This window comes from Dehalobacter sp. (assembly GCA_023667845.1).
Taxonomy (GTDB): Bacteria; Bacillota; Desulfitobacteriia; order Desulfitobacteriales; family Syntrophobotulaceae; genus Dehalobacter.
In genome coordinates this window covers 115,344-171,326 of record JAMPIU010000050.1, presented here as the reverse complement: position 1 = coordinate 171,326, position 55,983 = coordinate 115,344, and the positions used below count along the sequence as shown (strand labels likewise).

Here is a 55,983-nt window from a genome sequence, read left to right as displayed (position 1 = left end):
GCGGCGGGAAAGGGCCTTAATGCCCTTGGGAGAATGCCCATTACGTATGCGATCAATATTCCGTAATTGGTAACCGATGTGCTACGTTCCCGCGCTTTTTGCACGCGGTACTGCATTTCCCTGCGGTTCAACATACAGCCGCCGCAGTGGATGATCACGGCATATCCGGAGATATCCTTTGGAAAACAGGCGCCGCTTGCCCATTCAAATTCAATTCCCCCGCCCGCGATCTGGCGTATCCAGCGCGGGATTTTTACTTTACCGATGTCGTCCGACTGACGGTGATGGGTACAACCCTCGACAATGAGAACCTTGTCCCCAGGGGCCAGCTTTTCAATGCGCCTGACACCCCGCACCATTTCCGCGAGGTCCGCCTTTTGCCGTGCGAACAGAATTGAAAACGATGTCACGGGAATCCCGGGAGGGGTGTCCGCGGACACTTTAAGAAAGGCCTGTGAATCCGTAATCACGATGGCGGGGGGCGTCTTTAAACGTTCGAGCGTCAGCTTGAGCTCGTGCTCTTTTGTTACGATCACCATCGCATCGCTTTCGATGATATCGCGGATCGTCTGCTGCTGAGGAAGTATCAGCCTACCTTTGGGAGCCGACTTGTCGATGGGTGTCACTAGTACGGCAATGTCGCCCGCGTGGATCAAATCACTGACCAACGCCGGTTCCGCATCCTCAAGTCCAGAATTTGCAACGATTTGCTTTTTTATTTCATCAATTCCAAATCCGTTTATTGTGCTTGCGCATATCAGCGGGATCCCGGCAAGCTCTTTCAGCTTCTCAAGCTCGCCTGCGTCCAGCACTCCTTTGTCGCATTTATTCAGTACGCAAACGGACGGAACCTTCCTTCGCTTGAGTTGTTCAATGAATTCCGCCTCAAACTCCGAGATGCCTAACTGCACATCAACGGCAACAATTGCGAGGTTGCATTTCCGCAAAACTTCATAGGTTTTCTCAACACGTAGCGCTCCAAGTCCGTCCACGTCATCGAGTCCTGCGGTATCAATCAATACGACCGGCCCGATCGGCAAAAGCTCCATAGCCTTATAAACGGGATCCGTCGTCGTCCCCGGCACATCGGAAGTAATCGCAATGTCCTGCCCGGTGATAGCGTTGATAAGAGAGGATTTCCCGGCATTCCTCTTTCCGAAAAGCCCTATAGCAAACCGGCTTGCCATAGGTGTTGCGTTCATATTTTCCATTGCCCTTTCTCCTTTTCCATTGCGGCTCCGGGTGACGTAAGCCGTTCTGGTTTTAAAATTTCATTCAGCATCTGTTTGTCCATCAGGTGTTGTTCCAGCACGATTTCCCCTACCGATTTGCCTGTTTTTCGACACAGGGCAGCAACTTCGGACGCTTTGTCATACCCGATGTATCCGCTCAAAGCCGTTACCAGGGTAAAGCTATCGTTCAGTTTTTGCAGGCAGCTTTCCCTGTTAGCCTGAATTCCTCTGATGCAACGGCCGATGAAGAGGGGAAGAACAGACCCAAGCAGATCAAGCATGTCAAATAGGTTTTTTGCAATCAGGGGCAAAAAGGCGTTCAATTCAAGCTGCCCCGCCTGTGCCGCCAGAGTTACCGCCATATCGTCCGCCATGATTTGAAAAGCTACCTGATTTACGGCTTCACACATCACGGGATTGACTTTACCCGGCATGATCGAGGAGCCGGCCTGTATGGCGGGTAAAACAATTTCGCCGATTCCCGCGCACGGACCCGAGGACAAAAGCCGTAAGTCATTCGCAATTTTTGTAAGGCTGACCGCCGCCGCTTTCAAAAGGCCGGAAACCTCGACAAATACGTCACAGTTTTGCGTAGGGTCCATCATGTATTCAGCCCGTGCCAAGCCAATTCCCGTGAGCTCCCGCAGACGTTCGATCATTGCGAAAATGTAAGCTTTGGGGGCGTTTATTCCGGTTCCCACGGCAGTTCCTCCGATATTGACCTGCCGGAGCCGTTCCTCCGCCTTATAAAGCCGCCAGCGATCGCGTGAAACGGCCTGTGCCCACGCTCCGAATTCCTGACCGAGCGTGACGGGAACTGCATCCTGAAGCTGCGTTCGGCCTACCTTTAAGATATCGGAGAATTCCTCTTCCTTATCCTGAAGCGTGGTTTGCAGCGCGGCAAACTGCTCCGTAACAGGCATAAGCAGGCGAATAGCAGCGATGCGCACTGCGGTTGGAAACACGTCGTTTGTCGATTGATGAAAGTTTACATGATCCAGTGGATGAACAAGGGTATAGTCGCCCTTGCGTCCACCAAGCAGTTCGATGGCACGGTTCGCGATCACTTCGTTTGCATTCATATTTGCGGAGGTGCCCGCTCCGCCCTGCATGCAGTCAACAACAAAATGATCCATCAGTGCACCCGAAAGGATTTCGTCACATGCCGCTATGATCGCGCCCGCAATATTTCCGTCCAAAGCGCCGATGTCGCGGTTTGTAATTGCCGCGGCCTTTTTGACGCATACCAGTGCGTCAACCAGCGCGGCGTGAATCGGCACGCCCGTAATTTTGAAGTTCTGCATCGCGCGCGCCGTGTGAATTCCATAATACGCGCCGTCACTGATTTGCATCTCACCCAGCATGTCTTGTTCTATCCGCATGATGAATCCTTTCCTAAAAAGTCTATATAGTCCCCGCGTGAAAAATCAGGTATATAACCGACCGACGTAATACGCCGTGCAAGACAGGAAAGGCATTCGTCCGCCTCTTCGTCGGTACAGATTTTATTATCATATAAAGCATAATCCCTGCGGTACTTAACCGGGGAAAGATTGGGCATGACGACATTGGCACCGGCCTTTAGTCCTTTTTCACGCCCCAGGGGGTCGATGGTGCCGAGCGCTGTAGTAGCAGGCAGAAGGGTTTTCGGCAGCATGATCCGGATAAGGGACAGCAGGGCCAATGTCCGACTGGAGGACGGCGTGCAATAACCCCGGAACCTTGTATCCTTTTGCGGAATAAACGGACCGATGCCGATCATTTGGGGTTTCAGTTCTCTCAGAAACAGAAAATCCTCCGCCAGTGTATCGAAGGTCTGGAAAGGAGAATCCACCATAAAGCCGGCTCCGACCTGATAGCCGATTTCCTTTAGATGATATAGGCACTGTTTGCGATTTTTTAAGCTGAGTTCCGACGGATGTAGTTTGCCGTAATGGGCCTCATCGGCCGTTTCGTGACGCAGAAGGTACCGGTCAGCCCCGGCATCGAATAGGTATTTATAGGAAGCGAAACTTCGCTCTCCCATTGAAAGGGTCACCGCACAATCCGGAAAAAACTCCTTGATCCCTGATATGGTGTGACACAGCCGCGCGTCTGTAAAATACTTATCTTCGCCGCTTTGCAGCACAAAGGTGCGAAAACCCAGATCATAGCCCGTCCGGCAGCAATCAAGAATTTCCTCCGGCGTCAAACGGTACCTTTTGGCACTTCGGTTGCTTCTGCAAAGTCCGCAGTAGAAACAATCGTTCCTGCAAAAGCTGGAAAACTCAATCAGCCCCCTAAAGTAAACCTTTTTGCCATAATATTTTTCCCGCAGCTCATTTGCATAAGAGGACATCACCGACCATTCTTCTGCCGTTGCTTCCTCAAAAAAATACCGGATAATATCGGAAAGTTCCTTTTTTACTGCTGAATTCATCCATTTTGAGAACCCTTCCGGGTCTTTTAGACTTAAATCCATAGACTTCTCCTACAGGCGTAAATCACGTTCGCCTTTTTCCAGCCGCTTTAAATTCTCAAGTATCGTGTCGTAGGCTGGATCACCTTTAAACCGCTCGACATGCTGTTTGAGAACTTTTTCGCCTTTGGCCCTTGTTTCATCCGACGCATAGTCGAGCAGGTATTCCTTCAGCGTGAAAATGGCGTTCGGTATGCAGTAGTTATGTACGAACCTGGATTTTGCGACCTTCATAAAATGTTCTCCCGTACGGCCTGCACGGTAGCATGCCGTGCAAAAAGAGGGGATAAACTGCATATCGCATATTTCGCCGATAACATCATCCAGTGCACGCGAATCGCCGATGGAGAACTGCTCTTTGTCGGGAAGCTGGTTTGCATCCTTGGACTGTGCATAAGCGCCGACGCCAATGCGCGTTCCAGCATCGATCTGTGAAACCCCAAACGAGATTACCTCCCTGCGCACTTTTTCCGGTTCACGTGCAGTACAAATCATGCCAGTATATGGGACGGACAGGCGCAAGACGGCAACAAGTTTTTTGAAGTCGCTGTCGCTGACCGCATACTCAGGGTGATCGGAAAACGGCGTACCGGTTGCCGAAGTAATTCTGGGGAATGAGATTGTGTGCGGTCCCACACCGTTGAAAGTTTCCTCCAGATGAATGGTATGGTATAAAAGGGCCATGACCTCAAAACGCCAGTCGTACAGGCCAAACAAAACGCCGAGTCCAATATCGTCGATGCCGGCCTTCTGTGCCCTGTCCATACAGTAAAGTCTCCAGCGGTAATGCCCCTTGATGGTCCCAGCCGGATGTATTTTATGATAAGTTTCATGGTGGTAGGTTTCCTGAAAGACCTGGAACGTGCCGATACCGACTTCCTGAAGTTTTTTCAGCTCTTCGACGGTGAGCGGCGCGCAGTTAATGTTTGCGCGGCGGATTTCACCGTGCTGTGTTTTTACGCTGTAGACTTTTTTGATCGTATCGCACATGAAATCCACTTCGGTTGCGGGAGATTCGCCATAAACGAGTACAGTACGTTTCTGGCCTTCTTCTATCATGATCCGCACTTCCTGCTCGATTTCATCCATACTGAGCGTTTTGCGGTGCATCGCCGTGTTGCTTGAGCGGAAACCGCAGTATTTGCAGTTGTTCGCGCATTCATCGCTGATATAAAGCGGCGCGAAAAACACGATACGGTCTCCGTAAACCTCTTCTTTCAGCTGATGGGCCAGTTCATACATCTCCTGTATCGTATCCTCATCCTTGTTTTGGATAAGAATCGCTGTTTCCTCCGGCTCGAGCCGTACACACTGCTCCGCTTTTTTTAGCACGCGACGCATGTCTTCTCTAGACGGGTTGTGCCATTTGTTCAGCTGTTCCCATATCTTGTCGTCGTTAATAAAATCATGGTCAAGCTTGTCGTACTCCTCGAATTCCTTTTGATATTTATCAAGAAAATTCATATTTTGCGTCCCTTCAAATTACTTATTGCTTTTTGTAATCATGGATTTAACGGACGCGCCGGAGACTCTGCCCAGTTTGCCGGTCAGCGCGCTGATTTCATCATTACTGCCGTCGACAATCAGCGAGATAACTGATACGCCCCGTTCTCCGTAGGGAATTCCCATCCGTCCGACGACCAGTCCGGCATATTCATGCAGAATCGCATTGATATGCTCCACACAAGAGAGATCTTCAACCACAATGCCGATAATACCAATTCTTTTGTTCATAGGTTTGGCCTCCTTTAAAAATCAAAAACTCCCTTTCCGCAAGCCACGGAAAGGGAGCAAAACGGCAAAAAAAGAAAACACACATGCCGGATGAGCGCCTTTCCACTCGGATATACCTTGCGGTCGGGTAAAAAACGAGCCTTGTATCTCCAGACAAACGAGTTGTGAGCAGATACATTGCAATTTAATTAAACTAAAATCTATCATGTATTCTTTATGTTGTCAAGACAGTTCTAGGTATGGTTCTATGCATTATCATGGATTATCATGCATTATTCCATCTTTTTTGCATTGGCTATAGCAAACCAAAATGTCACCATTGATATTATGCCTATCCAGATGAAGGATTAGCACTTTCACAGGAAACTCTGTCTATAAATATATTAGTAAAGGGCTGCAAAATGATAATCAGAAAAAATGGATTTACAAAAGACGATCTATGTCTTATGTTGAGCGAAACTACTACAAAAATTGTACAGAATATTGAAGATCGATGCGGGAAACTAAAGTCCTTCGATCTGAACTTCAATTTTGAGAAGTCACAATACCGGCTCACTGATCGGGACATAGGAGCATTCCGAAGCAGGAGCCAAAAGGATGACATTTAAAATAAATTCAAATATTAAAAAAGCAACCAGATGCGTTCCACTTGTTGCTTATTTTAGCAATTAGTAAATAGGGGCTGCTCAAAACTATCAAAACCTGCATGAACCTTGGTAATCAATGGTATTTTGCGCTAAAATAGTACATGCATAAGCTTTTATTAAAAAATCTTGCGTTTTGGTGCATGTTTTCATGCACAAGTAAAAAAGGTTAACTTCAAAGGTCGATTTGTAAAACTGAGTAAAAAACTATTAATAAATTGTAAATTCTCCTGGCACACAATACGCATACAAACACAAAAATAACCTCCAAGGAAAAACCCTAGAGGTCTTAATACTTGTGGAGCCGATGGTCGGAATCGAACCGACGACCTGCTCATTACGAGTGCTTTGTCGGGTATCCCTATTTGTTTTATCTAATATTAAAACATTGATGAATAGCGGGTTCTATGCTTTTAATAATATGTTACATACCTCATCATACCGCATTTTTTCGACCGGGTTGCAGAAGTGGTTGCAGAAGTCATCAATAATATAAAGGATGCTCATTCCAGGGCATCCTTTGAAACTTAACAAGCCTCTTTAATTTTTGATAATTCATGTACGGAATCTTCCATTATATTCAGAGCATCTTCAATCCCATCCTGCTCTTCTAGAAGTTTTTTTAGATCAGTAACCCCTTCCATCCGTCTCAGTCTTTCTCTCATCAAAATTATACAATTATCTAACCGATGATATGCGTTATTCACGTTATCTATAATCCTTACTGCATTCATTATGTCCTCCATCAATTTTCTTGACTTAAATTAAGTAATTCGCTTAAAGCCACCCCCAAAACTACTGCAATTCTTGATAAAGACGCTACCCCTGGAATAACCCTACTCGTTTCTATCTGCTTAAGATATTGCCTACTTATTTCTGCTTTATCAGCTAAATACGACCTTGTCAAATCTAAAGACTCTCTTTGCAGCCGGATCCGTTCCCCCAACGACATCAATAATACTCCAATGGTCTTAAAAAAGTAATTAATTCTTGTCGAACGTTCTTTTCTTCAAGCGTAATATTTTTCGACAAAATAATGTTCCATGCATAAGTCATATCATGTATACTAATTAACAGACACAATACTTGACTGGACGTGATCCTTTGGAAACAAGGAATCGCTTGCTGCAAATCAGGTTAGACATCTCTGCAAAGGAAGGAATTAAACTCACCCAGGAAGATATGGGAAAGATAATCAAGGTTAACAAAAAAATCTTAAGCAGGTATGAGAACCAGGAAGGTCAACCTTCTTTAGGCCGGGCCATAGATATTGCAGCAAGACTCACAAAGTACGTGAAGAAAAAATACATAGTAGAAGACATCTTCTACAACGTTTAAAAAAAGCAAACTCCATGAAGGAGTTTTTTTAATTGGTTATTCCACACATTAGTAGAATTATGTCACTATTTAGTAGATTTTGTAAATGACAAATTAATGTAAAAAAGCCTAGACTAAGATCCAGGCTTTAAAAATATATGAATATGCGATTAAAGTCTTAATAAACTTTTACAGCTAAAAAACGCCTAAATAAGCCAAAAATAACGCCTTCACATTTGCTCTGTAAGGCGTTAAAAAGTTGTCCGAGGTATATATGTACCCCCTGAAATACAGAAAAAGCACCGAATTTTTTACTCTTCGGTGCTTTTCGCTATGCGCTCCTGTATTGCTGAATTGATGAAAGCATTTACGCTTTCTCCGGCCTGATCGGCTGCGGACTTAATCTTTTCTTTATCGCCTTTCGGGACCGTTATTCCTATCCGGTCGTATGCTTTTTCGTTATACTTACGGTTCGCCCTGGTTCTTGCTGTCGGCGGCATCTTCATCACCTCAGCAATAGAGTACCATAACGTTATAAATAATACAATAACATTAGTACAATTTTTATTGACAATGTAATAACGCTATGGTATATTTTATATGTACTAACAATAGTACATATAAAAGGAGGAAACAAAAAATGAGCCAGCTTTATAAATACCATGGGACCGTTTCCAGCATCGAATTCAAAGACAATGGATACAAAGCAAGTGCGGACATCATACTCGGCGACATCAGCGATTGGGATAAAGCTCCGACCAGAATTCAGGCTTTCGGTGGCCTGGCAAAATACATCAGCGAAATTGGAGGAACCGACGCCGAGGAGCGATATATAAAGTCAGACTGGTTTTACGACAGAAATCTCTACTTGCACCGCATCGAAATCCCCACCAGTGATGGATGCATTGCGAAGGTTATCACGCAGGCTGACTTTCTCTCCGACGAGCTGGCGGTTTTTGGGCCGCAGGATTATATCGAGACGGACTCTCCGGAGCCGATGGATAGCGAGCAACTCGCCGCCTGGGGCAAGTACCGATACAATCACTAAAACGATAACGCCGAAAGCCGGGCGGCTAAGCCCGGCTTCTAAAGAAAGGATGGTATGTAAAATGTCAGTTGTAATAACCGAACCCGAAATAAACAGTTACTTTTTGTGCAGCAAGAGCGCATTACCCGAGCTACTTAAACAGGCCGAGCACGAAAAGGCAAATATACTATCTGATCTGAAAGCATACGTTAAAGGTAATATTGATATTGTCATTAGGCAAGAATTTTATCCAATGGGTTATGCTGTAGCTGGTGATCTACTTGTTAATGGTGAAGTTGCTCGGTCTTATGATTGCATCGACCTGTTGTTTCTGGACTTAAACAATTTGATGTTCTCGATATTGCTCAAACAATAAACCCGCCTGACGATGGCCTGCTGGGTACAGGCCGAAACCGATGATCCGGATCCGCTCCATGAGCTCCGGGGAGGTCGCGGGAACCCGCCACGAGCTGGCCGTGCATGGCTGGCCTTTATATAAATTTGATCTTTGATTATTTGATATAAACAAAAGAAGAGTCTTTGCAGACCCTTCCCAAGACTTTAAACGTTTCACTCTTCAATTATATCTCCGTTCATTGGCAGGAGGTTTAAGGGCAAGGCTTGTCCACCTTGCGGAATCTGAATAAGCTGTTGTACTTGTTGTTGCTGTACCATTGCTATCCCTAAATGATTTTCAACGATTTTTATTGCTGGAGAACTCGCAAATGTGTGGATATATGCATGGTGTATTGTCAATACGATATCCTGAAAGTTATTATCGTTTTCGAGCTTGCTTACTTTCAATCCGAGACGTTCACACTCTTCATAAGGAATATGTCTCGCATGGGACTTTGTTTGTTGATGATTCGTCAAAGAACTAACGATAATTGAAGCTTTTTCTTCAGCCTCTGGGTCTCCTATAAACATGCCTGTTTGAAGCCAACTTTTTACTAAATCGGTTGACCATTCGATGGCTTTTTCACAATCGCCAATAAAAGTGGGATGGTACTTACTTACTATAACCTGCCACATAGGAATTTTCTTAGTATCCTCTGAAGTTTCTTTTAATGCTCTTTCGAATTCCTCTATTACACCATATGTAGAAATTCCATTAAACTGAGGATCTATAGGCCCCAAACTTGATTGTTTCCCAAGAATTATTTCTTTACACGAACATGCAATCATTGTTCCCGCTGACATTGCCAATTGAGGGATTATTGCCCTTATGTCGTTGCCAAAGAATTTACGTAAATAGTCAACAATAGATTCAGTTGCAGCAATATCTCCACCTGGAGTATGCAAAATAAGGTCCAGACCTTTACTTTTATCCAATTTATGAATTACTGCCATTAGGCCATTTTTATCTTCATCATTTATGGCCGTGTTTTTAATTCCTGGTTTTTGTAGCCATCCAGAATAATAAGCAATTACATTTCTCCCTGTAAGGGAATATAATTGCTCTAAATATTTTCTACGAATAAAATCTAAGGCATCAACCCTTTTACACTCTTGAAGTTCGTTCAATACCTCATTCCAACTTGGCATTTAATCCCCCTAATTCATTTCTTTATTTTTTATATTGCAAATTATTGTAGGTAGAACTAGTCGAGTACGAAACATTAACATCTCTTAATATTGAGCATTTCTCAAAGTTTTGAGAAAACTCCTCTGCATTAGTATAATCAGGGATTTGATTCATAGGAATACCAAATCTCTCATATGCTTTATTTATCTGGTCCTGACGATTCATGATATCCCTCCTTTATTTTTAGTATATGTTGTGATGTCCATATAGTTTCATTTTTATTCCATATTTAGTTTTGATATTGCATTAAATCTTCGACAAAATATGGGGATTCCCTTTCGAACATAGATTCTTTTTTAATATTATATACTTATTTATCGTAAACCACACGGAAGAACTTCGGCAAATAATAAAAAAAGCACCGAAGGATCTTACTCCCTCGGTGCCTCTCATTATGCTGCCGGCTCTGATCCGACCGACTCTGTATTTGATGTCACTGTTATGCCGGCGGCTGCCAGTGCTTGTATAATAATGTCCATATCTACCGTTTGAGTTGTCGCTTCTTCTACCGTCAGTTCGTCAGTCGCCGTTGGCGTCACTGCCGTCCCGATCGTAGCTTTCTTCTTGCCGATCTGGCCCTCGATGGTGTCGTTGATAAACTCAAGCATTTCTGCTGTGACGGTTACTCCCTCAATCCCAAGGGCATTTTTAACTGAGTTTACGGCCTTGGTGAAACGCTCATCCACCGGCAGCTGACCAGAATTATAAAGTTGGTCGCTGGCATTTACGGCAAGTTCCGCGGTCTCGATGATCTTGCTTGTAATGCTGGTGATGGAAGTTGGTAGGAATGCTTTACTGATGTTGTTGACCTTTTCGGCGTCATCCAGGAGATCCTGCGCTCCATCGATAACGTCGCCGACGTCAATCTTCCCTCCGCTTGCTGCCTTTTTGGCGTAAATGATAACGATTAGCAAGGCGATGATGACCCCCACTACCGCTCCGACTCCGAGACTGAAATAATCTAAGTTTGTAAACATACTTTTTTCCTCCTGTTTTTTATATCATTTGAAAAACTAATCAGCTATTTCTGGTAGCTCAACCGTCTGCCCAGCAAGCGAATGAGTGCAGTCGTTTAGAAATTGAATTTTGCCATCGGTCACAAAGCTATGACAGATAAAAGGTACTGGCTCTATGTGATCGCCTCTCATGATCATCTCTGCTTCATCGTCAGTTATTCGCTTAGTGCCTCGAACTAAAATTGACGGTGTAAATGTTGGTTTTTCAGGGTTATCATTGTAACCCCACCCATGAGGGCTGTGAACCTTTGGAGCATGATGCTCGTTGCAACCAGGACACATAAACCAAGCCAAATCATATTCTTGGTCTCCATCTTTGCACCGTCTTAATCTTACTTTCATGGGTTTCCTCCTTAGGCGACTTTGATGGCTTTTTTGCAGTAATCCCGCAAGACAACCAGGCCGGTATCAAACCGATCGGCGCCGACAATATTTACCGTATTGTCAAACGGTTTTGCGCTGCTGCCGATAATATAGGCGGTGCCTGTGACCTTGATTGTGCTGGCTTTGCTCAAAAGTACAATCTCCGTCCCCAACCAATCAGCCAGGTATGCTGCTGCTCTTTCGTCGGCTCCTGCGTTGCAAAGGACAACGTCCGTATATGTTTTGCCGGTCGTTGTCGTTGCAGTTGGTAAGCTAACCACATTCCCGCGCTCGTTTTTGATCCCCAGGAACGTGGCCGGACTGACGTGGATCTGGTTATTCCACGGTGCTTTCCGAACCTCAAAGTGCAGATGGATGCCGGTCGAATTTCCGCTGGTGCCCATGACTCCAAGTTGCTGCCCTGCCTTGACTTTGGTTCCCTGGCTTACCAAAACTTTAGAATGATGGCCATAAATAAGGTCGTATTTTCCGTCGGTTGTCCGCAGGATGACGAAGTTGCCCCACCCGGCTTTATCATAGCTGGATGCGATGATGGTCCCGGCTACTGCAGCGTAAGTCGGGACGTACGTTCCGTCCGTACCGATAATGTCCATTCCTCGGTGGTCGCCGTTCGGGTTCACGGTGGTTTTTTTGTAATCTCCCTTGGTTTTCGGATCCAGGTACGCGTTAGTTATCTTTGCATTCCTTACAGGCATGCTCATGATCTCTCAACTCCTTTCCTGCCCGATATGTTCATCAATTCTTTTGTGGGCCTGTTTGGCTGATTCTTCAACCCTCGTCAGTCGTTCTGCATGAACATTAAGGGTCTTATTTGTCTCTCGCTGCTCCAGGAGAACATCATCTATCCGGCGGCGGATATATTCAGTGTCGGCTTTTAATAGCCCCTCTTTGATTCCTTCCTTCTGCCCTTCTTCTTGACACTCTTTTTTTTCTTCTTTTTGGTCCTTTTTTGCTATTCGGCAAAATCCGGTGACCCCTAAAATACCGCCGCTAATTGTCCCCGCAATTCCTATCAACGCAGCTGCTGCAGCTAAGGTTGTGTTTTCCACAAATCCGCCTCCTCCGTGCATAAAAAATAACGCCATCGGCTGGCGTTGGACTTTTACAAAATGTGAGTTATTCTTCCCGATACTGCCAATCACTTGGCAGCTCATTATAAAATTGAGCCTTGTCTTCGAGGTAGATTTCTAACCATGCCCTGTCCGACTCGCTGAAATTATGTGCTACTGCGCATCTTCCGTCTGTTGATTGATTGTATTGGATAGCATTATTGGAACTGTCAGGGTCATACCATGTCCAAACTCCACCTTCTGGGGTAACTGCCACTTCCTGCAGATAAGTGTCGGCGTCAGTTTTACTTGGAAACACTATTACCGTTGGCATTTCTGACCCCCCTCGCCCCGATGATTCGTTCGTCTCTTAATTTGTCTCTATCTTCTTTTTTACTTGGCCTTTTCCAGAGTGCCTTGCGTTCTGATTTAATCTGCTCAGGAGTCTTGTCTGTTTTGTCCACATCTTTAAGCAACTTGGACACCCCTTTCAGCCATTTGCTTTTTGAGATAGCGGTAATTCTGTAAAATCTCTGCTTTGGATAAGGCTCTGTTGTAGATAAGAACACCGTACATAGTACCATTCATATAGGTTGTTCCTATGCTATATCTTCCAATCTCTAAAACCGCACCTGCATCTCCCATGTCGGCAACAGAACTAACCGATTCTGAGGTAGTAGCAAAATTATTATAAATTTGCTGTGCTTTTCCTCCGGGTTTCCAAAGACCAGTTGATACATGTGTCCCAGATTTTCCTGTATTAGTGGTCATAGTATTAGCATCGTATAGAGCAGGGTCTTCTTGTACTTGAAATGATTTAAAGCCCAAAGCCCATTCCCTTTTATTAGCCCCTCCGTTGTACTGACCGACTAAAACTCCACTAGACGTATCTACACCCCTATAAGCAACAGCCATAACTGTTAATCCGTTTGTATTGCTTGCGAGTAAACTAGTGACATAACAGTTAATATAATCATCAGTACTCATTACAAGGCCTTGACCATTCCAATACCCATCGTTTGTGTCAGAAGCAGTCGTACTCCCAAGAATCCCATTGTATTTTGGTAATTGCATAACCCTTGTGCCGTCAAACCAAATTGGGAACAGCATGTCGCACTGTGCCGCTGTAGCAGGTTCATTTCCTGCACCAAATAAAGCGGTCATATCTACACAGAAAAACTCAGTTACTTCGGCTTGTTTACCATTAGCTGTGGCTGTATCAGCATATCCATGCGTAAAAATAGCCTTAAATGTTCCTGTAGCATCTGCCGGAGGAGTATCCAAAGCGGAAAGTGTGTATAAATTATTTTCAATAGAACTAGTAACGCTAGTTACAGTCTTATTTGTTCCATTTATACTACCATCATAATCAATTCTAATAGTTGGCCCAACGGCATTTTTAACTTTTACTTTTAGTCTTGTGTAGTATTTATGTGTCACATCTAAGACCCCAGCATTGGTTCGCACTAAAGAAACACTGCTGGCGACACCGTTTCCAGTAACCGTACACACTCCATCAGTAACGGCTGCCGTTGCATTTGTAGCAGTCCACCCAGTTAAACCATTTGCAAAATTACCATTTGTAATTAAATTTGCTACAGAATAACTATCCAATTTTCTGTTCCACAAAGTCTGGTTTATCATGGTTTTTTCATAGGAAGTAGCAACTGGGCCGAGTTCTACTTGAGGGAAGGCAACATAAACAGAACCAGTCGTTGAACCGTCTGCTAACCATTTTGATACATAGATTTCTGGCTGCAATACTGTGTTGCCAGAAGTATTATTTACAATTGGTATTTGTACTCTATACCACCCATTTCCAACTGGTGTCATCTTAGCCACAGTTCCTGAGATGGTATTAGTCGCCCATGTTATGGCCGGGTTTACAGATACGCTTGTACCTCCGGTATATTTAACCGAAACACCTGTTTGTTCCGCAGTTCCTTGTTTAACATAAACAGAAAAAACTCTGGCTAATCCATCGTTTGGCACAGTTATCAATTGGGTAACTTCTAAACTTGCTGTGGTGCTTTGGTCGTCTAACAACCAAGCATTTTTTCCGCCAAAAGGGTCGTCATACCCATTGATAAAAGATAATCCTGTTGATTTTGACCACACAGAATTTGTGAAATCCTCACTATACTTCAGCAGGTTCTTCTGTCTGAAGTCGTAATTCATCACCAAGCCATTCTGCACCAATGTGCTTTTAGGGGCGAACAGAGGTAGTTTCAAAATAACCCCTCCTTATACCGGTTTTGTCCAGAGTGTAATCGTCCTTGCGGCAGTTTGGTTGACTGTAGTACCGCTGATGCCCGAACGGACTTTGACATAACGCCAGGCTAGAAGGGATAGAGGGTCTACAGTAATACGCCTACTCGCTGCAGCCTCAGACAGTGTGTACTCTGAACCACCGAAAAACATCGGTCCAAAATTTATTCCATCGTTTGATACGTCAAAGGTTATTGACGCTGCATCCCAGCCGGCAGGCATTGAGATACCAACCAGGGTTCTACTCCCTAAGTCAACAGCTGCTGATAAGGCTGTGTTTATGGCGATTGTAGCCACTACTGAGTTTGCAGAGCTCCCATTTTGTGAAGCGACTACCCTTAACTGTCCATCTAATAACTGAAGCGATCCTACCTGTTCATTTCCACCTTCGTCTAATACCGCTGCCCCCAGAAGGTCAACAATCAAACCGTACAGTTGATCCTTACCTATCGGCATACCCTTTTTAGTATGGAAAAAATCTTCTCTTGTCTTAACCATTGCCAATCCTCCTTAAAATAAAAATACGCCCCTTGGCGTTTGATCTCATAAATATTTTTTACCAGTAGACCTCTAATTCATAGGTTGCTGTCATACCGTTGGCTTCTGTCTTTGTGACTGGTTCTGGTAGGATATAGGTCGATATAGCGGCATTGTGTAAGGGAGTTGGACTTACTATGTTTAAAAACATTTTTTCTGTGTTAAGAATATCCAACGCTGTAGAATAATAGCTAGATGTAATGCCTACAGTAAAAGCTATAATAGTATCGTTAGCTAGGTTAAATACAAAACTTTTGCAAGCAGAGCCGCTGTATTGATTACCAAATAATACATAACTAGTCCCTGGAATAGGACAACTATTATATATCGCACCATTATTCTGAGCATAATTACTTTCTGTATAAGATGCATTGTTATAGGCTGAGGTGTTAATCATTACCACAGCTATATTATTGACAAAATCAGCTTTGTATAGGTTAGATCCATCAGGAGTGTAATATAAATAATTTCCGTAAACATATGAAGAATAACCGCTAGTGTTAGATATCAAGATTGTTGGAGAGTAGGTATTCTCAAGGGTGCTGAATGTCATATCGCTAAATACATACATCCGCCTGTTTGCAGGAGTTGCGCTGTATATATAGATATATCCCTTACCGGTGTTAGGAGCGTATGCAACTGATTTATAATTATTTTGTATAGTACCTACTATAGCGGATACATCAATAGTTGTAGTTGTGTTAAAAAATGGATCATATTTTGAAATGATTCCAGATCCAGAACAACTATAGTTATATCTACCGTCGCTAGTGTAGTATCCATGGGTATAATCGCCCAATGTCTTGAACCTTTTATTCGGACTTGATTGGTAACTTGTTAAGTATTGAGTAGTCAAACCAACATTTCTCATCGTCCCACTGTTACCTTGGGCCGTAGTGAAATCATATTGAAATTTCCATCTGGTTTTAGTCATAGATTGTTCAGCCAATATCTGATTAGCTGCATTGTAAGCGCCTCTGAACGTCCCTAGAGTTCCCAGAGACGGTCTGCCGTAAGCAATAGTTTGCCCCCTTAAATATGGAAAAGCTAAAGTAGGTGCAGTAGCATCATCATTCATGCACATGAGAGTATTAGAAACTCTTTCCTGCCATGTACTCCCATAGGATGAGAACAAACTTTCTGGGAACACCATATTTTTGCCTTCTACCCTTTTCTTTGTTTTCCCACTTATAGGATCTGTTAAGTCAATCCTAACAAAGCCTTCAGCATGAATTGGGTTTCTTTTTCCTAATTCCATGCGTATTTTTTCCTTAATCATTACAGTACCTCCTCAAGTTAGAATTACAGTGACTGATACTTCGCTAACAATTAAATCTCCTATATAATCCTCGAAGCTTTCGCTGTCGTAAGCCGAACTTCCAGTAATAGCCGAAAACATAGTAATTTCAGAAAAAGTATCAACCAGGTCTCCAAGATAATCAACAGCGTCTAAGAAATCCGTTGTGTCATACAAGTACTTAGTGCGGATGTTTTGTGTAATACCAGTCACTTCAAATTTCACAGAAAAGGGCTTAACGTTGTTACCATCACTGCTATAAGTGAGCAAAGATTGTATCTCATTAGTAACAGTTACTCCAAAATAGGCTTGTGATATATCCCCGTATAATTTAAAAACTCCAGCAGAAACACGCTCTATTTCGGTGATGGTTATATCAGAAACACTCGAAACAGTACAACTTTCTTTAAACATACCGGTTGAAAAATCATTTACCGATTGATGGAAATCAATAAAGAAGTAGGAATAAACACCTGCGGTATTCCATACCCTCGGAGAATAAGCATCTCCGCTGCTGATATGTCCTCTGGTTGCTAAACCACACAGGAATCCGTTTTGGAAATCAATATCGCTCATCACAGCTCACCCGCATTCCAGGTTATTGGTATTACATTTGTTGAATACACGTCATCAAGTTGGGTTATTCTTCCGCTCCCATCCTTAGTCCAGGTATACGCAACAACGTCAGAGCCGTAAGTTGCTCTGAAACCGTTTGAATAAAAATCAAGGTCTGTCAACAGAGAAAACATATGCCTACTTCCTACGTGAATGCCATCCGGTTGAATGCTTATTCTATTCTCTGCAGCCACAGATGTCATGTAAAATTCAAACAAGTCTGTAGATATTAGCAAATAGTTTTCTAAATCCCACTTCCAGCGTATGGCTGTTCCTTGCCCCTCCATATTAGCCGCTGTGGCATCAATTGCTGGGCCTGTCGGATCATCATCAAATAGAAGTATATATGGGTTTTGTCCCAGAGAAGTAATCATATTGATCAATAGTTTCCCGTCAGCGGATAAGAGCGTATCCCCATTTGTATTTTTTAATCCTGCTGCTGTTAAAAAACCGACTATCTGCAGATCCCCAGATTCATCGAAATAAAATATTGGCGACCCGTTCTTCGTAAACTGTAGCAGATCGCTGTTTAGAATAGCCTCAGTAATACCATTTGATTTCGTAACCTTAATCCCATTGGCCCGGCCGATCGTCACGCCATAATATGGAGTATCTGCTTTAACGGCTTTCTGGATCTGTTGCGTCAATGTGCCGGTAAAATTAAATTCACTCTTCTGAGCAGACACCGATGGAGCTGTTGACTTATACTTCAGCCCGCCCTTAAACGTCGCTTTATTTGTGAGTAAAACGGATGAAATCACAGAAGAATCCCGCAATGTGATCTCAACTGCATCACCCACTTCTAAAAATACAAATCCTTTCCAATCCATTTGAATAGGTGTATAGCTGAAGCCTGTTAGTGCTGCCAATACGCTATCCAACATGGCCTGAGTCATAAACGGATTATAAAATTCAAGAGTATGATCATCATCGCCGGTACCGGATTCCAGAGTTTCACCGTCAGTATTATATATCAGCAGGATCCTTGTATAAGTTTTCACCGGGTTTGTCTGAAGACAGTCAAAATAATGAGAAGTGCCCAGCGCAGTTTTTGTGGCACCGGGCAGAAATGATACAAAAGCCAGCTTTTCATTCTTGGTCATTTTTATACTGCATCCATGAGCCGAAGCAATATAACTAAACATATCCCTCATAGAGATATCTTCATCTTTGTAAGAGATCATATATGCGGGATTGATTGCCACACTGGCATCAACCGTGAAACCAAGTTGCGTAACCATTTCATTAAAAACGTTCTGCATGGCTTCCGGATATGTGAGGGATGAGACGTAGGGCTGCTGGGTAGTGATCAATTTGTCATAGCAGACGAACGTCCAGACCCCATTTTTGTAGTCCCGATTATCAATGTAGTATGACCCTAACTCTACCCACTCTGTCCAACCGTTTGCTCCATTCAGTCGTACTGAAGGCGTAATTTTTGCATTTGTGAATATGGTATCAGTTGTCTTGACGGAAAGAGTCAGTTTTGATGGTATTACCGTCCCGATCGTAAATTCATCGGAAGCAATTAGGCTGTCTTCGGGAGTGAATTCAATCACTTTAGTATTATCATAAGTGACTGCTCCGATGACAACCTTTACTTCCATTTCCCTATTGGGCTGAGCAACATAAGTTTTGAATAATTCTGATACATCGTACAATTCTCAGCCCTCCTTTATTTTTCAGTAAGCGTTACTTTGAGACCGGACCAATAAAGGACACCATTTTTCTCAACCGCAACCGGAGATGGCCGGTTGCCTACATAAAAAGTTTTGGTCTCATAGGCCCCAGTCATTGGATCTGGATAATAGAAATCAAAAAATACATCGCTCATCGCAGTGAGAAGCGCAGATATTTGCGTCCATGTGATCGCGCTCCAAGACATCTCAATTTGCCGCTTTACTGTTATTCGGTCTCTGGAAAGTGTTCCGTCAGCCGTCCTATTGGTTGAATCGTCGTCGTCTAAGTCCATGGGAGTTACCTGAAATTCTTTTGGATATGCAGCGATTTCGGCGCCGTTAATTTTAAGTAGCATGGTATCCCTCCTAGACTTGCAGTAGTGTTATGCCGGCTTGACGCTGGACGTTATTTATAGATTTAATCGCCACTCGACCGAATTCAGTTTCGCCAATTTTTAAGACGATTTCTGAAGGACCAGAATAGTTATTCTGATTGGTTTTATTAATGGCCTGGATAAGCATATCTTGGAGCTTCGATAAAGGAGAAATTACCTCCGGATCGTGAGCGGCGTTGACGTTATCGCCAACCATCGCAAACGTTGGCCCGTATGCAAGGGCACCCTGGGCAAGAGGTGTTATGGTTGGAATTTTTGGGATCGTAAAGCCTGCTTTGCTAGCTAATTCACGAACACCTTCAACTATGGCCATATTATTAATCTTCGTAATAAGGTAATTGACCTTTGTAATTGCCCAATTGATTGCATTTTTTACTGTTAGCTTAATCCCCTCAAAGGCTGTTGCAATTACGTTTTTTGCTGAAGTAAAGGCTGTCACAACAGTATTTTTTATGCCGTTAAATATGGCAGATGCTTTCGTACTTAGCCAGTTCCAAGTGTTTGACGTAGAGTTTTTGACATCAGTCCATAAAGCACCCCATGTGACTTTTATCGCATTTGCAATCTCTTTTATGATTCTTTGCATAAACGCAGCGACTACCTTCATGACGCCATAAATGATATCCCAAGACCCTTTAAAGATGTCTTTGACACCATCCCAAAGCATCGACCAGTCACCGCTAATAATCCCACCGAACACTTTGATGACTCCTTGTATAATCGTCAAAGCTCCCCTTATCGCATCCTTTATGAATTCAAACGCTGTAACAACCACAAATTTAATAGTGGCCCAAATAGGGATGAACATTTCTTTTAAAAAACTAATAATCGGTTTAAGCGCCGGCTGAATGTTGCCCCAAAACTGCTGAAAATAACCACCAATTTCTACAAGGTATGCTTTAACTGGAGCCAGGTCCGTTCTTACTTTATTGGCAAAATCGAGTATCCCTTGAGGAATACCGTTCTCTGTTGCTCCCTCATCGCTTTGAGACGATTCCGTTGTTGTGCTCGATGAAGATCCAACATCGGATCCTCCTGTAGTCTTCTTCTGCAGGATGTTTAACTCGTCAAACGCTGCAAGCCCTTTTTTCGCTGCTGTCCCTGCTGACTTGGTCGATTGAGCAAGGCTTGTTTCTGCCTTCGAAGCTTTAGCTGCTGATTTTGCATTCTGTGCTTGAGCCGAATCAGATCCAAACAGCGCCTGCATAAACTGAGCAATATTTGAAGTAACAGCGGCGATATTCTTCGCAAGAGATTGGAGAAGGGGAATAATTGTCATGGCTATAGGCATAAATGCCTGTCCCAGGTTGACCTTGATATCTTTTAAAGTTTTACTCAGAGCTGAAAGCTGGCCATTGTAAGTCGCAGCATATCTGGCAGCATCACCAATTTGAAATTTAGTCTCTTCCATGATCCCGGCGACTTCTGCTTGAATTTTCTCTTGTTGCGTGAGATCGTTAGTAGATTTGCCGATACTTTGGGCGTATTCTTCCCACATTTTTGCCACATTTTTGGTCACGCCCGCATTGTCCACAAGAATGGAGTTTTCATTTTTCAAGCCTTCAGTAGCCGATTTGACTGCTTCACCAAGAGTGTAAGAGGATTGTCGACCAAACGAGGCAGCATCCTTCAAACGCCCAAGGACTTCCTGAATCTGATCGTCTGTATAACCGCGGGCCGCAAGGTTCTTATAGGCTGTAACAGCGTCAGTAAGAGGAACAAGTCCATCTTCAATATAACTTTGAATGAATTTTGTCGCCCCGCTGACGCTTCGCCCTTGCCCCTCCAGGATACTTTGCAATCCCAGTAAAGACGTTTGGAGTTCTCCGGCTGTATCAAGCCATCCTTTAATCATGTTGAAAGTTGCCCTAAATGCCTTAACAATAAGAGCCAGTGCAGCTATAACCGCGGTAACAGTAGCCCCCGTTTTTATCGATTTAAAGGCAGCATTTATTCCGCTTGTGGCAGATTTTGCTTCTTTATCTACACTGTTTAGTTGCTTTTTTAAGCTTGCAATTTCTTTCCTAAGATTACTGGTCTCCCCAGTAATAAGAACTTTCAATTCTTCAAGTGTCATGTTTCCTCTCACCACGCTTTCTTCTTTCGGCTGCGTAAGTTTCTATTCTGGCTTTCATGACCTGCCAGTTTTGCTGTTTTGGTTTTACTTCTTCTTCGGAAAAAATACCCGGAAATGCTTCAAATAGATTCGGCGCCTGCTGTTTACTACCGAAACGGATTCCAACTAGCGCGGCAATAAGATCAGCTTGACGATAGGCAACCAAAGCCTGAGTTTTTATATCATTCAGGTTCTGATTTTGTCGGCCCCTAATTGCTGCAGAAATTTCTTCATACGTCATATTCCAATAAAAAACTGTATCCACACCGCACTCACATGCGATCGGATACAGTTCATTGAACAATTCTGTAAGGCTGTTTACTCTGTGGCATCCTCCATATTTTTCTTCTTCCCCCTTTTCGGAGGCTCCTTGAAAAAACCGGACACCCTGAATACCTCAATCATTTCTGAAAGTAGATCAGTAAATGTTCCACCGTTCTCCACATACTCGTCATAGATATCGTTGACATCTTCGATAGAAATCCCATGTTGGAATCGTTGCAGTGAAGCATGCAATATAAGCAACAGCGTTTCAGTTCGGGGCAAGCCTTCACCGTCCAGATTTAACAAGACATTCAAAGGGTTGTCTTTAAGTTTCTTCTCAAGATTAACGATTTCAGCAGCGCCCAACCGAAGTCTATATTCTTCGCGCCCAGCCTTAAACTCTTTAAATTTCATATATTTGCCTCCTATTTCTAATATAAGACATAAGAAAAAGCACCCTGTAAAGAGTGCTAAATTGCTTTCGTGTTTGTGAATTATTTTTGTCACTAGTTATTAGATGGAATAACTTTAGCGACACTGATCAATGTTTTCGAATGACAGATAGGGCATTGTTTTTTCTTCAATAGATAATAAATAAAATAGACGACTCCCCCTACCCCAGCGCCAAGAATAAACCAAACTAAAAACCAAACAACACTGAACCTTCTAGAAGGTACAACTTGACGTTGGCAAAGAGTACAATATTTCACAGACATCAATATTTCCTCCTCCGAAATGGTAATACATTATCATATTACCATTTCGAGGAAGAAATTGCATTAGTTTTTAACTTATACTGGGTTTGTTACGGTGATTTCGCTCTGAAGACTGAAGCTGGAAGTAAACGTTAGAGCGGCATTAACCGCAGCAGAATCCATCTTGACGTTCACATAAGCATCAAATTGATGCCCCGTTCCATCTGGATATTCAACTTTGTAAGTAGCCAGAGTATTATTGGTCTCAAGTCCTTTAAGGATCCGGTAGTTGCTCGTCGCTCCGGAATTGTCATAAAGAAACTTGAAACCCAGGTCTCCTAGATCCTTTACTCCTGGGATGGATTTTTTTACCCCGTCTTTCAGGGTTGTCACATCAACTTTTTCAGGATCTCCACCGAGATCAGGAACTTCCATGAGCAGATCTATCTCTGTAAATTCTGACGCCGGGGCGACTTTATAGCTGAGAGACGTGTCTTTTGTAAGTAATCCGGACATTTATATTCACTCCTTCTTATTGGTATACAATTTCGCTACGAGTATCAACAACACCATGAAACCGCATTGTTTTTCGTTTTACTGCCGAATCCGGCACATCTGCTGCGAACTCCCGCCGGAATCCAATTGATGCCATTTTATCATCAACCTGCTGCGCCAGGCTCCCGGTTGACCGGTTATGCCAAATATCAATTTGAATCGTAATATCCGATAACGGGCTGGCCTTGATTTTTAGCGGATCCAAATTGGTACTCTCATAAAACGAAATGTGCGGAAGTTTTTTGAAATCCGTTGGATAAGCATCGGATACCGTTATTCCTTCGATCGATTCTAGCAATACTTTGATTTGAGTTTTAACATCATACATCAATGCTCACCCAATTTCCGAATTTCTTTCTTTATCTCATCCTTGACTAATTTTTTTACTCGTCTTTCATTCTGTTTTAAAGCCGGATAAAGGAAAGGCTGTGCTGGCTGACCTTCGGTATAATAAAATACATCTCCATCCGGGCTCTCCCATCGAAAAAAGTGATATTTCTCCGCAGTAGCAACATCAATGTCGCTGGAATGAATCCACCAGCCATCATTCCGATACTGAATTTTACTTGCGATACTTGGAGGAAGATCTTTAGGCGAAGCCATACCAACTGGACCGGTCCCAAACTCAACATATGGCGCATGTTCTTTATTGGTGGATACCTTACCGACTACCGACTCCGACTTAGTTTCAATCCCAGTATGAATACTATTACGAAGATCCCCATCGCCAATAGCGCATAAATCCTTTGCATCTCCCTGGACAAGCTTTGTGCCTTTAAGTATCCCGCGTTCAAGTGCCTTAGTACTGTTTCCACCCAATGAATCAAGCTTCTTTAGGAGCTTATCCATCCCTTGGATACTTGCCATTATCTCACCTTCTCCAGAGTATATACTTTTACGTCCCAGGGTTGCAGTCCCACAACCTTATAATCTGGATCCTCTGTCTCGAGTACAGCAATACAGATCCCATCCCCCTCATGGATGGTAACATTGCCTTCATAACGCATAGTTTTCATGTAGGCCAAACGTTCTCCATACATCTCTGCCATGAGTTTTCCGCCTGCTGGCTGAATGCTGGCTTGTATTTGGTTTGGTATTTCTTCATAAGTCTCATAACTGGTACCGTCAGGATCCTGAACAGGCAAACGCCTTTTAAGATAATAGGTTCCCAGATCTCGTTGTCTGAGTCTCATGTCATCACCTCGGCAGTCTCCGGCAGCTCCGGATCTTCTTCAACATGCTTTCTGGGATATCTTCAAAGGTTCGGGAAATTCCGCCCTCTGAGTGAGCTGTCTGCCCCTCAATTCCCTGCTTATTAAATGCGATAATAGCTAGATCAACCTGAACAGCCGATAAGCTGGTCGGAACGGCATCCATGTGACTCAGTTCAATGATTAATTCTTCCGCGTCAGTGAGATATAGGTTAAGCAGGTCATCCTTTGCAGAGTCAGCTAGCGCTATCCCCAGCTTGATTTTGAGCTTCTCCAGTTGCGTCATTTACCTCACCGCTTTTCTGCTTCTTTGATTTATTCTCTTCAGCCGCTTCAGCCTCTGCTTTAGCTTCAGCTTCTGCTTCCAACCGAGCCTTTTCTTCTGCTTCTAATCTTTCCCGCTCCTCGGCTTCGATCCTTTCTTTCTCTTTAGCTTCAGCTTCTGCTTCCAACCGAGCCTTTTCTTCTGCTTCTAATCTTTCCCGCTCCTCGGCTTCGATCCTTTCTTTCTCTTTAGCTTCCAGCTTCTCTCTTCTCATTCTTTGGAATGACGTTGCGCTCACAATATCATCTCCTTACTGTAACGATTTTAAGGAAAAGTAAGAAGGGCACTAGGCCCTTCTTACACGGACAATTTGTATATGAATTTTACGATTCTGACAGCTTTGTTCTCATACACCCTCGTCCAATTTGCAGCCATTTCGCACTCTGCATTAGACGGAGATGATCCGGCAACGCTGGCAGCGTTAAACTTCACACCGCGAGGATGCAAAACAAACGACTGCCGGTTAATCAGGATATCTTCCCCTGCCAGGCTATCACGGTCTGTCTCTGTCGGTACTTTTGCCATTCCATTACCCAGGCCAATCGCCCCTGGGCCAAACAGATAGGATGTATAGACCCCATCAGCTACGGGATGACCATCATCAACAATGACACGACGACCCATATAGATTGGAATCTGAACCTTTGCTTCACTATCCGGAATAAACTCGATCAGGTTTTGTTTTTGCAGAGTAGTGAAGGTAGCAGAATGCATCGACACTGCTGTCAGGTCATCAGAAGCGTCTCCAAGCTTCTGCTTGGCATCCAGGAATGCTTCACCGGAAATTACCGCAGTGCTTCCAGCTCCTGCAGAAATATCATGTACGTTTCCGGACATGCTGGCAGCGGCAAAGACCCCTTTAAGCATTGCAAACAGCAATGTCTGCCGTTTTCTTGCCCAATAGGTTGCTACCAAATCCCCTATTGCCGCCATAGGATCGGACCCTGCAAGAATATGAGCAAGGTCATTCACAGACCATGCTTTACCACGGAGAAAAAGAGCAGCTTGGTCTTGCCCTGCTGTAATTTTAGCCGGTGTCAGTGCTCCGCTGTCAGACAAAACCTCGTCATCCCCGGAAAGATCATTCCAGTAAGGCATATTGATCAGTTTCCCGCCACCGCGGGCCAGCGCATCCAGTTCAGGGCTGTTGGAAATAATACCACTTTGAGCTAACGCCGAAAGTTCCATAGATCTTTGAATAACATATGGGTTAAATACTTCAGGGACGATTACGTCCGCAATTTGTGTTACTGGCATATTTTACACGCTCCTTATTTTTTATCGTGCTGCTGCCTGCAGCTGTTTTGCAAGTTCCGGATTTTCACGGAGAATTTTACCTTGATCCGTAAGGTTAAAAGTTTCTTTCTTCCATGGATTCTTTACCCCCGGAGACCCTCCACCATAGTTCGGCGGTGTTTGGCCGCCAAGAGCTTGGTCAAACAAATAGGCATCTGATTTTTTCAGGGCTTCAAGTTGATCAGTAAGGCCTATCAGGCTTTCTCCATCGAGTTTAATGTTGTCAATGGTAAGCAGCGCCTTAATAGCCTTAATATTCTTGACTTTGGCATCGGATAGAGCTGCATCAAGAGTATGATCAAATTGCAGCTGTTTGACTTTGTCATCATACTCCTGTTTTGTCTTCTTATTTGCCTCTTGCAACTCCTGAATCTGTTTCTCCAGTACTTCATTTCCTTTAGCCTTTTCGGCCAGATCCTTCAGCTGTTTATCCCTTTCTTTAAGGGAGTCCTCAGCCTGTTTCTTAGCCTCATTGACCTCATTGAACTTATCTTTGGGAATCAGATATTTTGGAGTTTCTTTGTTGACACTCTCGATAATCCCGTCAATTTTGCTTTCTTCCACTCCGGAAGCTTTTAGTAAATCTTTTAACCATTCCATTTGTTGTTACCTCCATACTTTTTTATACTGGTCAGTGCCAGTTTCAGGTTCTTGTTCTTTATGCTCTGCAATACCAAAAAGAGCAAAAGAAAAAGGCCTTACAGCCTAATTACCAAACATTTTTGAGTTATCAGAGATAACCATGTACAGCCCTTTCGCTAATTTGTCGATCGTGTCTTCATCGTCTCCGACAGCGAGTTCGAAATGCTTGGCAATCCCGTGCAGAATCTCATGTAGCAATGTTTTGCATTTACCTTGCTGATCCTGAAGATTCGAATCAAGACGAATCAGGGCCCGATCAAAGTCAATATGGCCGTAAGCCAAACGGGATCCATCATTTAACCGGTCTTCTTCCCTGATTTCATAATTTGTACCACCAATTCTCACTTTCTCCGGTATATTCAAACCTTTTTTACCCTCCCTTTGGGCATAAAGAAAGCACCTACCTTTTACTGGGTAAGCGCTTAATTAAATAACACTTTTTCCAAATCAGTCTCAGACTTGATATACAGGGCACCAACATCTTCATCGTTTTGCAGAAGCACCTGTTTATCTTTATACCTGAACTTTGCTACCAGGCTTCCATCTACGTCCTCCAAGATGCCCTCTTCAATCTCCATTCCCTCAATATTCTTCAGTTTATCAAGACATTTATCAAAAAGTTCTTTATCTGTCTGGTTACAAACATTGTAGGAAAACATCTATTTCACCCCTCGATGTTAAATTTAGAATTGACTTCTTTGTTGGTTTTTCCAGCTGTATTAATTATATCATAATATGCCTGATCTTTTGTTAGTCCTTTTTTATCTATTTTGTCCTGGACTAATTCTTCGAAAGTCAGATTTGGCTTGATAATGTCCAATTCTTCAGCCTTTTTTCTATTTTGCATCATCAATCTTGCTTCAGAGCGATATTTATTTCTAAGGGAATGAGCTTCCATAGCTCTATCTTTGATATCCTTATCCGAGTCAAGAAGGTTTACTATATTCTTATCGTGAGAGATGTACCAGAGCCTGGTCTCCAAATCACCAAATAACCCTTTTAATGATGGATTGTAATCCAGAGAATTCAATCTCTCTTGCTTGCGGTCTTTTAGATCATTCCACTCTTTTACTTTATTGTACTTCAATTCCAGGAACTTTTCAAAGGATTGTGGGATTTCTTGCCCATAAATTGCTTTATATTTTACATAAAGTTTCTGATCGCTGACCTTATTGAGAATTTTATTTTTCATCACGTCGGCTTGATCTTTTCCGTATTGGTTGACAACATGCTTCTCATACCACTGACCATAATCCATGTCGCCAGGTACGAGATAAGTTTTACCAGTCTCCGGATTCCTAGCCCGGCGTCCAATACTCTGCAGATCTATATCCGAAAAATAAGCCCTGGTCGTTGACCGGCACCACGGGTGAAGCGGCGGCATATTCTTCCCGGGAACAGCATCCTTTACCTTATAGCGCTGCTTATCATGTTCCTGACAAACCTCTGAAGTCCTGTTATCCAATGTCGCAATATAGATATACTCCTCAATCTCTGCTTCCTTGTAGCTCTCCATCTCTGCAGCATTGGCCATGTACGTTGTTTCCGTCCGTACCAGCCTTGCAGCAGCCATTTTGCCAAGATTACTCATGTTCTCAAGTTCCAGGGTCATCTTTCGGATCCCAGCACCTGACTGAAATCCTGCTGTTACGACTTCGGTGATCTTCTCTGCCAATACGTCAGTGTTTTTCCATACTCTACTACTGAAATGCTCACCGGACCATGGATTTTTAAGTATCGTCTCAATGGTTCTTGCCGGCATTGCGGCAACATTAAATCCAAGTCCAAGCCCTTTTTGGATATCAAAAAGATTTCTGTAATAAGCTTCATTTATTGTATCAATATACCCAAGGGAGCTGGCCTGGATCTCAGCGTCCGCAATAATTTTTGACTGAATATAAACTTGCTCTTTTAAAACCTGAAGTCTTGTCAGTCTGGCCTTATAGGCAGGTGCATTCAGACGGTTTAAGAGTTTCCTTTTTATATCCGGATCTTTGATTCCCTTAATATTCCCTCTGATTGCATCAAGCACCTTAGCACTTTCTCTTCTGTTTAACAATGCTTTTGCGTCATCGGGAGTAAGTTTACCGTCCTTGGCAAACTTACTGAAGATTTTATCAATCTCATTCTCAATATCTTTAACTGCTTTATCATAAGCCTTAGAGACTATGGAGATGGTCTGTTCTGAACCTTTTTCATATCCTGCCATCCTTTCTGTAGCCCGTTTCTCCCAATAACTATTCGTTCGAGCCTTCATCGTCTCCAGCTCCCTCGCTGTTTACCGGCATACCAAAAGAAGCCTGCTGCTCTTTTAGTTTCTGGGCTTTCTCTGCTTTGACTTTCTTCAGCTCATCTTGTGCATCTGTTGTCCAAGGATGATTTGCAATAATTGTCTCATCGGAAATAATACTCTCGGAATTCATACAGTTTGTAATAGCCTCAGTTTCATTGATCTGAATATCTCGGTTAAAAATTAACTGAACGTCAACATCTTGAAAAATCCCCTGACCGGCTTCTGAAAGGTAACTATTCACAAAATAAAGTAACTGCTCAAAAGCTTGTTTAAACTCTACTTCCAAGTGATTGCATTTAAGATCCAATCCAGCATAAAGAAATTTCAGTGCAACCCCGGACGGAGCTGAGCCGAATTTATCTAAATCTTTCGTAACGCCCTGGCCAAACTCATTGATATCCCGTTTTAACTGCTCAAAATGTTCTTTCGCCGCGTTGATATCAATCGTCGGGTTTAAGGTGTCGACCCCGCCGTCCTGCGGGTCATCAATTTTGATTGCCTTATAATAATTCAGATCATCCATGAACTCCTTAAGATCTTGTCCACCATAACCCCTTAATACATAGATCAGGTTTTTGACTTCTTCGATGAAGTTTGCAACATCACTCCGGGAAAAATCGTAATTATCTGCCAGACTCTTAATATAACGAATGTCCGGATACTCAATTCGGTTGTTTTTGAAGGCAATAAAAGGAACTTTACCCCAGGACTTACCTTCTTCACCCTTTTTGTAGTGAGGGATTGGGCCTCCTTCATTGACTTCTACATCCGGAATAACAGCATCTCCATCTATAACATAAAAACTAATATCCGCTGAGGTATAATATTCGATTTTTGTAATATATCTCCGGACTTTTCCCTCAAAGACTTCCTGAACATAGAATCTAATCATGGCCTGAAGCTCAGTATGGCTATTGTCTGTCCAGATCGGAACGCATTGCTCAGCAGGGATGATCATTGCTTTAAACTTACCTTGTTCATTAATATAAACCTGTAGCCATCCTTTGCCCTTGTTACTTGCTTCATATCCCAATCCTGAGAGGGTGTATTGAAAGTACTTCCCCAGTACATTTTTGATTTTCTCCAGATATGCCTGGTTGTCTGTCTCTAAAGAATATTCCTTTGTAAGCAAGTAACCGATTTTCTCATCAATCAAGTTCTTGACTGAGGCATGAGCAAGCTTATTGTTTGCTTTGGTTGGATCTTCGATATCGCCATGCTCGGTATGCCGAATCATTTGACGATCAAGGACATCATTTTCAACTTTGTAATATCTATCTCCCACCAGCATCCATTGCCTTTCCCGCGAACCTTCAAAGTCTACTATCTCTTGCAGGATAATCTCTTCAAGACTCCAAGGATTTGAACTATTGGATTTGATTATATCGCTAATTACGCTATACACCGCTTTTCCCCCTTACTTCATGACCTGGAGTCCTGGTCCTCTGAACAAAATCGTATTCACAAAATAGCGGTCACCATCCATGCAGTGATCATTTTGCTTGCTCGGCTTATCCTCACCACGCTCTGCTGCTTTATCATCCCAAATATACGAGTAAAATTCGCGGAAAGTATTGATGCAGCAATCGTTATAGAAGATCATCATATTATTCAGAGCAGTTGCAACGTTTCTGATTCCTTCCAGTACATCATTTTTTGCCGGCTTAACCCTGAATTTATCGTGTTTCTTGATTGTGGCAATAAAAGAAGCAGCACTCGGATCCACGATTACTGCTCTAACCTTGATATTTCCTATAAACTTATCAAGATCCTGATAGAACTCTTCATCAGTCTTTTGTTTGCCTTGGTCTCTTCCAGAATAGTAATACTCTTTGACTTTGTACCACTTCCCGGAACTCTTTCCCCACAGACCAAAGGTTGTTGGGTTCTGGGTACCATAGTCACCGCATACATAAAACTCGGTATAGGCTCGATCCGTTGTTGGTACCTTGTGGGCATCCTCATTGAACATGTCATAGATGATACCCTCAGCCATAACCCAAAGACCTAGGATATAGCGCTTGAAGAAGACGCCGGCATACATCCGGCGGTATCTGTCTTTCATTTTTTCAGACAGACTGAGATTATCATCCATTGTAAAATGCAGATAAAGCAGGTTCTTTTCTTTTCTCTTATCAATCCATTCAAGCTTAAACCAGTGATAGGGCCCTTGAGGATTGCAGTTAAACCAAAACTTTGAACCTTCCACGGAGCAGCGGCCAGTACCCTGTTTCACGAATGATTCAGGCATCAGAGCCACTTCATCAAACAATATGCCTGCTAGGGTTATCCCTTGGATCAGATCTTGGCTGCGCTCATCTTTACCACCAAAAATATAGAAAAAGTTGACCTTATCTCCCCTGTAAACAATCAACAGGTTATCGGCTCTTTTATCTTCAACCCGATAACCCCGACACCGTAATATTATTTTCAGCCAGAAGACAACGTTTCTTCGGAAAGATCCAATTGTTTTGCCACACATTCCAAAGTTTTGATCATTAAACTGGTACATAGCCCACATAACGAATGACAGCGCCATGCTTATGGTTTTTCCTGAACGGATGGCTCCATCGGCTATTATCCCATCTTTATCTTTAACCGGAGAATCATCACACCACCAGGTAAGGACTTTCTTCTGTTTCAAGCTAAAAGGATGGAACTTGAATACTGCTCTTTTAATCTTCTTCAGCATCGTCCCACACCTTCCCGGCTTCGGCGTTTAATGCCTCAATAAATCCATCATCGGCAGGTTCATCCGGATCCAGATCGCCAACCTTGCGCTGGGCAAGTTTAAGCTTTTCTTCTTCAATCCTACGCTGGAATTTATCCGGGAAGAGATCAAAATATTTCTCCAGTTTATCTAAAGCCTTTTGTCGATCTTCAAGCTTGATACTTACCCCGTCCCGGCCTTTTTTGACCTGGCAGATAAGTCCGCCGTCGACCATAGTGGAATCTTTGAACCTGATGACATTAACCATCTGGGTAAGTGGTACTTTTTTGCCGGTTTCAGGATCGTCAACTTCAACAGGCCCGAACATTCCCATGACAGGAACTTCTTCTTGGCCAAAAGAAACAAAGTCGTTCATGTCTGCGAAAGCTATTTTTACGTAGCGTTCCAGAACATCCATAGCATCAATGAATAGTTCTTCCATAACCATTCCTTTAAGGCGACGGATTTCAGCTGCAATCTTACTATTTCTTACCAGTTCTGAGGCTGTCACATGTGCCCGGCTTGGTTCATACCCCGCCTTAATCGCTGACATGGTTCCATTGAACGACTTAATATAGTACAAACAAAAAAGACGCTGCTTTTCGGTTAAACCATCGTCTTCAATGTCTTGCTCTCTTAATTTTTCTCTAAAAGATTTTTTTCGTTCGGAGCGTTCCGTTTTATTTTCGTTCCGTTCCGTATTTTTGGGGAACGTTCCGCTATTCGTTCCGTTTTGCACTTCGGTTCCGTTAAGCTCCGCATCCCATCGATCTTTATTCTTCCATCCCCTGATCGTCCCTTCAGGGAGCCCCAGTTGATCTGCTATCTCTTTAAGTTTAATTTCACCCTTGGCGGCAATGTAAAGTTTTTTTGCCTTACTGCGATTTGGGTCTCTCGCTCTTGCCACATCACCCCACCTGCCGTTTTCGTCTCATTTGTCTCTATTGTAATAAACCCATGATGATTTGAATATATTAAAGCATAATTTAATAAAGGGGTTGTTGACCATGAAATACTTTGTGGTTTTTATGACCGTAGCTCTAGTTGTAGCACTGGCCATCATCCTTCGATAATGAAGGGTGGGGAAACGTAAGAAATTGCGTTTCCCAGAACCACAAAGAAAGAATAAAAATAATAATGAGCCTCAAAAAAGGCTCATTATTATTTTTATTTTTAATCATTACAAAAGCCAATAAAAATAGCGCCCTGTTTCAGGGCGCACCACTCAACTATTATTCTAAAGTCAATAAGTATGATTGTCAATACTTTCTAAAACCTGTTCAAAAATTATATCCCCGACCAAGGATCCACATACACCTTGTTTCCCTTCTTATCCTTCTTCCCTTTACTTTTACTGCCGCTGCCTTTTACCACGCCGCCACCACCCGGGATAACTTCTTTTTCGTGAATATTGGGGGAAGTTGTATGACACCACCAATCCCAGAATTCCCGATTACTTGAATATATTAGGTGAGAGATGTCAGCAGAGTTAAAACCTTTTCTTGCATCCAATCCAGCCTGAACCACGTTCTTAAGCTTCAGTTCATCCTCGATCTTCTGATCTTCTTCGAAGAACCCTTGGATCTCTTCCCTTGATGTAATGGGAGGTTTTTTATTTTCGTCCAATCTATTCCCCTCCTGCCCCTACCCTTTCGGCCCTGATTTGTTCCATATCTGTCCGTACTCTCGGAGTGTATATCCGACTTCCTTGATTCTGGACTGTCTTCTCCATGGCACTCAAAACCTTATACAATGTGATCTTCAATTGCTTATTATTGTCCACATATTCCTTAAGCGGTCGCAGCGCTTCAATTTGTTCTTTCATTTTTCGCCGGTGCTGCCTGACAGCCTTGATCTGTTTGGAAAGCTGATATCCGTGGCAAGCATCAAATTTAGTAAATTCTATTTCGTGGAGTAGATCCTGGATCTCCCCTTCGGATTTCTTGACATCATCCCACCAATCCGGCCATTCTTTCTCGATCAGATTCAGGAGCTCAAGGAAATCCCGTGTTATGGTAATTGCGTCATTTGTCATAAATGTGCTCCTTATTTCTCTTTGATTTCCCTTATGACTCCCCCAGTGTGCAGGCTTCCGTCTTTACAAAAAGTATAGTCCATTGGGCTTTTTATTTGGCAAGAAATGCAATACTCTTTTTGGTCTTCTTGAATCAAATTGCCCTTTTCATCTTTCCCCTCAAACCAACCGTCCTCCATGCAAACAGCACATGTATAAATGCGGCCTTTCCCCTTGGCTTTACAGGTATCACATATCATATTCATTACCTCCCAAGTTCAGCTGCCTCATCTGATAAGCCTGATAGAACGTTTTTCCACTCCGATCCAACATGTACGGAAAAAATATTTCCTCCATCTGGACCATTTCTGTCTCCAGAATTGCCATCTGAGCCTCGATCCAATCCTTCAGTATCCGCCAGGCAACTCGCTCGGCCTGATCATAATCCGGAACAATTTTGATCTTCCCTTGTTTCTTCTGCTGCTTCAGCACTTCGAAAGCCTGCGGAACATTTGCCGGCAGCCGGAACCCGGCTTCACCCTGCGGAGTCATCATTGAGAAGTTCAGGCTTTTGATCCTGCCTTTCTCGTCAAAGTCCTGCATGATCTTCCTGGCGCCATGCTCGACCAGTGTTTTCTGGATCTCACCAAGTGTCGTATGGACATCGATTTTGGTTGTATAATTTAGGAGTCCCATCTATCTCACCCTTTCAAGCTAAATACCATTCAGCTTCTCAATGATTCCTTCCCGGATCTTCGTCCGGCTTAACCCATCCCAATGCCCGTCCATGCCCCGGCCGACCTGGGCAAGCCAGAAGGCGTCGCACTCATCATTGTTTACAAACTCAATTCCAAATTCTTTGTAGGCCTGCAGGATCATGGCCGGCTTATCACAGTTTCCTTTGCCGGTTGCGAATTTTTTAAGCGTTGAAGGATTGACCAGTACAAACTTATTCCATAAATTAAGCCGGTAAATTCTGTTTTTAATTACCCCAACCAGCTCCGCCCGTTCAATTGTATAGGGGCTTTTCGAACCTGCCGGCAGCTCCTCCATAATGATCTTTTCCGGGATCCAAGACATAAAATAAGCATCAGCCTCGTTGTGGATATCGATTATTCTTTGAAAGCCGGTATTTTTACTCTTAAAATGTGTAGACTCGATACATGGAAGTTTGTCTCCGGCAACACAGAAGCCTGGTGAAGTTAACGATGGATCTATTCCAAGATAAAAAATCAATTCAATCACTTCCTCTTTCTTTTCCGTTCTCCAATTTTGTTACAAATATCGGCGATGATTATCCCCGTCCGGGTCATCTCAGCGTCATTCTGAATCAAATGCTTTTGGTTCATTCGAACAAGCTGTGCTTGTAATAATAAAATCAGATTGTCCGGATCGAAGTTACCCCGGTTCCCGTCACCGAAAATAACGACATGTTTTTTAGGAATTGGACCGTTCGCATTTTCCCAAATAACCTGATGTTTTAATCTCCACTTCCTTGGATCCGCAACTTTGACTTCAGCATATCCATCAACACTGATTCTTTCGGATCCAACCGGTCTGTAGTTTACCGGCATATTTCCCTCTTTGAACTGCGTCGCTTTCATCCCTGGATAGGAAATACCTTTTTTCCCCTTGTTATGAGGGATGAGGCCTTTCTGAAAGCGTCCGGTCAATCCGCTATCAAGATTGAACCTGGAATAAAAGTTTTTCATCTGCTCTTTGGTGTAGCTCGTCCCAAACGTTTCATTCAACAGATCCGCCATAGCCTGATGCCCAACACCAACATAATGCGCTTTAATAAATTTCCGAACGTTGTCTGGGTATTGCTTTGTTGGCATACCGGCAGGAATTCCGCACATGGTTCCGCTTTTTAGGCCATGGTTATGCTTATATGATTTCATTTTTGCTTCAGTGAAGTCGGTGCCGAATTCATTATTAACTAAGTCGACAAGAGCTTTTGTTGTTATTCCATCAACATTCCGCTCAATAAAAGCCTTAACTTCTTCAGAGTATTTTTTCATAGCCTAGTCCCGTTCATAATCGATTTTTAATTTCTCAGGGATCTTTCTTGAATTGGCGCTGCCACGTGAATCCTGCGGGATGGGTATAGCGCCTTCAAAGATTTCAGGAAGGGCTTTACTATCTGGGAAAAATTCTTCTTTGACTTTTATGGCATTAAGTGCCAGATTTCCATTATTGACAATTTGCTGAGCTACATTGGTAACTGCTTTGGCCCTTCCAATTTCTTCGAGCAGCTTATCTCCGGTAAGAGACTCTTCTCCAAGCCGTTCCAGCTGAGCAAATAAGTGGTTGTTCAGGTCTGTGAGCTTATTTTTCATGAACCAATATCCCCCTTGCTTTTAATCTCTGAACTTTTGTTTTGATTGATATCTGATTCCTGTCTAACAGGTTCGCAATTGTTGTCGTCGATATATTACTTTTAACCATGGCAATAAGCTTTTCTGTTTCTTCCAGCGTCCATTCTCTGCGTGTCTCAGGCAATGGCCTATATTTTACTCCGATGATATAGAGCCGGTTTTGTATACCAAGCTCTGTCCTGTTCAATAACGTTGCCAGCTGCCGGAACGTGTACCTCATCGTCATAAGATAAGCTACTAGTCTATCTTCTTCCTCCTTAGTCCACGGACGTTCCCATCCTTTTTTGCCCCTGTCATAAAAATCATATTTTCTGCATTCTTCAACCCATTCTGGTTCTTTACCGAGAGCATTCTTTTCAACCTTACTGAAGTCAATGAATTTACGATTCAACTTTGCCCACGGCCAGAATAGATCTAAATTGATCATTATTTTGCTTAATCTGGTTCCAGGCAAGAACTTGATGACAGGAAGCCCCTTTTTGATCCAATAATCATAAATTGTCTCAGGGCAAACGCCCATGGCCTCCGCAAATTCATGAACAGGAATACCGTGATGACTTTTTGTATTTGTTTCATATCCATGTCTTTTTCTCCAGGCATCAACGGCTTTTTCATTTTTACCTAAGTTTTTAGAGATAGTTTTAAGGCTTTTATTTCCCCAACTACTTTCAAAATAGGTTATTTGTTCAGATGTCCATGGCTTAGCCATCAAACATCACCCCCTGCTCAGACTGTGTCTCCGTTACCGGTAAATTATTAACTTTTTCACTCATCCATTCCGCCGGCAGATCCACGCCTTCGGTAACCCTCATCGCCCTGGATAGCTTTAAGATTCCGATCAGCTTATCCCTATACGGATCAAGATGAACACTTTTCAACTGATCCCACTCCGCTGCGCTGAATTCACCAGGGAGCAACCGGAAACTGTTTCTATTTAACGTGATCTCTCCGCCTCCGCATCTCACTCCATGCAGCACATAATACAATTCTTTCTCTATGTGCCAGCAATTCCAAAGGAGATCTTCCCAGTATTTATGGTCCACAGCTTTGTCGACCCGGGGGTCAATGTATCCATATTTCCTTTGATCATCTTGGAGATCGGATGTTTGTGGTGCAGAAAACTGGATAGAATCAAGCTTTGGACTATTTTTCGAATCGGAATTTATCATTTCTGAGTATCTACTCACGACGTCAACTCCCTTCTCTGACCGTTCCAGGCGTTCCACCTTGTTCCACCTACCATATTTTTACTGGAACGCCTCTCAAGCCAGACGTGTCAAGGCTTTAGCTTATCGCCGTTCCACCGTTCCACAATTTTCGGGTTTTTTGGTATTTGTAAATATTGATGAATAATTGTCTGGAAATATTTTGGTAATTGTGATTATTTCCCCAAAGAAAACTCTATTTTGTAAAATGTTGCATTTTTGATGGAACGCTGGAACGGCAAACCCTCAATCCGTTGGTATTACTGGCTTTAAAGGCGTTCCACCAAATTGAAAAGTGGTGGAACGGTGGTGGAACAGGTGGAACGCTTATTTCGAATTCTGAAATATATTTAATATCCATCTTCATCGGTGGTTGAGTGGTTATGCCCCATTTCGTCTAATGAATCCGCTATTTCCATAATAATTTCATTAGCTTCTGAAAGATTAACCACTACAGCCCTCCTTGGAACCTTCCCAATCCGAACCTTTAGTGAAACGTCTTTACAATAAGGCTCTTCTTTCAAATACTTTGTGATAGATTGCAAGTCAAACGGTTCGCGACCGGTACGTTTTCTGAAGTAGCTGCTCCACTCGTTGTATGCCCCCTGTAGCCACACATAAAGCTTATTTCCTTCAATCTTTAGATGTTTTTCACCCAACAGATTTGAGCTAATCATCGAGTTTACGTCTGTCCAGAACTGATTGAGCATATGGTCTTCTTCGCCGGTTCGTTTGATCTCTTGGCAGGACTTCTCAACCCACTTGATAAACTCCGCGTCCTGCATCACAACCGTATCAAAACATGCTGCACAAATTGCCCAGTTCTCTGCTGTCCGGTCTGTAATTCCACGTTCCAGTAGAACCAATTTCAGCTCTGCAATGTTGTCAAGGATCCGTTTCCTGTACATCTCGTAATTCTTAATCAGATAAAAAGTTAACCAACTAAAATATTCACAAGACTTGTTAAGCCATTCATAGTAATCACGATTTCGCTTGTAGGCGCTGATCTGCAGCGGGATGCATCGGGTAAACAACCCATTATCCTTTGGCAGCTCCTCCCCAGATATTGCGATCGCCGAATGAACTGAGAATCCTTTTGTCTGGAAGGCTGTTGCCGTACCTTTTCCAGAAAGCTGCCGGTTGTAGGCAGACCTGAAGAGCCCGTCTTTTTCAATAACACCAGGCTCGTTCCGATACTCGTCCAGCCAGATCCCCATGCAGCTCCAGTATGATAAAGCCCGAGCAATAAAGTTTGCCGTCGTAGTCTTTCCGACACTGATCCCTTCCGTCTCAACTCCAAAGAACATCATGATCCAGCGCATAAAGGTTGATTTTCCTGATTCTCTTTTTCCATGGGGGAACAAAATCGGCATGCACTTGTACTTTGCAAAAATATCCTTACTAAAGATCGTTGCAATTACCCAACCAATTCCCACGTAAGCCTCATATCCACCAACTGAATGGCGCATCCTATCAGCGATATCCTGAATGCTGATATCTTTCTCACCAAGACAGGGAATCGAATCTTCAGTTATTCCACGTCCTTCAGACGTGCCTACACTGAAACTCTGTGGCTTATACCCCTTACCTTCCACCCAGATGATCCCATCATTGTCCGGTCGGTAAACCTTCCCGTTCTTTATGGCCATATTTCCAAAGAGCCAAACTTTATGCTGTTCAATCCAACCTATCTGCTCCGGCATGTAGATCAGATCTCCATCGTTATTCAGAAACTCATATTCCCAAATGTTTGTAAGATCTGTCCCGTTACCTTTGAAAACATAATTTCCTTTACCCATAACGAACTTCTTAAAAGCATCCGCCGCGGCCATTGCCGTGGACTCCATTGGGAATATCTCCGAAGCCTCACCGTAAGTATTTACAAGCTGAACATTTCGGATGACATTGCCCTGGGTAAAGAAGTTAGATTTGATATCAATCACAAAGTTACTGATTTCTTTATCAATCTCTTGGCCACTAGGTCCGTGGAATGTCGTAATGTACTTATTGAATTCTCTCCGGACATTCTTCTTTGAAAAATGCTTGGCGATTTTCTTTTTGATAACCTTCTGGCAGTCTTCATCCATGGAAGCCAGAAACTCTTTATGATTTTTTGCCTGCGATATAACCTTCTTGATTTCTGCAGCTGTCCGACCCTGCGCGAGAGCTCCGTCAAAATCAATCTTCCCATCAATCCGCCACTCTGCAGGAAGCCAGCCTATTGTTGTCTTGAACCCAGCCTGCAGAAGCTTGTAGCCCATGATGTACGACCAGTATTGCGTGTCGTAGCGCTTTTGGACTTGTTCTTTAAAGTTTGAATACGCCGGGTTTCCTTTTTCCTCAGAGTCAAAGATGATACAGACTTCTTTGACATCAAACTCTTGGAGAAGATAAACCAACCGGTCAAAATTCTTGTCACCAAAGGATCCAGTGCCTGGTCCGCCGATCCCCGGGATCCCCCAGGCATAGAGTGCGTTTGTTTTAAATTCCCCTTCTGTCAGTACAACCTTTCTGGGATGATCTTTTAGAAAATATCGGGAATATGGTTCCGTCGGAATGTCCCCAAGTCCTAATTTGTGAGGCCTAAGATGATACACTTTTCCGTACTCATCCAAATACGGGATGATGATTCTGTTATCAAGCAACTGTTTTTCCGGAAGAAGTGTTCCATTGACTTCCCTGAGGATTCCTACTTCAAGAAGTCTCTCATTTGCGTACTCCCTCTGAAGCCGCGATATGACTTCCCGGATATAATCTCCGCCGCTGCGGAACCGAAACTCATCAATGATCTGATCCGTAAATCCGCGCTTTTTCTTTAAGCTTTCCCGGTCCTCCGGATTAAGCTTTGCAAGTTCTATGAGCCGTTCGTAAGGATGCTTTTCTTCGCCATCCTCTTGGCTATCTTCTGTCGGCTCCGGTATTATGTCCGACCTGTTTTCTGACGGCGCCACGTCCGACTTCGGATATTCTGAATCCGCTGCGTCTAGTTCTTGTTCTGATGCCTCCCCTGGAGGACCACCTTCACTGCCCCGGGCGGTATTCTTCTCCACCTGACTGCCTTTAGGTTTTCTCCGTCCGGCAGCCGGCGGCTCTTCACTGATTCCTAAATACTGCTTAATTTCCTTGACCGCTTGGCTGTTGCCTATTCCTTGCAGCTGAGCAAGGAATAGAATCTGATTTCCATGCCTTTTGCAAGAAAAGCATTGCCAAAGTCCTTTTTCAGTGTTTAAGCTGAACTTCTTCTTATGGCAAAATGGGCATTCACCCTCGGCTTTTCCTCCCTTTTCTTTGGTGGGTATAAAACCGTATCTTTTGAAAAAATCTATGTTATTGATAGCGTTAATTATTTCTTCGAGACTGCGAGACAATCTATCACCGCCTTTTATGAGGGGATAGAGCTGGGGAGGAAAATTCCAGCTCCATTTATCTATGCTGTACTATTTATTAAGATTAATGAGCCGATTCCTAAGCATCGTGTATCGCTCTTTCTTGTCCTTATTACTTAGGCAACGCTTGACAGCACTTTCCTGACAAACAAGAATCAGCTTATCTTTCGCCCTGGTGATGCCGGTATAAAATAGATTCTTCTGCAGCATGATGTAATGACTCCGCATCACGACCATAATCACCAGCGGAAACTCAGAACCCTGAGATTTATGAACCGTCGAGGCATAGGCGAGAGTAAGGATATTAACGTTTTCATCATTGAATGTTACTTCTTCCCCATCGAAATTGACGCGAATCTCGCTGCCGTTAATAGCCTGAATGATTCCAATATCCCCGTTAAACACGCCAAGATTATAGTTGTTTTTCATAACCATAATTTTATCGTTCAAGCGAAATAACCGATCTTTGCCGTACTTGTATTCTGCTTTTCCAAATCCGGACGGATTCACAATTTCCCGGATAACCTCATTTAAGTTGTCAACTCCGATGATCCCTTTCTTCATTGGTGCTAGAACTTGAAACTCCATTATGCCCAGGCCATCCTTCTTGGCCTGTCTTACCTCATCCTTGATGCGTTCCAGCGCTTGCTCCGGATCATCGTTCATAATACTTTTCCAATCCTGCTCATCCTGGTATAATCGGCAATCGTCCTGTTCTGCAATTCTGGATGCTTCCAGAGCGATCCGGCTCCCTGATGCCTGCCGGTAATTAAACTTAAGTCTGGTAGTAATAACCTTCCTTGACTCAATGATATCTTCCAGGACCTTCCCCGGGCCGACGGATGGCAACTGATCAACGTCACCGACGATGATCATGACCATATCATTCGATACCGACTCAAAAAGGCACTTGGATAATTCTAAATCGCACATAGAAAATTCATCGACAATCAGAAGTCCTGAAGGCAGCGGGTTAGCGGCATTATACTCAAATCCTTTTTCAAAGGGATTATATCGGAGCAGCCGGTGTATTGTTTTTGCTTCTATTCCCGTTGCCTCCGCCATTCTCTTGGCTGCCCGGCCGGTTGGAGCTGCCAACATAATAGTTTCGCTTGGCTTCTTTACTTGCTCGTTGGCAAGGTTCAAATATGCCTCAATGATCCCCTTGATAACCGTCGTCTTCCCGGTACCAGGGCCACCAGTAACAACTGAAAGTGACTTCTTAAATGCGTTGATGATAGCTTCTTTTTGTTCTTTCGCGTATACGACGCCCAGTTTCTCCTGGATATTTTCTATAATGCTTTCCATCTTTCCGGGAGGTTGGTCAAAATATCGTCCCAGAGTCCCGGCTAAATTCATAACATCATGAGCTAGCTGCACTTCATCCTCATGCATTGAGGTAAGGTAAATTGCATCCCCTTCCCTGTGCACTACCCCGCGCTTCTCCAGCTCAATGTAGGCATCCCGGATATGGTCGACACAGATCATTGACTGCTTGCCAAGCAACTTCTCGATCTCAATCATAGTGTCTCTGGGCCTGAGGAAAACATGGCCATCATTGCCGGCTTCCTTCAATGCATATTGATAGGCAGCCTCAACCCGGTACGGAGAATCAGGGGCAATATTTACCGAAAGACCAATTCGGTCAGCAACCTTGAACCCGATTCCATAGACTTCATCGGCCAGAATATAAGGATTCTCTTTTACGATCTTGGCGCTTTCTGCACCGTATTTGGTATAAATTCGATTTGCTGTCCCCATACCCACACCTTCTCTGCAGATAAGCGAGGAAAGCTCAGCCAGATTCGTATTCTTCATGAGTCCTTCTGTCAGATCAGCTCTTTGGGCAATTGTGAGAAAATCAAATTGCAGCAATGCTCCTGGATCAGCAATGATCTTTTGAAGAGAATCATCCCCAAGAATATCAACAATTTTTTTGGCCTTGGCCAAGCCTACACCACTGGCAAGCGTTGCTAGATATGCAATGGCTCCCTGTTTTTCTTTTGGCAGAACTACCTCAGCCTTTTCAAACTGAAACTGTTTTCCATACTGTGGGTGCTGCTTCCATGAACCGGAGAAAGAATACTCATCCCCAGCTCGGACTGCAGCCAAGCTTCCAACAACAGAAATCGGGTTGAACTCTTCAAAATCTTCTTGTTTGTTTTTTGGATTGACTGTCAATACGGACCAGCCATTTTGCGGGTTATGAAATCTGACACCGGTCACTGTACCGGTTAGAGTTGTTGATTGGGCTGTTTCTGTTGCCATACGACAATCACATCCTTTCTGCCAAATATTATGCCTTCTTCAAATGTATCCACAGGAATGTCCAACTTGTATCCCTGAATATCCCCACCGGTATCTGTAGCAACGCGCCAACCGATTCCTTTGATGTAAACCTTACTTCCCAGCGGGATTATGCTCGGATCCACAGATACTCCTGAATCAATGTTTTCCGCCGTACTTACTCCTGAAGTCATTGCCGTACCATCCCCCCAAGAGTTTAATCCGTTGCGATCATCTAAAGGTGAATATGCTGACGCTTCGAAGATCCCTATCTTCCATGTATCCAGAAAACTGTCAACCGATTGATCGAGCTCAGTCTGGCTGTTTTTAAGCTTTGCATGTTCTTCTTTAAGTTTTTGCAGATCTTCTTTCAATAATTGGTTTTCCGTTCTAAGGATTGATATCTGCTGACTCATCGAAATGAAGCCCAGGAGAGGAAAAAAACCAACGACAATTAGGATTATTAACGAGACTATGAGGTATCTGATATCTTTTTTCACACCGCAACCCTCCCCAGCTTTTCCCGGGCTTCGCTGATTCGACGCAGCGCCTCATCCTTTACGCCTGGAGAAAGCGTTTCAAGGTTGGCCATATTTTCGACAATCTCCTGAACTTCCAGAAATTTTGCCTCGCCGTCCTGTTGCAGGCTTTCAAAAAACGTTTCCAGCCAGTTCTCATGTTCTTTCTTCTCGACAATGGCCTCCCGATCAAGGACTTCATCTGCCGGCCGCGCGGACTGCAGCGGGATAAGCTCAGCTTCAAAATCCGTTTTACTCCGGACGGTGAGCAACGCGACCTGGATGGTTCGTTTCATTTCGGCTTCGCTGGCAGATAGCCGGCATAGGGCACCTGGATTGATGAACAGTTTTCCGTTTTTCCGTCGGATAACGCCGAAGCCGTCGTGGTAATGGCCTGAGATAATGATGTCTGCATCTGTTTCGACCTCATCGATGATGGCGTGTCGCATACCAGTAATCGGCGGCGTGGCCATGAGCATGGAGTGGACGACGTGGATTCCAACGGTATCTTCATCATAGCGATCTGTCGAATATTGTTTTACCCCTTCGGAAGTATCTGTCTGAAAATCGAATCCACATCCCGAAACGGTCAAGTAAACATCCTTCATATCTCCAAAGTTAATATTGAAATGCGTCTCGAAGTTCTCTTCCTCAAGGTCATGTATAAATCCTAACTTACTAAGCAATCCATAAGGCGTCCGTTCTAATGCTGCCTTATTTCCTGCTGGTAAGTCATGATTTCCCGAAATAGTTAGAACCTGTACGTTGAATTCATCAATCCATGTATTTAAGCAATACCCTAATTTGGCGATCGCTTTTAATCCGACATTGGCAGTATCAAAAATATCTCCAGGAATGATAATTGCTTCGGCACCATGTTCTTGAGCTAATTGAAACACTTCCAGGAGCTTAGATAACATAGCATCCTCAAAGGCATCTTTCCTACTTCTTGGATTCTCACTCCGGAAGTGAAGATCACCGGTAACTACAATCTTCAGGCCATCGTGATACATGTTACTCATCACATCTCACCCCCAAGAATCTGCTGGGCTCTGCTGATGCCCTTCTCCTGCGTAACATACCAGGCAACATCCGCCGCATCAGCCAGGATACCATGGTGGGTAATCATGATGATCTGTCTCCCGGTTTTCTCTCCGTACTTTGATAGAAAAGCCGCGACATTCGGGAGATATTCCCGAGAGATCATCTTACCTGGCTCGTCCAGGATCACCGGACCGTCATGCTTTGGCCTAGCCAGTTCCAGAAGGGAAAGCCGCAAAGCTAAGGACACGACATCCGTTACCCCCCCGCCTCTGGCATCCTCTGGGTTGGCCGCAACCTCATAATCTTTATAGGAAGAGATTACTTGCCAGTTTGCCGTCGGATTACCGCCTGACTGTCCAAGTTCGATTGAAAAACTTATTCCTGGATCTTCAAAAACACTCCGGAGAGCTGCAGTTACTGTCTCTTCAATTTTCTGTTTCAGCTGCTCTCTGGCGTATTCACTGGACCGGGAGAGCAGGAGTTGCACCTGCTCCCAGGTTGAAACATTGCTATTAACAGATGTCAATTCTGACTGCTTACTACGAAGCTGCTCGGAAAGCTGATCCCTTTTTCCTTTGGCCATATCCAAATTGCTTTTGAGTTTGGCCGTTTGATTCTCAATATCAAAGACTGTCATGCTCATAATGCGACAGCTTCTTTCATCATTTCTGTTTCAGCCAAGATCCTCTCAGCCTCGGCCAGATTATCGGTAACACTCTGTTCGAGCTGAGCAATCACATCAGGCAGATCATTGGGTTCGTAGCCGAGATCTCTGATCTTCCCAACCACTTCCTGCAGCTGCTTTTCGGCCATTTCCAGGTTTGCCTCTGCCCTGGTCTTCTCGTTCTTCTTTGCTTCGAGCCTGCTTTTCAGGCTGCTGATTCTATTTTCAAAGTTATCCATCTCAGATTACCTCCCGTAATTTTTCAATATTGATTTCTCCCCCGCAGGTTGGGCAAGTGCCCAGATCACTCATAAAAGTGATATACTCCGCGTCCAGCGCCTCGACTTCTGCTTCCAGAGTTGTGATCTTACTTCTCCCGAACGACTCTGTATTAACCCAGTCAGAATACTTTTTTTGCAGCTCTTCGATGACTCCCAGATCAAAATTCTTCCCTGTGGCTAATTCCATAGTGCCCATTACATTATCTAGACTTAATAGGCATTCAACTGTTTTCCTCATAGATACAACTCCATGATTAGCCTGACTATACAATTCGTATATATTACTCACCTTAGTGGCTGTCTCGGCAGATTCAGCCGCAGCTTGCAACAAAGGGAAAACAGCTTCATATTGATTTGCCAGTCCTCTGATTTTTACTTGGTTAGCATCTTTTTGGAGATCAATCAGTAAATACCGGTTCCAGCAATTAAGTAGCGTTTTCCCTTTCGTTAATTTTTCCTGAGCAGCAACTAGACAATTATTTGCTGACTCAATTTCTTTGAGATCTTCAAGCATGCAGATAGACTCTGATGTCAGATCCATAACTTTCTCGTAATCTTGGTATAGAGAAGTGAGGTTATTCCTTTTGTGGATCTCAATTTGAGCAATATCCACTGCGTTTAGTCCCTGATCAATTGGTAACAATCTCTTAAGTGTGGTTTGCAGATTGACCGCTTGCTGTGAAAGGTCCCGATATTGCCGAGATAGATCCTGAAGGGTTTCAACAGACCTCTGATTGCGTTTAGTGTTCTCGATTATGATTTGTAAAGTGGCAAGCTGCCTTTCCCTGTCTGGGATCCATGAATACTCATCCAAAGCCTTAAGGTTTGATTCAATATCTTTGGTGATACCTTCTTTTTGCCTATTAGCCCTATACAGATCAGTTCCAACTTCCTTGCCGGCAAAATCGATTTCTTCTGTACCGGCAAGTTTACCCAGTACCTTTGCCCGAGCTGATCCAGGTACGGACTTGCCTAAAAACGGTCCGTCTAGCTGCTCAGAAAGATTGAGCATAAAATGAATGTCTCCGATTTGCAGCTTCCGGATCCCTGTAGCCTCTTGGACTTCTATAGGAACTCCGGTACCGAACCCCTCAAAAACTTGGCCATCAACGGTATAGCGGTTAATCCCACCACGGGTTCTGATCCTCTCTACTACGGTACCGCCTTCAAAGATCACTGACACAACGCATTTATCTTCCCCAACGGTTATGAAGTCGCTGCCCTGCGGGACATTGTAAAACACCCAGCGCAGCGCACGGATCACTGCAGACTTGCCGGAGTCTGACGGCCCGGTAATGACCGTCAGACCATGATTGGCAAAATCAATTAAAGTGCTCTTATGTGATTGGAAGTTGGCTATTTTGATAGACCCTATCCTTTTAATAAGGCTGTCCATCATCAACACCGCTTTCTGCGCCCTGCATATACTCGTCATCATCAATCGCAATATGCTTCCAGCCTTCAACGAACTTACTGCGAAGCCTATTTAAATCAAGCATTTCAGTGGCAGAAAAGTCCTTACCGTTCTTCATTATCGCCACTGCAAAGTCAAATCCGTCATTGGTCTGCTTTGTAAGAGAGAACTTAACTTCTTTGGCAATGTCAGGGATCCGGTTTGTCAGCCTGGCCGAGAAGAAATTATCAATTGGAGAAATAGAAGTCGGCGGGAAAGAAATCTGAATAGGAAGAGCGTTATTTTGAGTCATTAAGAAAAGACGTCTCATTTCTTTGCATGCTTTCCCTTTGCCCTTTTTCCCTGAACCCCAAGCATTCTGGGGGCAACTGGCGCATTTTCTTCTGTTCCCGTCTCCATCAATGCCTTCTATGGCATCGAAAGAAGAGCATAAAGGAGTCTTATTTCCTTCCTCCCAGCAGCCACGAACCTTTTGCTTATAAAGCACAGCGGCTACGAGTTCATCAATGGAATTTCCGAAAGGATCGACAAAGACCTGAGCATCTTTATTTATTTTGTATCTCTGGGGACGAAAGTCGATTCCGTCCCTGCTTTCCTCAAAGTTCTGGCCTAACACGACCGCAAGTTCTTGTTTTTCAGCCTCAGTCAGACCGGTGGTGTCTACTCCTGGAATTATCAAAGCGTTTTGTTCTGTCATAATGTTTTTCTCCTCCGTTTACTATTTTTCGATTACCACTTTTTCACCGTTCAACCAGCCTTCTTGAAAGTCAATGCTGGTTTCTTCAATGACTTTTTCGGCGTGTTCGCTTACTTCATCCCAATCCATGTTGTTGGCTGCCCAATCACGCAATTCATGATCATCTGTCATGGTGAACTCGAATTCTTCCTCATAGGTGGTTTCTGGATCGATTTTGGCATAATACGCAGCCCTATTGTCAGCAATAATTTTTGCCGGAACGTCCCATTTGCTTTGATCTGGCATTGTCACACGCAAAAATATTTCAGGCATTCCCTACACTTCCAGCCGCATCAAACTCAGTCTTGCCGCCAGCACACCACCGACTACCTGATAGGCTTTTAACTCATCGTAGAGCTGCTCCAGTTTGAACTGCTCAGCATCCATCTCGTCCAAGGTTTCCTTGTACGGACCCCAGGCCTGCTGGTACTCAAAATTATGCTTCTTCCGGATCTCCAACTCCGCCCGGCGGGTCGTATCATTAGAAAATTTTTGTTTCCCGGCATCGGTTGTTTCTGCTGCGATCACCGCGGCAATCATCGACTCAGCGTTAACCAGGTTGCTTTTGGCTTCTTCAAAGGTAGTACGGGTTTGTTTGCAGATCTCTTTCTGGACCCGGATCTTCTCCGGAATGGCTATGATATTTCTGGAAAAACCTTCTACATCCAGCTGCTTCTCAATTTCCTTGCGGCTGAATTGGACTGAATCATAGACTGCTTCAAATACAATTTCCCGCATATTTTCAAAGGTTTCTTTGGAGCTTTTCTCCATATCTCGCATGAATTGTCTGATATCCATGTTTACAAAATCCCCCAATCCTCATATAATTAGTTTTAAGATAAGTTTTTTTAGCGGAGCCCCGGCCAGTGCAATGACCGGAGCTTTTTTCTTTGTCCTGTTTTTTTGCCGACATACTCCGGCATGGTTATTCGGTAATAATGATCCGATTTTCTTCGATAAGATCTTCGAATTCTTCTGAAAAATATTCCTTGATGTTCTTTCTTGCCTGAATTCTCCAAGCTCCACCATCAGCCTCAAAGAGTGCAACACCTGAACCTGTCTGTAGGCGAACAAGAAATTCACTTCTTGGTTGATCTACTTCGATGAATGTACGATATGGCGCCAAGAGAACAATCGGCTTAAGAGGGACCATTGAGACGGAAGCGATTCCGGTTTTTACAGCAGTAGTCTGGGAAAATCCGTCATCAGAACTTGTTTTAACTGCATCCTCTTGGATATTTCCTAGGTAGGCAATGAGATCATCCCGGGATGGTGTTTCCAGGAAACAGCTCTTTAACTGAATATTCATGGCTTCGAAGTCAACAAATTTTCCTAACACAATATGGGGAACTTCAGCCACCGCTGAGTACAGTTCGTAACGATCAAGATTTGCGCCGAATGAAGAACTGACAGAAATCTCCGTAGGGCTTTTCACATGAATAATTATTTTTCTGTCAGCAAGTCTTTTATGTCCAATCTCTCCGGAGACCAGGTTAACCAAGCTTGCGAGGCTCCTTGTCTGCAGCCCATGCGGAATAATTTCCGGAATCTTGTTTAGAGACTTATCGGCAAATGTCATGCCATCATGTTCAAAAATCTCCGGTGCTTTTAGGGAAAGGATATATTGAAGCGCTTCTTTAATCATTTTGGTTTCTTTCCTCCTAGTGCAAATTTATTTAGCAATTCTAATAACTTTTTGTTCCTCAGATTCGGCAAACATTGTGACCTGATTTGGATTATCCCTGGTAAGCTCAGCAGCCATCGGATTTCCTTCACGATCTGCTTCAACAATAATGTTGGTAACAATCGGTTTGATCGGGGCCAGTGTCGGCTTGGCCTGCGCAGAGCAGTTTACGATCTCCCTGCTTTCGTCTGGCTTGAAAGTCAGATTGATTGTGAGTTTTCGGGGAGTCTTAACCTCAGTATTCGGATCAAGGATATTCTCCATGACCAGCTTCATAGCATGATCAATCTGTTCCAGGATTGCCCCTTTTGCGAGTTCCATGATGTTGACTTCTTTTGTCTGTGCCATCTCATTTTTTACCTCCTTCCTATTTCAGCATTCCATTTATATAAAGCAGCTCAATGAGTTTATTGCTGCGCTCTTTGTCGTGCTCCTGGGCTGTCCTGCGTTCAATGAAGCAACTTGTTTTGGTTGCTATAATGGTTTGCAATCTTTCCCGATTGCGGTTTCGTTTGCGCTTGGCCATAAAATGAACCCCTTCCTTTCTTGCCGGTGCCGATCGCCCAGATTGGTTCCTAGGCAATAGCCACAAAACAAGTCATCTTGATTTCATTGCCTGAAACAGCGCCTGTCTCCCACGTTCGCTTCCTAGCCATTCGCGAAGTGCTTCACGCGGAAACTTAACCGTTTTTGGGCCAAACCAAAGAGCCGGAAATCCTGTTTTAGGAACGGTGTGAGCGAGTTCATATATCCTATTCCTACCTATCCCAAACTCTTGGGATGCTTGCTGCGCCGTTAATAATGTTTCAGTTCTTTTTTGATTCGGGAATTCAATTAGCTTCGCTGGTTCCATGAATATTTCATCTCCTCCACTTGTTATGTATAAAAAAAATGATAAATTGATAATAATATTATCATTAAAGAGTAAAAAAACACCGAGCCAAAGTTCAAATATTTAAAATGGTATTGACGATAAAATAATTATCGCATATAATTGACTTGAGATAATTATTTTATCGCTTTGTATCTGTCTTCACACTTACTGCTTAAGTCTGGGAATAGTTTTTCTAATGGTTCTCCGAAGTAGTTACATAATCTGAACATCAAATCACGACCAGGCATGAAAGTGCCATTCTCAATCATTCTTAAATAAACTTTAGATATCCCAACTTCCAAGGCTACTTGTCCTTGGGTACCTTTTTTCTTTCTGCATTCTGAAAAATATTCTCTTTTTGCACTCACTCATTTTCACCTCTCTGGTAAATTATATTTGATAAAAATATTATCGTCAAGTAGTTTTTGATAAAAATATTATCAAAATGTAAGGAGGCTCCGTTTTATGATCGGTGAAATATTAGTTAGACTCCGAGAGAAGAAAAAATTAACCCAGGACCAAGTTGCAAATGATTTGAATATTAAAAGAGCTCGCTATAGTTCTTGGGAGAACAATATTGCGAGCCCAGGCCTTGAATATTTAAAAGTTCTTGCTAAATACTTCGGCGTTTCTCTTGATAATTTAGCTGGCGAGTCAATCCTTGAGTTGCCTTTCGTTACCAGAAAATCCTTTAAAAACTTTATGGAATACTATTTCCCTAAGATTATTATGTATCTTACAGCGAATATGAAGATCCTATCAGAAGAAGAAAAAGCATCCGCAAAAAAGATTGGTGATATAGTCCAAAATCAATCTTCTTTCGACTTAATGGATTCCTGGCAACAACAAGAACTCGTTAAAGCTCTATTTGAGATAGTTGATTCAGATCTGCCAATAATAGTCCCAAAATTCATTCTCCCTGATGAAACTCTTAAAGAAATTCCTAATAGTCATTTCTTTCTGAAAAGCATATCTGAAAACATTACACCTTTAGAATTTAAACCTTATACAAAAATACCTGTCTTAGGAGAGATAGTCGCCGGTCTCCCCCTTGAGGCCCACGAAGATATTCTCGGATACGAAGATATTCCTATCGAGCTAGCAAAAAATGGCGAATACTTTGGATTAAAGGTTAAAGGCGATTCAATGGAGCCCCGAATTAAGAAGGGCGATATTCTCATTATAAAAAAACAACCTGATATTGATAGCGGAGATATCGGGATTGTTTTAATCAACGGAGAGTCAGCTACCGTTAAACAAATACACAAGGCTGAAACAGGTATAACTCTCCAGGCATGGAATACGGCATATCCTACAAAGTTTTATTCAAACAAAGAAATTGAGACTCTCCCAGTAATGATATTGGGGAAAGTAGTTGAATTCAGAGGAAAAATATAAGCTGTATTTAACAAGGAGGCGTATTCCATGACTGACATTGAAAAGAAAAAGAAAAAGAGAAAAAGGGGCAACAACGAGGGTACGATCTGGGCCTATGAATACGGATATAAAGGACAAATTACCCTCCCTGGGAAAAACCCTAATACAGGGAAACCCTATCGGCCTACATTTACAGGAAAAACCAGAAAAGAAGTTGCAGATAAAATTACCGAAGCACTTGATAAAGTGAATAAGAATAAATATATTCATCCTTCTAAAATTACTCTACGGGACTGGACGACAACTTGGAAAAAGAATTATTCAAAAATTAAAGATACAACCTGGCGTGGATATGAGACTGAACTTCGCAATCATATTTTCCCAGCATTAGGTGATTACACTTTATATGAGCTCGAGCAGGATCCATGCTTAATTCAGTTGATGATAAATAACATGGAAAAGGCTCCTCGCAAAGATAAAAGGATTGGCAAGATACTAAGAACGTTACGAAACGAAAAAGATTTAAGCGAAGAAGATATATCCAAAGCTATTAAAATTGATTTAGACGTATATCTTTCTTGGGAAAAGAATTTGGAAATTCCAGATGTCTACTCAATCCAAAAAATAGCCGACTTTCATCAAGTCAGTACCCAAAAGCTAAAAATATACTTATCTTCGGCCACGATCATTAAGGCTCATCGAATAATCCACAGTATTCTCGAAAAGGCTAAAAAACTCAAAAAGATTTCTTCTAATCCTGCTGACGGTATTGATGTACCTTCGCTAGATTCTGAAGAAACCCAGACATTAACTGATGACGAGATGAGTAAATTTTTGACAGAGATTATGAACTATCGCTATTATGCCGGCTTTATTCTCCTTATAGGATCCGGAATGCGCCCAGGGGAAATGATAGCTTTAAAATGGCCACTGGTTGATATTAAAGACAGGACCATTAGTATAGAGGAGACGCGGGAAAGAGTACTAAATGAAGATCCGGATGATGAAAGGAAGACAAAGGTTATAAGCCAAGAAGCTAAGACTAAAAAGAGTAAAAGAACTCTTGTATTAGCCAAAAGAGTAGCCGCTGCATTGAGGCTACATCGGATCAAACAGATCAAAGAAAGGCTCCTTGCCGGAGACCAATACAACAATCAAGGTTATGTCTTTGCAACTCCAACAGGAGAGTCAGTTGATTACCGGAACTTTTACCGATCGTTCCAAGCTTGTTTAAAAAGATGCGAAATCCCCCCTGTTAAGCTTTATGCCCTTCGGCATACTTACGCTACAATACTTTTGGAAGACGGCGAAGATCTCAGAGTTATTCAAGAAATTTTAGGCCATACAGATATCCGAACAACAAAAATATATACCCGGGTTCGGAGAAAACTCAAAGAACAGGCAGCAACAAAAATTGACGGCCATCTAAGGAAGAAGAAGCCGCCAAAGGATGAAAAAAACGAAAAAATAATTACGTTGCAGAAGAGTTGCAGAAGTTAAGTGATTGCAGAAGAAAATATAAAAGCAAAAGACACCGCAAACCCTTGCGGTGTCTATGTTTCTTGTGGAGCCGATGGTCGGAATCGAACCGACGACCTGCTCATTACGAGTGAGCTGCTCTACCCCTGAGCCACATCGGCATGTTTGGTAACCCATAAGCTTTAACAGTATAACATAAGAAAAATAATTTGTTAAGGGTAAAATAATCAAAAATGTGGGAAAATGAGAAAATTTATAAGGAATGTTTAATGCTCCGGCTGCAAATAATAAAATTTAACATATTCAGGCTGCTTACATGTTGAAGATGTACTTCACAGGAGATAAACTTACAAAAAAGGATGTGGTCTTTTTGCTATTAGATCTGCGAATATTGGTAATTGCACTTACTCCGGTCATTGCTCTAGCCCTGGCAGTCTATTATACCGACCGTTTCGATAAAGAGCCTTTGTATCTTCTTATAAAAGTTTTTATCCTGGGAGCGCTGGCAGTCATCCCGATCGTGCTGTTTGAAAAATTTCTGACATCCGTGAACATCTTTACCGGGGTAGCGGCAGCTTTTTTCAATGCCTTTGTCGTTGCGGGATTGACCGAAGAATTTTTCAAAAGGGCAGTCGTCCTGCGGACAGTCTATCGGAATCCGGCGTTTGATGAAAAACTAGACGGAATTGTCTATGCCGTATTTGCCGCGCTTGGCTTCGCAACAGTCGAGAACATCATGTATGTCCTTGTAAACTTTTCAGCCAACCCGTATGTAGGCCTTTCCAGAGGAATATTCTCAGTGCCGACCCACGTGCTGCTTGGTGTGACGATGGGATACTACCTTTCCCTGGCAAAGTTCTCCAATCATCCTCATCTTGAAAGAGCTTACCTCAGAAAATCCTTATATGTTCCTATCCTGCTTCACGGTTTTTTTGACTTTATTCTGATGTCGGAAATTCCGATTCTGCTTACGCTGTTTTTACCGTATATCATTTACCTGTGGACGGTTAATCTTAGGAAACTTAACAGGTATTACAAAGAATCAAGGGAAAAATACCAAAAAATTCCCGCCCGACAACCTGCTGAATAAAAGACTGTACACCTATGTCCTGTCACCATTGTAAATGCAGACTAAAACCCGACAGGAAAAAGGAACCGAGATACTCGGTTCCTTTTTCCTGTCGGACTTATTAAGTAATTTTGCCGACTCGTTAAGGATTATGCTGGATCCGTCCTTCTCTCTCATATTCGCGATTCGGTACGAATAAGAGTGTGATGCAATACAGGCCGCTGAGTCCGACCAGCGCATAGACGATTCTCGGAGGGAGCGGACTGATCCCCCCGAGGAGGGCATTGACAAGATCAAATTGGAAAAAGCCAATCATTCCCCAGTTAATGGCCCCGATGATAATAATTGCAAGGGCAATCTTCTGCCAGATATTCATGTACAACCTCCTTAAAAAGTTAATTATTAATAGGATGTCGTTAAAATGTAAAATTTATACATCAAAACATTAATTTACGATTTAGAAACAATCATTTATAATAATTTAGGACTTGTGTTTTTGTTTTAATAAAAGGAACAAGGGTCAAAAAATGTACCAAAAAGGAGTATTTATGAACGAACGTCATGACCACACCCACGATGACAGCAAAACGGTTAAGCGCACCCTTTTGTTTATGGCAACCGCAGGTTCTTTTCTGACTCCATTTATGATTTCATCGATCAATATCGCGCTGCCTGCAATTCAAAAGGAATTTGCAGCAGATGCTGTCGTTTTAAGCTGGATTGCGACATCTTTCCTGTTGTCTTCGGCTGTGTTTCTTCTTCCTATCGGCAAACTCGCCGACATCCTTGGCCGGACCAGGCTTTATAAATGGGGGATAATTTCATTTACTGCATTTACGTTAATCTCAGGTTTTGTCCCAAATATTGAACTATTAATCGTGATGAGAGTCCTGCAGGGAATTAGTGCATCGATGATCGCAACTGCGGGAATGGCGCTGATCACCTCGGTCTTTCCACCACAGGAACGCGGCAAAGCCCTGGGCTTTAATGTTTCAGCCATATATGTAGGACTTGCTGTCGGGCCTTTTCTAGGCGGATTCTTAACCGAGTATTGGGGCTGGAGAAGCATTTTTTTGGTATTGGTTCCTTTGGGGGTCCTGATCACGGTTTTAACGATTACATATGTCAAGAGCGATTGGGCCGATGCCAAAAATGATAAACTGGATATTCCAGGCAGTATGATCTTCGCCGTTACCCTGATTGCGCTTATCTATGGTTCGAGCATTTTACCCGATATTCTCGGGATTATCCTGATCCTCTTCAGCATTGTTTGTTTTGTTTTCTTTGTGAAACGCCAGCTCAAGGTCCCGAATCCCGTGTTAGAAATCAGGCTTTTTCAGGATAACCGGGTTTTTGCTTTTTCCAACGTCGCAGCATTGATCAATTATGCTGGATCGTACTCCGTAACTTTTCTTCTGAGTCTATATCTGCAGTACGTCCAGGGTATGTCTTCAGAACATGCCGGAATCATCCTGATCATCCAACCTATTATCCAGTCTTTAATTTCCCCTTTGGCCGGACGTATTTCCGATAAAAAAGAACCTGCCAATATTGCCTCTTTGGGCATGGCTGGAACAGCCGCAGGCTTGTTTCTTCTTTCCTTTATCGGCCCGCATACTTCTCTGTTCCTGATCATCGCTGCTTTGATGGTGCTGGGTATTGGATTTGCCTTATTCTCTTCTCCCAATACCAATGCAGTCATGAGTTCCGTAGATAAGCATTATTACGGGATTGCCTCCGCCTCAGTATCTGTGATGAGGGTTCTCGGTCAGATGCTGAGTATGGCTACAGCTACGCTGCTGATTTCCATATTTGTCGGCAAAAACCAGATTACCCCTGAAAACTATCCGCAATTTATACAGAGTATTCGCCTTGCTTTTCTGATCTCAGCCTGCCTTTGTGCTGTTGGTATTTTCTTCTCTTTCTCCCGCGGTAAAATCCACGTCAATAATAATCAGGCATAAAGTTTGTGCTCCTTGTTATCCATGACACTGCGGCATTAGGCCGTACATGGTGATCATGAAGATACCCGGTAGCTTAACTGACCGGGTATCTGTTTCCGCTACAGGGCGGATAGCCTTCGAAAAAGGTTATTTACCTTACGGTATTTCCCTTTTCCCAATACTATCTTTTGCAGCTTCAGACAATAATATTCGCAGGTTGATTTTGATTTGTTGATTCTCGATTGTTTTATTTAAATCAAAATATTAATTTTTTCCAGTTATAAATC

General features: G+C 43.1%; 69 protein-coding genes, 1 tRNA gene and 2 pseudogenes (1 of these 72 cut by a window edge). 8 read left to right on the top strand and 64 right to left on the bottom strand.

What is annotated here, in order from left to right:
* The 7 genes from hydF to NC238_03120 form a co-directional block, all read right to left on the bottom strand.
* Positions 1-1,211: the 5' portion of a [FeFe] hydrogenase H-cluster maturation GTPase HydF gene (gene hydF, locus NC238_03150; GenBank protein ID MCM1564952.1), read on the bottom strand. It extends 37 nt beyond the left edge of the window; only the first 1,211 of its 1,248 coding nucleotides appear in the window; the start codon lies at positions 1,209-1,211; its stop codon lies off the left edge, out of view.
* Complete coding sequence (locus NC238_03145) at positions 1,199-2,614, bottom strand: aspartate ammonia-lyase (GenBank protein MCM1564951.1); 1,416 nt, start codon at positions 2,612-2,614, stop codon at positions 1,199-1,201. Before NC238_03145 ends, hydF begins: the two co-directional genes overlap by 13 nt.
* Positions 2,605-3,693 (bottom strand): [FeFe] hydrogenase H-cluster radical SAM maturase HydE, encoded by a 1,089-nt coding sequence (gene hydE / locus NC238_03140; GenBank protein MCM1564950.1) that lies wholly within the window; start codon positions 3,691-3,693, stop codon positions 2,605-2,607. The genes NC238_03145 and hydE overlap by 10 nt, the downstream gene beginning before the upstream one ends.
* A 9-nt stretch (positions 3,694-3,702) precedes the next feature.
* Complete coding sequence (hydG, locus tag NC238_03135; GenBank protein MCM1564949.1) at positions 3,703-5,154, bottom strand: [FeFe] hydrogenase H-cluster radical SAM maturase HydG; 1,452 nt, start codon at positions 5,152-5,154, stop codon at positions 3,703-3,705.
* An 18-nt stretch (positions 5,155-5,172) separates the two neighbouring features.
* Positions 5,173-5,424: an iron-only hydrogenase system regulator gene (locus tag NC238_03130; GenBank protein MCM1564948.1), complete on the bottom strand. Its 252-nt coding sequence runs from the start codon at positions 5,422-5,424 to the stop codon at positions 5,173-5,175.
* Positions 5,425-6,595: 1,171 nt separating this feature from the next.
* Positions 6,596-6,802 (bottom strand): hypothetical protein, encoded by a 207-nt coding sequence (locus NC238_03125; GenBank protein MCM1564947.1) that lies wholly within the window; start codon positions 6,800-6,802, stop codon positions 6,596-6,598.
* An 11-nt stretch (positions 6,803-6,813) separates the two neighbouring features.
* Positions 6,814-7,020, bottom strand: a complete 207-nt coding sequence (locus NC238_03120; GenBank protein MCM1564946.1) for a helix-turn-helix domain-containing protein — start codon at positions 7,018-7,020, stop codon at positions 6,814-6,816.
* A 152-nt stretch (positions 7,021-7,172) separates the two neighbouring features.
* Here NC238_03120 and NC238_03115 point away from each other — a divergent pair, with 152 nt between their 5' ends.
* The gene (locus NC238_03115) at positions 7,173-7,406 is read left to right on the top strand and encodes a helix-turn-helix transcriptional regulator (GenBank protein ID MCM1564945.1); all 234 of its coding nucleotides are present in this window, start codon (positions 7,173-7,175) and stop codon (positions 7,404-7,406) included.
* A 290-nt stretch (positions 7,407-7,696) separates the two neighbouring features.
* Here NC238_03115 and NC238_03110 read toward each other — a convergent pair whose 3' ends face one another.
* Positions 7,697-7,885 (bottom strand): antitoxin, encoded by a 189-nt coding sequence (locus tag NC238_03110; protein ID MCM1564944.1) that lies wholly within the window; start codon positions 7,883-7,885, stop codon positions 7,697-7,699.
* A 140-nt stretch (positions 7,886-8,025) separates the two neighbouring features.
* Here NC238_03110 and NC238_03105 point away from each other — a divergent pair, with 140 nt between their 5' ends.
* Positions 8,026-8,433, top strand: a complete 408-nt coding sequence (locus NC238_03105) for a hypothetical protein (GenBank protein MCM1564943.1) — start codon at positions 8,026-8,028, stop codon at positions 8,431-8,433.
* A gap of 61 nt (positions 8,434-8,494) precedes the next feature.
* Complete coding sequence (locus NC238_03100) at positions 8,495-8,788, top strand: hypothetical protein (protein MCM1564942.1); 294 nt, start codon at positions 8,495-8,497, stop codon at positions 8,786-8,788.
* Between the two features lie 194 nt (positions 8,789-8,982).
* On the opposite strand, the gene NC238_03095 is transcribed toward NC238_03100, so the two are convergent.
* The 54 genes from NC238_03095 to NC238_02830 all read right to left on the bottom strand — a co-directional run bounded on the left by NC238_03095 (position 8,983) and on the right by NC238_02830 (position 50,196).
* Positions 8,983-9,957, bottom strand: coding sequence for an ATP-dependent Clp protease proteolytic subunit (locus NC238_03095; protein MCM1564941.1), 975 nt, complete (start codon positions 9,955-9,957; stop codon positions 8,983-8,985).
* 22 nt (positions 9,958-9,979) lie between these two features.
* A complete protein-coding gene (locus tag NC238_03090; GenBank protein ID MCM1564940.1) occupies positions 9,980-10,162 on the bottom strand; it encodes a hypothetical protein in 183 nt (60 codons plus the stop codon).
* A 227-nt stretch (positions 10,163-10,389) separates the two neighbouring features.
* Positions 10,390-10,974 carry a hypothetical protein gene (locus NC238_03085; protein ID MCM1564939.1) on the bottom strand — a complete coding sequence of 195 codons (585 nt, stop codon included), beginning with the start codon at positions 10,972-10,974 and terminating at the stop codon, positions 10,390-10,392.
* Between the two features lie 36 nt (positions 10,975-11,010).
* Entirely contained in the window at positions 11,011-11,355 is a 345-nt protein-coding gene (locus NC238_03080; GenBank protein ID MCM1564938.1) for a DUF6527 family protein, read from the bottom strand.
* 11 nt (positions 11,356-11,366) lie between these two features.
* Positions 11,367-12,098, bottom strand: a complete 732-nt coding sequence (locus NC238_03075) for a M23 family metallopeptidase (GenBank protein ID MCM1564937.1) — start codon at positions 12,096-12,098, stop codon at positions 11,367-11,369.
* A gap of 6 nt (positions 12,099-12,104) precedes the next feature.
* Complete coding sequence (locus tag NC238_03070; GenBank protein MCM1564936.1) at positions 12,105-12,446, bottom strand: hypothetical protein; 342 nt, start codon at positions 12,444-12,446, stop codon at positions 12,105-12,107.
* Positions 12,447-12,513: 67 nt separating this feature from the next.
* Entirely contained in the window at positions 12,514-12,780 is a 267-nt protein-coding gene (locus NC238_03065) for a hypothetical protein (GenBank protein ID MCM1564935.1), read from the bottom strand.
* The gene (locus tag NC238_03060; GenBank protein ID MCM1564934.1) at positions 12,752-12,922 is read right to left on the bottom strand and encodes a hypothetical protein; all 171 of its coding nucleotides are present in this window, start codon (positions 12,920-12,922) and stop codon (positions 12,752-12,754) included. The genes NC238_03065 and NC238_03060 overlap by 29 nt, the downstream gene beginning before the upstream one ends.
* Positions 12,915-14,678 carry a LamG domain-containing protein gene (locus NC238_03055; protein MCM1564933.1) on the bottom strand — a complete coding sequence of 588 codons (1,764 nt, stop codon included), beginning with the start codon at positions 14,676-14,678 and terminating at the stop codon, positions 12,915-12,917. The genes NC238_03060 and NC238_03055 overlap by 8 nt, the downstream gene beginning before the upstream one ends.
* Before the next feature lie 12 nt (positions 14,679-14,690).
* Positions 14,691-15,212 (bottom strand): hypothetical protein, encoded by a 522-nt coding sequence (locus tag NC238_03050; protein ID MCM1564932.1) that lies wholly within the window; start codon positions 15,210-15,212, stop codon positions 14,691-14,693.
* Positions 15,213-15,270: 58 nt separating this feature from the next.
* Positions 15,271-16,530, bottom strand: a complete 1,260-nt coding sequence (locus tag NC238_03045; protein ID MCM1564931.1) for a hypothetical protein — start codon at positions 16,528-16,530, stop codon at positions 15,271-15,273.
* Between the two features lie 12 nt (positions 16,531-16,542).
* Positions 16,543-17,124, bottom strand: a complete 582-nt coding sequence (locus tag NC238_03040) for a hypothetical protein (GenBank protein ID MCM1564930.1) — start codon at positions 17,122-17,124, stop codon at positions 16,543-16,545.
* Positions 17,124-18,824: a hypothetical protein gene (locus NC238_03035; protein MCM1564929.1), complete on the bottom strand. Its 1,701-nt coding sequence runs from the start codon at positions 18,822-18,824 to the stop codon at positions 17,124-17,126. The genes NC238_03040 and NC238_03035 overlap by 1 nt, the downstream gene beginning before the upstream one ends.
* A 14-nt stretch (positions 18,825-18,838) precedes the next feature.
* On the bottom strand, positions 18,839-19,198 hold the full coding sequence (locus NC238_03030; GenBank protein ID MCM1564928.1) for a hypothetical protein: 360 nt from the start codon (positions 19,196-19,198) through the stop codon (positions 18,839-18,841).
* A gap of 10 nt (positions 19,199-19,208) precedes the next feature.
* Positions 19,209-21,314: a hypothetical protein gene (locus NC238_03025; protein ID MCM1564927.1), complete on the bottom strand. Its 2,106-nt coding sequence runs from the start codon at positions 21,312-21,314 to the stop codon at positions 19,209-19,211.
* Complete coding sequence (locus tag NC238_03020; GenBank protein MCM1564926.1) at positions 21,304-21,618, bottom strand: hypothetical protein; 315 nt, start codon at positions 21,616-21,618, stop codon at positions 21,304-21,306. Before NC238_03020 ends, NC238_03025 begins: the two co-directional genes overlap by 11 nt.
* Before the next feature lie 53 nt (positions 21,619-21,671).
* Positions 21,672-22,031, bottom strand: a complete 360-nt coding sequence (locus NC238_03015) for a DUF6096 family protein (protein MCM1564925.1) — start codon at positions 22,029-22,031, stop codon at positions 21,672-21,674.
* A 377-nt stretch (positions 22,032-22,408) separates the two neighbouring features.
* Positions 22,409-22,828: a phage tail protein gene (locus NC238_03010; protein ID MCM1564924.1), complete on the bottom strand. Its 420-nt coding sequence runs from the start codon at positions 22,826-22,828 to the stop codon at positions 22,409-22,411.
* Positions 22,829-22,844: 16 nt separating this feature from the next.
* On the bottom strand, positions 22,845-23,195 hold the full coding sequence (locus tag NC238_03005; GenBank protein MCM1564923.1) for a hypothetical protein: 351 nt from the start codon (positions 23,193-23,195) through the stop codon (positions 22,845-22,847).
* Positions 23,195-23,734 carry an HK97 gp10 family phage protein gene (locus tag NC238_03000; protein MCM1564922.1) on the bottom strand — a complete coding sequence of 180 codons (540 nt, stop codon included), beginning with the start codon at positions 23,732-23,734 and terminating at the stop codon, positions 23,195-23,197. Before NC238_03000 ends, NC238_03005 begins: the two co-directional genes overlap by 1 nt.
* Complete coding sequence (locus NC238_02995; GenBank protein MCM1564921.1) at positions 23,734-24,060, bottom strand: hypothetical protein; 327 nt, start codon at positions 24,058-24,060, stop codon at positions 23,734-23,736. Before NC238_02995 ends, NC238_03000 begins: the two co-directional genes overlap by 1 nt.
* Positions 24,061-24,064: 4 nt before the next feature.
* A complete protein-coding gene (locus NC238_02990) occupies positions 24,065-24,364 on the bottom strand; it encodes a phage head-tail connector protein (protein MCM1564920.1) in 300 nt (99 codons plus the stop codon).
* Entirely contained in the window at positions 24,315-24,641 is a 327-nt protein-coding gene (locus tag NC238_02985; protein MCM1564919.1) for a hypothetical protein, read from the bottom strand. Before NC238_02985 ends, NC238_02990 begins: the two co-directional genes overlap by 50 nt.
* Positions 24,642-24,700: 59 nt before the next feature.
* The gene (locus NC238_02980) at positions 24,701-25,660 is read right to left on the bottom strand and encodes a major capsid protein (protein ID MCM1564918.1); all 960 of its coding nucleotides are present in this window, start codon (positions 25,658-25,660) and stop codon (positions 24,701-24,703) included.
* A gap of 21 nt (positions 25,661-25,681) precedes the next feature.
* Positions 25,682-26,299 carry a phage scaffolding protein gene (locus NC238_02975; protein MCM1564917.1) on the bottom strand — a complete coding sequence of 206 codons (618 nt, stop codon included), beginning with the start codon at positions 26,297-26,299 and terminating at the stop codon, positions 25,682-25,684.
* Positions 26,300-26,404: 105 nt separating this feature from the next.
* Positions 26,405-26,704: a hypothetical protein gene (locus NC238_02970; protein ID MCM1564916.1), complete on the bottom strand. Its 300-nt coding sequence runs from the start codon at positions 26,702-26,704 to the stop codon at positions 26,405-26,407.
* 59 nt (positions 26,705-26,763) lie between these two features.
* Positions 26,764-27,000, bottom strand: a complete 237-nt coding sequence (locus tag NC238_02965) for a hypothetical protein (GenBank protein MCM1564915.1) — start codon at positions 26,998-27,000, stop codon at positions 26,764-26,766.
* Positions 27,001-27,005: 5 nt separating this feature from the next.
* The gene (locus NC238_02960) at positions 27,006-28,598 is read right to left on the bottom strand and encodes a minor capsid protein (GenBank protein MCM1564914.1); all 1,593 of its coding nucleotides are present in this window, start codon (positions 28,596-28,598) and stop codon (positions 27,006-27,008) included.
* Entirely contained in the window at positions 28,579-30,039 is a 1,461-nt protein-coding gene (locus NC238_02955) for a phage portal protein (protein ID MCM1564913.1), read from the bottom strand. The genes NC238_02960 and NC238_02955 overlap by 20 nt, the downstream gene beginning before the upstream one ends.
* A gap of 12 nt (positions 30,040-30,051) precedes the next feature.
* Positions 30,052-31,326 carry a PBSX family phage terminase large subunit gene (locus NC238_02950; GenBank protein MCM1564912.1) on the bottom strand — a complete coding sequence of 425 codons (1,275 nt, stop codon included), beginning with the start codon at positions 31,324-31,326 and terminating at the stop codon, positions 30,052-30,054.
* Positions 31,310-32,251, bottom strand: coding sequence for a terminase small subunit (locus tag NC238_02945; protein MCM1564911.1), 942 nt, complete (start codon positions 32,249-32,251; stop codon positions 31,310-31,312). The genes NC238_02950 and NC238_02945 overlap by 17 nt, the downstream gene beginning before the upstream one ends.
* A gap of 380 nt (positions 32,252-32,631) precedes the next feature.
* Positions 32,632-32,970 (bottom strand): hypothetical protein, encoded by a 339-nt coding sequence (locus NC238_02940; protein ID MCM1564910.1) that lies wholly within the window; start codon positions 32,968-32,970, stop codon positions 32,632-32,634.
* 1 nt (position 32,971) lies between these two features.
* Positions 32,972-33,379 (bottom strand): hypothetical protein, encoded by a 408-nt coding sequence (locus tag NC238_02935; protein MCM1564909.1) that lies wholly within the window; start codon positions 33,377-33,379, stop codon positions 32,972-32,974.
* 228 nt (positions 33,380-33,607) lie between these two features.
* Positions 33,608-34,054, bottom strand: coding sequence for a hypothetical protein (locus tag NC238_02930; GenBank protein ID MCM1564908.1), 447 nt, complete (start codon positions 34,052-34,054; stop codon positions 33,608-33,610).
* 18 nt (positions 34,055-34,072) lie between these two features.
* Positions 34,073-34,603: a Holliday junction endonuclease gene (locus tag NC238_02925; GenBank protein ID MCM1564907.1), complete on the bottom strand. Its 531-nt coding sequence runs from the start codon at positions 34,601-34,603 to the stop codon at positions 34,073-34,075.
* Complete coding sequence (locus NC238_02920) at positions 34,600-35,379, bottom strand: HNH endonuclease (protein ID MCM1564906.1); 780 nt, start codon at positions 35,377-35,379, stop codon at positions 34,600-34,602. Before NC238_02920 ends, NC238_02925 begins: the two co-directional genes overlap by 4 nt.
* 3 nt (positions 35,380-35,382) lie before the next feature.
* Positions 35,383-35,697 carry a hypothetical protein gene (locus NC238_02915; GenBank protein MCM1564905.1) on the bottom strand — a complete coding sequence of 105 codons (315 nt, stop codon included), beginning with the start codon at positions 35,695-35,697 and terminating at the stop codon, positions 35,383-35,385.
* Positions 35,687-36,445, bottom strand: a complete 759-nt coding sequence (locus NC238_02910; protein MCM1564904.1) for a hypothetical protein — start codon at positions 36,443-36,445, stop codon at positions 35,687-35,689. The genes NC238_02915 and NC238_02910 overlap by 11 nt, the downstream gene beginning before the upstream one ends.
* Positions 36,438-36,923, bottom strand: a complete 486-nt coding sequence (locus tag NC238_02905) for a hypothetical protein (protein MCM1564903.1) — start codon at positions 36,921-36,923, stop codon at positions 36,438-36,440. Before NC238_02905 ends, NC238_02910 begins: the two co-directional genes overlap by 8 nt.
* A gap of 368 nt (positions 36,924-37,291) precedes the next feature.
* Positions 37,292-40,309 (bottom strand): CHC2 zinc finger domain-containing protein, encoded by a 3,018-nt coding sequence (locus tag NC238_02900; GenBank protein ID MCM1564902.1) that lies wholly within the window; start codon positions 40,307-40,309, stop codon positions 37,292-37,294.
* A 69-nt stretch (positions 40,310-40,378) separates the two neighbouring features.
* Positions 40,379-42,595: an ATP-dependent RecD-like DNA helicase gene (locus NC238_02895; GenBank protein ID MCM1564901.1), complete on the bottom strand. Its 2,217-nt coding sequence runs from the start codon at positions 42,593-42,595 to the stop codon at positions 40,379-40,381.
* Positions 42,562-43,113 (bottom strand): 3D domain-containing protein, encoded by a 552-nt coding sequence (locus NC238_02890; GenBank protein MCM1564900.1) that lies wholly within the window; start codon positions 43,111-43,113, stop codon positions 42,562-42,564. The genes NC238_02895 and NC238_02890 overlap by 34 nt, the downstream gene beginning before the upstream one ends.
* The gene (locus NC238_02885; GenBank protein MCM1564899.1) at positions 43,110-44,153 is read right to left on the bottom strand and encodes a metallophosphoesterase; all 1,044 of its coding nucleotides are present in this window, start codon (positions 44,151-44,153) and stop codon (positions 43,110-43,112) included. The genes NC238_02890 and NC238_02885 overlap by 4 nt, the downstream gene beginning before the upstream one ends.
* Entirely contained in the window at positions 44,153-44,818 is a 666-nt protein-coding gene (locus tag NC238_02880; GenBank protein MCM1564898.1) for a hypothetical protein, read from the bottom strand. The genes NC238_02885 and NC238_02880 overlap by 1 nt, the downstream gene beginning before the upstream one ends.
* On the bottom strand, positions 44,815-45,078 hold the full coding sequence (locus NC238_02875) for a hypothetical protein (protein ID MCM1564897.1): 264 nt from the start codon (positions 45,076-45,078) through the stop codon (positions 44,815-44,817). The genes NC238_02880 and NC238_02875 overlap by 4 nt, the downstream gene beginning before the upstream one ends.
* Before the next feature lies 1 nt (position 45,079).
* A complete protein-coding gene (locus NC238_02870; protein ID MCM1564896.1) occupies positions 45,080-46,558 on the bottom strand; it encodes an AAA family ATPase in 1,479 nt (492 codons plus the stop codon).
* Positions 46,500-47,231: a hypothetical protein gene (locus tag NC238_02865; GenBank protein ID MCM1564895.1), complete on the bottom strand. Its 732-nt coding sequence runs from the start codon at positions 47,229-47,231 to the stop codon at positions 46,500-46,502. Before NC238_02865 ends, NC238_02870 begins: the two co-directional genes overlap by 59 nt.
* A 21-nt stretch (positions 47,232-47,252) precedes the next feature.
* Positions 47,253-47,543: a hypothetical protein gene (locus NC238_02860; GenBank protein ID MCM1564894.1), complete on the bottom strand. Its 291-nt coding sequence runs from the start codon at positions 47,541-47,543 to the stop codon at positions 47,253-47,255.
* Between the two features lie 3 nt (positions 47,544-47,546).
* The gene (locus NC238_02855; GenBank protein ID MCM1564893.1) at positions 47,547-48,068 is read right to left on the bottom strand and encodes a hypothetical protein; all 522 of its coding nucleotides are present in this window, start codon (positions 48,066-48,068) and stop codon (positions 47,547-47,549) included.
* A gap of 127 nt (positions 48,069-48,195) precedes the next feature.
* Positions 48,196-48,915: a hypothetical protein gene (locus NC238_02850; GenBank protein MCM1564892.1), complete on the bottom strand. Its 720-nt coding sequence runs from the start codon at positions 48,913-48,915 to the stop codon at positions 48,196-48,198.
* Between the two features lie 27 nt (positions 48,916-48,942).
* Positions 48,943-49,302 carry a hypothetical protein gene (locus NC238_02845; GenBank protein MCM1564891.1) on the bottom strand — a complete coding sequence of 120 codons (360 nt, stop codon included), beginning with the start codon at positions 49,300-49,302 and terminating at the stop codon, positions 48,943-48,945.
* 19 nt (positions 49,303-49,321) lie between these two features.
* A complete protein-coding gene (locus NC238_02840) occupies positions 49,322-49,480 on the bottom strand; it encodes a hypothetical protein (GenBank protein MCM1564890.1) in 159 nt (52 codons plus the stop codon).
* A gap of 72 nt (positions 49,481-49,552) precedes the next feature.
* On the bottom strand, positions 49,553-49,807 hold the full coding sequence (locus NC238_02835; GenBank protein ID MCM1564889.1) for a helix-turn-helix domain-containing protein: 255 nt from the start codon (positions 49,805-49,807) through the stop codon (positions 49,553-49,555).
* A 155-nt stretch (positions 49,808-49,962) separates the two neighbouring features.
* Positions 49,963-50,196 (bottom strand): helix-turn-helix domain-containing protein, encoded by a 234-nt coding sequence (locus tag NC238_02830; protein ID MCM1564888.1) that lies wholly within the window; start codon positions 50,194-50,196, stop codon positions 49,963-49,965.
* Between the two features lie 97 nt (positions 50,197-50,293).
* On the opposite strand from NC238_02830, the gene NC238_02825 reads away from it, so the two are divergent.
* The 3 genes and pseudogenes from NC238_02825 to NC238_02815 all read left to right on the top strand — a co-directional run bounded on the left by NC238_02825 (position 50,294) and on the right by NC238_02815 (position 52,585).
* Positions 50,294-51,226 carry an XRE family transcriptional regulator gene (locus tag NC238_02825; protein ID MCM1564887.1) on the top strand — a complete coding sequence of 311 codons (933 nt, stop codon included), beginning with the start codon at positions 50,294-50,296 and terminating at the stop codon, positions 51,224-51,226.
* Between the two features lie 27 nt (positions 51,227-51,253).
* Positions 51,254-51,592, top strand: a pseudogene (locus tag NC238_02820) (site-specific integrase).
* A gap of 459 nt (positions 51,593-52,051) precedes the next feature.
* Positions 52,052-52,585, top strand: a pseudogene (locus NC238_02815) (site-specific integrase).
* Positions 52,586-52,770: 185 nt separating this feature from the next.
* Here the strand turns inward: NC238_02815 and NC238_02810 are convergent.
* Positions 52,771-52,845: transfer RNA gene (locus tag NC238_02810), tRNA-Thr, on the bottom strand.
* Positions 52,846-53,054: 209 nt separating this feature from the next.
* Here NC238_02810 and NC238_02805 point away from each other — a divergent pair.
* Positions 53,055-53,774 carry a PrsW family glutamic-type intramembrane protease gene (locus tag NC238_02805; protein MCM1564886.1) on the top strand — a complete coding sequence of 240 codons (720 nt, stop codon included), beginning with the start codon at positions 53,055-53,057 and terminating at the stop codon, positions 53,772-53,774.
* A 121-nt stretch (positions 53,775-53,895) separates the two neighbouring features.
* Here NC238_02805 and NC238_02800 read toward each other — a convergent pair whose 3' ends face one another.
* Entirely contained in the window at positions 53,896-54,129 is a 234-nt protein-coding gene (locus NC238_02800) for a DUF378 domain-containing protein (GenBank protein MCM1564885.1), read from the bottom strand.
* A gap of 172 nt (positions 54,130-54,301) precedes the next feature.
* On the opposite strand from NC238_02800, the gene NC238_02795 reads away from it, so the two are divergent.
* Complete coding sequence (locus tag NC238_02795) at positions 54,302-55,717, top strand: MFS transporter (protein ID MCM1564884.1); 1,416 nt, start codon at positions 54,302-54,304, stop codon at positions 55,715-55,717.
* Positions 55,718-55,983 lie beyond the last annotated feature (266 nt).

What these genes read in the sequence shown, in the direction of transcription:
- NC238_03145 (MCM1564951.1), bottom strand. Translation starts at nt 2,614, where the DNA reads ATGCGGATAGAACAAGACATGCTGGGTGAGATGCAAATCAGTGACGGC.
- hydE (MCM1564950.1), bottom strand. Translation starts at nt 3,693, where the DNA reads ATGGATTTAAGTCTAAAAGACCCGGAAGGGTTCTCAAAATGGATGAAT.
- hydG (MCM1564949.1), bottom strand. Translation starts at nt 5,154, where the DNA reads ATGAATTTTCTTGATAAATATCAAAAGGAATTCGAGGAGTACGACAAG.
- NC238_03130 (MCM1564948.1), bottom strand. Translation starts at nt 5,424, where the DNA reads ATGAACAAAAGAATTGGTATTATCGGCATTGTGGTTGAAGATCTCTCT.
- NC238_03125 (MCM1564947.1), bottom strand. Translation starts at nt 6,802, where the DNA reads ATGAATGCAGTAAGGATTATAGATAACGTGAATAACGCATATCATCGG.
- NC238_03120 (MCM1564946.1), bottom strand. Translation starts at nt 7,020, where the DNA reads ATGTCGTTGGGGGAACGGATCCGGCTGCAAAGAGAGTCTTTAGATTTG.
- NC238_03110 (MCM1564944.1), bottom strand. Translation starts at nt 7,885, where the DNA reads ATGCCGCCGACAGCAAGAACCAGGGCGAACCGTAAGTATAACGAAAAA.
- NC238_03105 (MCM1564943.1), top strand. Translation starts at nt 8,026, where the DNA reads ATGAGCCAGCTTTATAAATACCATGGGACCGTTTCCAGCATCGAATTC.
- NC238_03100 (MCM1564942.1), top strand. Translation starts at nt 8,495, where the DNA reads ATGTCAGTTGTAATAACCGAACCCGAAATAAACAGTTACTTTTTGTGC.
- NC238_03095 (MCM1564941.1), bottom strand. Translation starts at nt 9,957, where the DNA reads ATGCCAAGTTGGAATGAGGTATTGAACGAACTTCAAGAGTGTAAAAGG.
- NC238_03090 (MCM1564940.1), bottom strand. Translation starts at nt 10,162, where the DNA reads ATGAATCGTCAGGACCAGATAAATAAAGCATATGAGAGATTTGGTATT.
- NC238_03085 (MCM1564939.1), bottom strand. Translation starts at nt 10,974, where the DNA reads ATGTTTACAAACTTAGATTATTTCAGTCTCGGAGTCGGAGCGGTAGTG.
- NC238_03080 (MCM1564938.1), bottom strand. Translation starts at nt 11,355, where the DNA reads ATGAAAGTAAGATTAAGACGGTGCAAAGATGGAGACCAAGAATATGAT.
- NC238_03075 (MCM1564937.1), bottom strand. Translation starts at nt 12,098, where the DNA reads ATGAGCATGCCTGTAAGGAATGCAAAGATAACTAACGCGTACCTGGAT.
- NC238_03065 (MCM1564935.1), bottom strand. Translation starts at nt 12,780, where the DNA reads ATGCCAACGGTAATAGTGTTTCCAAGTAAAACTGACGCCGACACTTAT.
- NC238_03050 (MCM1564932.1), bottom strand. Translation starts at nt 15,212, where the DNA reads ATGGTTAAGACAAGAGAAGATTTTTTCCATACTAAAAAGGGTATGCCG.
- NC238_03045 (MCM1564931.1), bottom strand. Translation starts at nt 16,530, where the DNA reads ATGATTAAGGAAAAAATACGCATGGAATTAGGAAAAAGAAACCCAATT.
- NC238_03040 (MCM1564930.1), bottom strand. Translation starts at nt 17,124, where the DNA reads ATGAGCGATATTGATTTCCAAAACGGATTCCTGTGTGGTTTAGCAACC.
- NC238_03030 (MCM1564928.1), bottom strand. Translation starts at nt 19,198, where the DNA reads ATGCTACTTAAAATTAACGGCGCCGAAATCGCTGCATATCCAAAAGAA.
- NC238_03025 (MCM1564927.1), bottom strand. Translation starts at nt 21,314, where the DNA reads ATGACACTTGAAGAATTGAAAGTTCTTATTACTGGGGAGACCAGTAAT.
- NC238_03015 (MCM1564925.1), bottom strand. Translation starts at nt 22,031, where the DNA reads ATGAAATTTAAAGAGTTTAAGGCTGGGCGCGAAGAATATAGACTTCGG.
- NC238_03010 (MCM1564924.1), bottom strand. Translation starts at nt 22,828, where the DNA reads ATGTCCGGATTACTTACAAAAGACACGTCTCTCAGCTATAAAGTCGCC.
- NC238_03005 (MCM1564923.1), bottom strand. Translation starts at nt 23,195, where the DNA reads ATGTATGATGTTAAAACTCAAATCAAAGTATTGCTAGAATCGATCGAA.
- NC238_03000 (MCM1564922.1), bottom strand. Translation starts at nt 23,734, where the DNA reads ATGGCAAGTATCCAAGGGATGGATAAGCTCCTAAAGAAGCTTGATTCA.
- NC238_02995 (MCM1564921.1), bottom strand. Translation starts at nt 24,060, where the DNA reads ATGAGACTCAGACAACGAGATCTGGGAACCTATTATCTTAAAAGGCGT.
- NC238_02990 (MCM1564920.1), bottom strand. Translation starts at nt 24,364, where the DNA reads ATGACGCAACTGGAGAAGCTCAAAATCAAGCTGGGGATAGCGCTAGCT.
- NC238_02980 (MCM1564918.1), bottom strand. Translation starts at nt 25,660, where the DNA reads ATGCCAGTAACACAAATTGCGGACGTAATCGTCCCTGAAGTATTTAAC.
- NC238_02975 (MCM1564917.1), bottom strand. Translation starts at nt 26,299, where the DNA reads ATGGAATGGTTAAAAGATTTACTAAAAGCTTCCGGAGTGGAAGAAAGC.
- NC238_02965 (MCM1564915.1), bottom strand. Translation starts at nt 27,000, where the DNA reads ATGTTTTCCTACAATGTTTGTAACCAGACAGATAAAGAACTTTTTGAT.
- NC238_02960 (MCM1564914.1), bottom strand. Translation starts at nt 28,598, where the DNA reads ATGAAGGCTCGAACGAATAGTTATTGGGAGAAACGGGCTACAGAAAGG.
- NC238_02950 (MCM1564912.1), bottom strand. Translation starts at nt 31,326, where the DNA reads ATGCTGAAGAAGATTAAAAGAGCAGTATTCAAGTTCCATCCTTTTAGC.
- NC238_02935 (MCM1564909.1), bottom strand. Translation starts at nt 33,379, where the DNA reads ATGACAAATGACGCAATTACCATAACACGGGATTTCCTTGAGCTCCTG.
- NC238_02930 (MCM1564908.1), bottom strand. Translation starts at nt 34,054, where the DNA reads ATGGGACTCCTAAATTATACAACCAAAATCGATGTCCATACGACACTT.
- NC238_02920 (MCM1564906.1), bottom strand. Translation starts at nt 35,379, where the DNA reads ATGAAAAAATACTCTGAAGAAGTTAAGGCTTTTATTGAGCGGAATGTT.
- NC238_02915 (MCM1564905.1), bottom strand. Translation starts at nt 35,697, where the DNA reads ATGAAAAATAAGCTCACAGACCTGAACAACCACTTATTTGCTCAGCTG.
- NC238_02910 (MCM1564904.1), bottom strand. Translation starts at nt 36,445, where the DNA reads ATGGCTAAGCCATGGACATCTGAACAAATAACCTATTTTGAAAGTAGT.
- NC238_02895 (MCM1564901.1), bottom strand. Translation starts at nt 42,595, where the DNA reads ATGGCAACAGAAACAGCCCAATCAACAACTCTAACCGGTACAGTGACC.
- NC238_02885 (MCM1564899.1), bottom strand. Translation starts at nt 44,153, where the DNA reads ATGAGTAACATGTATCACGATGGCCTGAAGATTGTAGTTACCGGTGAT.
- NC238_02880 (MCM1564898.1), bottom strand. Translation starts at nt 44,818, where the DNA reads ATGAGCATGACAGTCTTTGATATTGAGAATCAAACGGCCAAACTCAAA.
- NC238_02875 (MCM1564897.1), bottom strand. Translation starts at nt 45,078, where the DNA reads ATGGATAACTTTGAAAATAGAATCAGCAGCCTGAAAAGCAGGCTCGAA.
- NC238_02870 (MCM1564896.1), bottom strand. Translation starts at nt 46,558, where the DNA reads ATGATGACGAGTATATGCAGGGCGCAGAAAGCGGTGTTGATGATGGAC.
- NC238_02865 (MCM1564895.1), bottom strand. Translation starts at nt 47,231, where the DNA reads ATGACAGAACAAAACGCTTTGATAATTCCAGGAGTAGACACCACCGGT.
- NC238_02860 (MCM1564894.1), bottom strand. Translation starts at nt 47,543, where the DNA reads ATGCCTGAAATATTTTTGCGTGTGACAATGCCAGATCAAAGCAAATGG.
- NC238_02855 (MCM1564893.1), bottom strand. Translation starts at nt 48,068, where the DNA reads ATGGATATCAGACAATTCATGCGAGATATGGAGAAAAGCTCCAAAGAA.
- NC238_02850 (MCM1564892.1), bottom strand. Translation starts at nt 48,915, where the DNA reads ATGATTAAAGAAGCGCTTCAATATATCCTTTCCCTAAAAGCACCGGAG.
- NC238_02845 (MCM1564891.1), bottom strand. Translation starts at nt 49,302, where the DNA reads ATGGCACAGACAAAAGAAGTCAACATCATGGAACTCGCAAAAGGGGCA.
- NC238_02840 (MCM1564890.1), bottom strand. Translation starts at nt 49,480, where the DNA reads ATGGCCAAGCGCAAACGAAACCGCAATCGGGAAAGATTGCAAACCATT.
- NC238_02835 (MCM1564889.1), bottom strand. Translation starts at nt 49,807, where the DNA reads ATGGAACCAGCGAAGCTAATTGAATTCCCGAATCAAAAAAGAACTGAA.
- NC238_02825 (MCM1564887.1), top strand. Translation starts at nt 50,294, where the DNA reads ATGATCGGTGAAATATTAGTTAGACTCCGAGAGAAGAAAAAATTAACC.
- NC238_02800 (MCM1564885.1), bottom strand. Translation starts at nt 54,129, where the DNA reads ATGAATATCTGGCAGAAGATTGCCCTTGCAATTATTATCATCGGGGCC.
- NC238_02795 (MCM1564884.1), top strand. Translation starts at nt 54,302, where the DNA reads ATGAACGAACGTCATGACCACACCCACGATGACAGCAAAACGGTTAAG.